Here is a 56,902-nt window from a genome sequence, read left to right on the forward strand (position 1 = left end):
GTCCGCTCCCGAACCGGCCTCAAGGACAGGAGCCGGTTCGATACGCGCTACTACATCTCCTCGGCCGATCTCTCCGCCGAGCGGGCCGCTCACGCCGTGCGCGGCCATTGGCTTATCGAGAACGCCCTGCACTGGACGCTCGACGTCGTCTTCAAGGACGACCAGTCGAGACTGCGCAAGGGCCACGGCGCAAACAACATGGCAATCGTCCGCCACTTCGCCCTCAATCTCGTCAAAGCCGTCAACGACAAACGTCCAATCAAGCGCAGACGCAAGATGGCAGCCTGGAGCACCGACTATCTCGCATCGATCCTCGGTCAGCTATCGCGTTAACCTGGATTCGGAGCCCTGGGATCAAGACCGGGGAGCGGCCAAACGCCTTCGCCAAGCTGCTGCCGGAGCTTGCCGCGCTTCGCGCCCGCACCGGACGCCCGCACTGGCTGATCATCGACGAGGCGCACCACCTGCTGCCGCACGCGCGCGACGGCACATCTTTTGCGCTGCCAAAAAGCCTTTCGGCGACCATTCTGATCACAGTTCATCCCGATCTGGTTTCGCGGGATGTGCTGGCGGGCGTCGACACGGTGCTGGCTCTTGGCCCGGAATCCGACAAGGTCGTCGAGAGTTTCTGTGCCGCAGTGGACGAGGACGTGTCGGAGGGCGTCGTGCCGCCATCGGAGAACAAGGTTTTGTATTGGAACCGGTCGACAGGCGAACCCGCAAGGCCGATCTCGGTCGAGCGTCCCCGGCAGGAACGCAAGCGTCATTCGCGCAAATATGCCGAGGGTGATCTTGGCGACAGCAGTTTCTATTTCCGCGGCGCTGACGGCGCGCTCAACCTGAAAGCGCAAAATCTCATGATGTTCCTACAAATCGCCGAGGGAATCGATGATCGCACCTGGGAGCATCACTTGCGCGCGGGCGACTATTCGGCCTGGTTCCGCAACCAGGTCAAGGACAAAGGACTTGCGGAGGAAGCGGCTGTTATCGAGGACGACGATAGTCTCGATCCGCATAAAAGCCGCGCCGCCATCGCGGAAGCGGTCCGTCGCCGCTACACCGCGCCCGCCGACTGAATCCACCATACCGATGGTATCGAGTTTCGCCGATGGCGGATCGCCGCCGAACGGCATATCCGTCATCAACGCCCATTGATGCGAGGCGTGGAAATCATGTCGCCCGCCGCCTCCATCTTCCGAACTGCCGGCCCGTAGCGTCGATGCCCGCTACGTCAATGCCCGCTACGTCAATGCATGAATGTTCCACGCAGCCAGGCGAAGAAGCCGAACCTCTCCGACTTTGCGGCACGGACGCGAGAGGCAGCCCACCGCGCTCGTATCGTGGCGCCGACATGGCAATGACAAACGATTTCGTGCAGCTGCCAGTCCGTCAGTTCGAAGAAGCGCCTGGCTTCGCCGTAGGTGTCATCCTTCAAGCCTTGCGCGCGAAAAATCGGATCCTCGAAGGCAACGGTGAGAGGTGAATCGTTGTCGCGCATTTTTTCGCGTATCTCGGGAGACTTGTATTCGGTGCCCGTCAGCGCTTCGAGACGCCGATCGGGATTTTGTTCCAGCAGTTTCGCCCAACGTTCGAGACGCTGGCTTCGAGTCGCCACGAGGTCTGTTGCTTCAGCGTGAACGTCGGCAACGGCATGCAGTTGGTCAAGTGTTTGGTGTTTCACGGCCGCCTCCTATTCAGCAGGTGAGTTCGCTCCACCCTTTCAGCAGGTGAGTTCGCCCCACCTGAAATGGAAATTATGGCGCCCCACGAGGCCGACAAGGCCTTTGTGCGCGGACTATTCGATCACTTTTCTGACGGCGCCGTCCTGCCACGCCTGATGCCTGCGGGATCACTGAAGGCCCCCATCGGAACCATAGGCACGCGTGGTCGTTCTGCGTGCATAGGCCCGTAGAGCGAAACCGGTCGAAAAAGGGGTGGCGCCAAAATCCCGCCCGACGTCGATGACCCGCCAAGGCACAGTGCAGCGAGCGGAAGGAAATCACACCATGGCCATTCTTCCTACTCCCGAACCAACGCCCACTCCCGCGCCCACGCCGCCGCCGTTTCCCGAACCGAAGCCGGTGCGTGAGCCGGACCCGGACAGACTTCCCGACGAGGCTCCTGTCCCCAATCCGGATGAAAACGACGCGCCACTGAAAATCGGCCCTAAAGCGACCAATCCAACATTTGACGGATCGGATTTTGCGTGAAGCGATTGAGGGAAATGCTCGTTCCAGTTCGCCCAGCTCCTCGTTGATGCCGGATGGTGTCGGTGTATTGCGTGGCCGAGCGGCCAGCACGCGCGCTGCGATTGCCGCCGTGTCGGTTGTTTTTACGGCCGCGGCCTTCGAACCGTTGCGCTCAGGCGGCGCGGAATGACGATGGAATGATGCTCATGTCCGGCTGCCGCTCAACTCGATGAACCGCATCATCGTGTCGAAAAGGACGCTCCACGCCATCGTCGTGGAGGACGAGCGTGGGCACCTCACATGCTCTAGACGACGGCGACGGCGATTCGGAATGGCGCACCACCGAAACAGCAGCGATGACGCGGCTTGCGGCGCCGCGCTCGAAGCGTCTATCCTGTGCTTGAAAAATGGCTGACTTCGGCGCTTACGCCGCGTTCAGCCAGCCAACATTTCCAGCGGCAGATATAGCCAGCTGCGTAGATTTCAGAACGAATGAAGTAGCGTACCTCCAATGGCCGATAAAACGCATTTCGGGTTGACCGCCGTCGACACTGTGCCCCTGCATGAGAAAGTCTATCTGGAACTCGTCAGGGCATTGATGTCGGGCCAGTTTGAGCCCGGCCAGAAGCTGACCTCGCGCAAGCTCGCCAAGGAACTGGGCACCAGCGACATGCCGGTGCGCAGCGCCTTCATGCGACTGCAGGCGCTGCGCGCGCTGAGCCCGATGCCGAACGGCAGCGTGGAGGTGCCGGTCATCTCGGCCGAAAGATTCTCGCAATTGACCGCCGTGCGAACGATCCTCGAAGGCTCGGCGACCGAGCTTGCCGCGATGCTGATCAATGGCAACAATCTGCGGGCGATCCGCCGCCATTGCACCGAGCTGACCGAGGCTGCCCGCAAGGGCGACATCGACGACTATCTGCGGAAGAACTACAACTTCAAGTTCTCGATCTATCGCCACTGCGGCAACGAGCAGATGATCTTCCTGATAGAGACGGTGTGGATGCAGGTCGGTCCGTTTCTCAGGAACCTGGCCATGGGTTTCGAGGACAATCTCGCCGCCATTCTCGACATCGATTACCATGAGGAAGCCGTCGCCGCGATCGAAGCCCAGGATGGGATACGCGCCCGCGCCGCTATCGTGCGCGACATAAACGACGGCGCGACGCATCTCTTGCAACACGTCAAATTCCCGGAGACGCGGCACTGACGGCGGCTCAAATGCGGCTTGGCTTTACCCGGCCCAACCGCTATATTGCGATCGCAAATCGCGCAATTGGTCTTGAAATGCCTCCCGATATCCCAGCTAGTGAATTGAAAAAGTAAAGGAAAATCTCTGGCGGCAGCCAGAGCGATTTTTCGGAAACTCACAAGCTATAGAGATATCGTAACCGACCAAGGCTACGGCACCTCGGAAAAACCAGGGGTTGAAATTGGGCGATGCAATCGCGGACGTATTGAAGTGGCTTGAAAGCAGGGACGACATCCAAAGCCTGCGGGCTGCGGTGTGCGACCTCAACGGCATCATGCGCGGCAAGCGCATTCCGGTCGAGCAGGCACGCAAGGCGCTGGAGGGCAAGCTGCGCATGCCCTATTCGCTGGTCGGGCTCGACATCTGGGGCGAGGATATCGAGGGCAACACGCTGGTTTTCGGCACCGGCGACGCCGACGGCCTTTGCCAGTGGACGGGACGCGGCATCCTGCCGGTGAACTGGACGGCGCACCCGACAGCACTTGTCCCGCTCTGGCTGGCCGATGAAACCGGCGCGCCGTTCCTGGGTGACCCGCGGCGCGCGCTGGCCCGCATCCTCGATCGCTACAGGGCCCTGGGGCTCACCCCTGTCACGGCTACGGAACTGGAGTTCTATCTGGTCGACCCGCAATCGCAGCGGCCGATCGGGCCTGTCTCGCCGGTAACAGGGCGTCGTCTCGATTCCGACGCCGCCCTGTCGATCGACGAGATCGACGACTTCGAAGCCTTCATCCACGATGTCTACGACGCCTGCCGCATGCAAGGCATTCCCGTCGATACCGCGATCGCCGAGAACGGCGTCGGCCAGTTCGAGATCAATCTGAACCATGTCGCGGACGCCTTGCGCGCCGCCGACGACGCCGTCCTGTTCAAGCGCACCGTCAAGGGCATCGCCCGCAAGCACGGCTTTGCCGCCTGCTTCATGGCGAAGCCCTATGGCGACCGTGCCGGCAACGGCTTTCACGTCCATTTCAGCCTGACCGACGCCGAAGGCCGCAATGTCTTCGACGATGGCAGCGACCAGGGTTCGGACATCATGCGCCATGCCGTCGGCGGCCTGCTCGCCGCCATGGCCGAAAGCACGCTGGTGTTCGCGCCGCACTTCAATTCCTACCGCAGGCTGCGCCCCAGGTCCTATGCGCCGACCGCGGTTGCCTGGGGCTATGAGAACCGCATGGTGGCGATCCGCATCCCCGGCGGACCGACCGGCGCTCGTCGCATCGAGCATCGCGTCGCCGGCGCCGACGCCAATCCATACCTCGTGCTTGCGGCCATCCTAGGCGCCGCACTCATCGGCATCGAAGGGCAATTGTCGCCTGGCGATCCAGCGGGCAGAGACGGGCAAGGACTTCAGCCGGCCAAGCTGCCGCCGGATTGGGCCTCCGCGATCGCCAGTTTCGAAAACGGGGCGCATGTGGCGGCGATATTTCCGACGATCCTGCGCGACTCCTTCATCGCCTGCAAACGCCAGGAGCTGAATACGTTCGCGCTCAATGTCAGCGACTTCGAGCTCGAGACCTATCTCGAAAGCGTTTGATTTTAAGACCATCGCGCGGAGCGCCAAGGGGCTGCGACTGACATCCCGCGGCCCGCGGCGGGAAACCGTCAGCCGGCGTTCTCGCGCAGCGGCATGCAGCTTTCCCCGACGATCAGAGCCGGCTGGAAAACGATGCTGCGCACGGGCTCCGATACCCTTTCCTCGATGCGATCGACGAGCAGACGCAGCGCTTCGTTGGTCATGTCGGCGATGGGATGCTCCGTTCTCGTCAGTCGCGGCTTCAAGCCGCCGGCGCCCGCGACCGTGTCCGTCGAGGCGATCGAGATGTCCTGCGGACAGCGCAGGCCAAGATCGGCAACGGCTCGCATCACGCCGATCGCCATGACGCCGTTCGCGACGTAGATCGCCGTCGGGCGGTCGGGCGAACCCATCATGTCGCGAGCCACCGAATAGGCGGCTTCTTCGCGAAATTCGCCGGACCTGATATGACCGGGCTGCGGCGCAAGCCCGCGCGCGGCCATCGCTTCGATCATGCCGTCAAGCCTGCCCTTGCTGGTCGACAGTTGCATCGGACCGGTGATCGAGCCAATGCGGCGATGCCCTAGATCGAGCAGATAGTCGGCCGCCTGTCTGCCGGCTTCCCGATTGTCGATGGTCACCGTATCGGCGCTGTTGCCTTCGATCGATCTCCCCAGAAGAACGGTCGCGATGCCATCGAACTCGTGTGGCTGATATTGATTTGCCGCGCCCACCGGTACCAGGACCATTCCATCGCAACCAAGAGTGCGAATTCGCGACAGGATGCGCCGTTCCGTATCGGGCTTTTCATCGCTGTTGAACAGAACGAGCGAATAGCCCCACGCCGCGACGGCCGCCTCCGCCGACCAGACGATGCGCGCGTAGAACGGGTTCGAGAGATCGGCCACCGCAAGGGCGATCAACTGGGTGCGGTTGCGACGCAGATTGCGGGCGGCCAGCGACGGTTCATAGCGCAGCTCGCGAATAGCGGAGACGACGCGAGCCCTCAGCTCGGGGCTGACGAAGGCACTATCGTTCATGACGGCCGAGACCGTCGCGGTCGACACCCCTGCCCTCCTGGCAACGTCTTTGATGGTGGCCATTTTGTCCTGATAGCTAATCGTTTCGCTGAAGTCTGGTTCAGATTTATGGCTGTGTCCAGCGGATTCACGCTTGCATTGGGTCGCATTTTGCGTGACGTTAGCGAAACGGTTTGCTGCCAAGAGGCTCTGGCGGCAAAAGAGGTCAAGGGAGGAGAACCATGAGAAATCTAGCTTGCATCATCGCCGCCGGAGCGCTCTCGCTCGTGACGGCTGGCGCCGCCGCGCAGGACAAGCCGCTTCTTGGCATCGTGTCCATCAGCGCCACCGAAGCCAACAATGTCCGCTACATCCAGGGGGCCACGAAGGCCGCCGATGAGCTTGGCTGGAAGACCAACGTTGTCGACGCCGCCGGCAGTGCCGACCAGGCGAACGCGGCGATCCAGAATTTCGCGCAGCTCAAGGCGCATGCGATTGTCGACATGGTATTTCCCTATTCGTCGATCGGCGCGGGTCTGGCCGCCGCGGGCGACGCTGGAATACCTGTGGTGACCTGGGGCGGCGGGCTTGGCTCGACCGTTGCCGCCACGAACGGCTCGGGCGGCCCGATGGCGATACCGGTCGTCGATCTCATGGTCGAGAAAATGGGTGGCAAGGGTTCGATACTGGCTCTCACCTACCGGACCGGCGAAGTCTGTCGAAACCGCGAAGTCGTGATGGACGAGATCGTCGCCAAACATCCTGACATCACCGTCACCAAGAACGAAGTGCGCATCCCCGGCTACTTCGAGGACGGCGCCCAATACGCGAATGCGTGGCTGGCTTCGCATCCGGCCGGCAAGGAGAACCTGGCGATCTGGGGATGCTGGGACGACCCGGCGATTGGCGCCATCGGCTCGCTGCGCGCCCAGGGACGCGACGACGTTCTCGTCTACGGCATCAATGGCAATGCCCAGGCGCTGGAGAACATCAAGAACGGCTTCATGACCGCGACGGCCTGGCAGGACAGCTTCACTGAAGGCTACAACATGGTCAAGATGTTGAAGGACATCAAGGATTCGGGCGGCGCCTGGCAAGCCAAGGCAGCCGAGGTTCCGGCGGTGCTGGTGACCAAGGAGACTGCCGATGCCTTTCTCAAGGACCATCCGGAAGCCATAAAGTAGCACTTGGTTTGGAGGCGACGTTGACAAGGGGTGCGCCGCAGCCAGGCGGCGCTGATGAAATGGCAACCCCGTTCCTGGTGGCGCGCGATATCGCAAAGGCCTTCGGCGGCACGCAGGCGCTGAAGGGCGTATCGCTCGACATCGCGCCAGGTGAAATCCATGGTCTTGTCGGCGCCAACGGCGCGGGCAAGTCGACCTTCATCCGTATCCTGGCCGGACTAAACCATCCCGACGCCGGTCGTCTCGAGCTCGACGGCCACAGCCAGCAGATCGGCACGCCGCAGCGGGCGACCGAGCTCGGCATGAGCTTCATTCACCAGGAGCTTGCGTTTGTGCCGGGCATGACCGTGTTGCAGAACATCATGCTGGGCGTCCCGAAGAAAACCCGCTTCGGGCTGACCGATTGGCGTGCGATCGCGCGCGACGTCGCACCGATCGCCAGGCGCGTCGGCATATCAGCCCCGCTCAACGCCGGCGTGAAGGGCCTTTCGACGGCCGAGATATGGCTGATCAATATTTGCCGCGCTTTGGTGCGCAAGGCGCGGCTGATCGTCATGGATGAGCCGACGGCATCGCTTGCCGCCAGTGAAGCGGAACGGCTCTTTGCGATCGTGCGCGATCTTTCCGCGTCAGGGGTGGCGGTGCTCTACATCTCGCACCGGCTGGACGAGATCCTGAGCCTGTGCACGCGCGTGACGGTCTTTCGCGACGGCCGCTCCGTGGCCGAGCTCGCCGGAGACACGCTCAACCGCCCTGCGCTGGTCGAGGCAATCGTCGGCGGCGCAATTCGGGATCCTCAAAGGACAGCCACGACACGGCAGCGCGGCGACGTCGTGATGGATGCCAGAACCCTGGCGCGGGCGCCGAACGTCCGTGGCGTCAGCCTTCAGCTCCACGCCGGCGAAGTGTTGGGCATCGGCGGCCTTGTCGGCGCCGGGCGTACGGAACTCGCCCGGCTGCTCTTCGGGGCGGAGCGGCCTGACAGCGGCGAGATGACGCTGATGGGCCGGCCCTATGCGCCCGCCTCCCCCGCGGCGGCTGTCCGGGCCGGGCTTGGGCTGGTCCCGGAGGAGCGCCGGGCGGAAGCGCTTTTTCTCTCCAAGAGCATCGCCTTCAATCTAGGCATCGCCAATCTCGACAAGATTGCGCTTGGCCGATACCTGCCGCTGATGAACCGACGCGCCCGGACATCGATGGCCGGCGAGACGATCCGCTCCCTGTCGATAAAGGCGCGAAGCGCAAGCACGCCCGTTGGCCGTCTCAGCGGCGGCAATCAGCAGAAGGTTGCGATCGGCCGCTGGCTCCAGCGCGCACCGAAGGTGCTGATCCTCGATGAGCCGACGCGAGGCGTCGATATCGGAGCGCGCGCCGAGATCCACCGGCTGATCCGCCAGCAAGCCGACTCCGGAATGGCGGTTCTGGTGATTTCATCGGAGCCGGACGAACTGCCAGACCTGTGCGACCGCGTTCTGGTGATGGCGGAAGGACGCGTTGTTCGCGAGCTGACCGGTCAGGCGGTGTCGCGAAAGGCAATCGTCGAAGCAAGTTATGTCGAACCGGAAGCCCTGATGGAGGATCATCCCGCATGAGCGATGTTGCGATAAGCGCCCGGCGTCTGTCGCCCGGAGCCAAGGCGGCGCTCGGTATCTTTGCCCGTTATGGCACGATCATCGGACTGCTGGCGATGATCGTCACATTTTCGATCCTGTCGCCCGGAGCCTTTCCCACCTTGGGCAATTTCACCAATGTGCTGAACCAGGCTTCGCTGGCCATGATCATTGCCGGCGGGCTGACGCTTGCCGTGGTCGTTGGCGAACTCGACCTGTCCATAGGCTTCGCCGCCAGCCTGCACGGCATTCTGATCACCGGCCTTGTCGTCCACGACAAGCTGCCGATCCCGCTTGCGGTGGTCATCGTCATCGCATTGGGCGCGGTGATCGGTCTCGTCAACGGCTTCATCGTCACCAAGGTCAAGGTCAACTCCGTTATTGCGACGCTGGGCGTCGGAACGATCCTTACCGGCTTGGCCTTCGCCTATTCCGCCGGCGTTCCCATCGTGGCGGGCGTGCCGGAGGCATTTCTCCAGCTTTCCCTTGGACGCTGGCTGTTCGGTATCCCCAACAACATCATCGTCATGATCCTCGTTCTCGGCGGGCTTTGGCTCCTGGTCGAACGAACACCGCTCGGCCAGGAGATCCAGGCCGTGGGCGGCAATGCCGTGGCCGCCCGCCTTGCCGGGGTGAATGTCGACCGCATCAAGATCCTCGGCTTCGTCATTTCGGGAATGTGCGCCGCGCTCACCGGGATACTGCTTGCCTCGCGGCTCGGCAGCGGCACGGCAAGTGCCGCCGACTCCTACCTGCTCACCGCATTCGCGGCGGTGTTCCTTGGCTCGGCAACGCTGCGTGACGGCGAATTCCATGTGCTCGGCACGCTGGTCGGCGCCCTCATCATCGCCTTCGGCTTCAATGGCCTCAACATTTTCGGTGCCCCGACCTTCTCGCAATATGTGCTGCAGGGCGCCATTCTGATCATTGCCGTGGGCATGGCGAGCCTGGGACGCTCGCTGGCGGAACGCTGAAGGAGGAAGCGATGACAAGCGAAGACACGCATTGGGAGGTTTACGTTGTCGAATTCGCCCGGTCGAACCAGCAGCCCTGGGTGGATCTCGTCGCCGGCATGTATGACGATGGCAAGGTCGATCTGCCCTTTTCCTTTGTCCTCTTGAAGCGTGGCGACCGCAACGTGCTGGTCGACACCGGGTTCATTCAGGAATCGAGCACTGCCTTCTCGCTGAAATTTGACATTCCCAACTGGATCTCGCCGGTTCGCATGCTGGCCGAGCTGGGCATCGGGCCCGGCGCGATCACCGACATTTTCGTGACCCATGCGCATTTCGATCACATGGGATCGATCGCCGAGTTCCCGAATGCAAATCTCCACATCCAGAAAAGCGAGCTGCTCTCCTGGTATGAGGCGATCGCATTGCCGCCGCGCTTCGGTTATCTCACCGCCATCATCGACCCGGATACTCTGCGCGCCGCCCTCGATGCATCGGTCGAACACCGTGTCTCGCTGATCGATGGCGACAAGGACGATGTGCTGCCGGGCATCCATGTCCGGCTGGGAAGCGGCCACACGATCGGACAGCAATTTGTCATCGTCCAGTCCGCCCGGGGCAGGCTGGTCATCTCCGGCGACTGCGTCTATTCGAGCCGGCAGATCACCGGACACAAGCACGACGGCGTCTACGCCCCGCTGAACAATGCCGTCGGCAGCGTTTGGGAGCAGCTGAAGACCATCGATCGCATCAACACCGAGATCGGCGGCGATCTCGGGCAACTGATCGTCCTGCACGATATAGAGCGATGGAAGGGTCAGCCGATCGTTGCGGAACTCGAAGGATTTCGCATCGTCAGGGCCGGATAGGGCAATCCGACGGCGGCGCACCTTCAGAAGCGATAACGGATTCCAAGGACGTTCGCATTGGAACCCTCATTCATATCGCCAAACGTCCCATCGGCGCCGGATCTATGGTGGAGTTGGTAGACAAGCTCGACATTGGGAGCTTGCCTGACCCGGAAAGAAAGCTCCGCACCGATGAACCCGAGGAGTGACGCATCGCCATCGTAACGGATTTCGCGATCGCGCTCGATCTCGGTGGGGCCTGTAACGGCACTGAATCCAGCCGTCAGCGCGGGCGCAATCGCCAGATCACCGATGACAAGACCCTGATGGCGAAGCCGCACGCCGGCCCAAAGTTCTCCGGACGTATCGTCGTCGTCGCCAAACCTTATGGCGGCCCCGGTCACGCCGCCAAGGACGAAACCGGCGCCAATGTCGGTGAAGTCGCGGCCGTATGCGGCTCCGACCATGTAACTGTCCGTATAGTCGGCCCCGAAGACTTTGATCGTGTCTCCGAAGGACCCGGTCGTGAAGACGCCGCCAAAAACATAGATGTCGTTCTTCATCGGTTGACCGCCAGCGAAAGGATCTTCGGTCGCAAAGTAGATGAAAGGGGAACTATTTTCGGCGAGGCCCGGAGTGACTGAAGCGATCAGTATCATTGCCGCGAATGCTGCCTGCACTCCGCGCATGAATGAGCTCCGAATCAGTCTGCCCCTCGATCATCAAGTGCTCCGGCATTTCACCGAAATAAACAAGGCCCCGAATACTGCGGGATCAAGATCAGCCAAAAAAGCCCGCATTGTTCTCCGCAGGACGCGTTCGGCCCGCTCGGGGATGATGTCCACGCCCATTCCAGGCCGGTCGACGACCGCGATCATGCCATCCCTGACGATCGGATCGGGCAGGCCGCCCCGCGCGCTATCCGATGCGCTTGGCTTCCCGCTGACGAAGGAGGTGGAGGAAGAATACCAGGCCTGGCGCAAGCAACAGGCCTAGCTTTTGTTTGAGCATCGGATTTTCCCAAAACCGGTACCCTCTTTTAGGTCCGACGCTCCAGCAATATCTCGACCAGCCGATCAGCCCCAGTTCTGCTGATGTGCGGCATGGGTGCGCAGATAGGCGCCCGGCCCGAAATGCGTATCGTAGAACCCGGTGTCCAACTGGTGCGCCTGCAGGTACATCAGGCTGAAGATCGCGGGCACGGTCGCCGGAAAACGCCCGAACGTGTCGAATATGTACTGCGCCATTGTCGTGACGCAATCCACAAACTCTTCGCCGATCGGGGCAGCGCTTGACCGGATGGTTTCGGTTTTCTTGTACGGCCCGCCGGTGCCCGCGTTGAACGGGCCGCCCGGTCCGAATTTCCGTGCCACGACGCTCTCGACGGCGGCGCGCATGGTTTGGAAATGCGGCGGGCAATGCCCCTCGAACACGCCCTCGAGCCCGGTCACGTGCGGCAGCGGGCGTCCTTCCAGCATGTCGAAGCGGAACCCCAGTCCGGGCACCTCGGGATCGCCGCTAGCACCCAGCACGCTGAACGGGTTGATCCCCTCGTACATCCACCCGCCAAGACCGAGAGCCTGCAGCATCAGCGCACCGGCATAGCAGGCCGTCGACGTCTCGACCGTCACCTCGGTAAGGCCAAGCTGCTCGACATAACTCAGCGGAAACGGGTTCTCGGTATCCACCAGCGCCTTGAACCGGTCGATCCCCGGAACCGGACGACCGTTGACGTCGTCATAGATGCAGGCGCCGTTTTGCACGAGGTAGCACAGAACGAGCAGCATGTGCTGGGCGAGGTCGGCCACCGGAATGATCAGCATGCTGCCAGGCACGTTTGCACACCATTCGTTGTGCATCTCCATATGCTGCGGCACGCGCGGGATGTTGAGGCGGCCATCGGCAAGTTTGACGATGCGCGACCGGTGCGCATCGAGATAGGCGTTCATATCCGTCTCGCCGTCCGGCGCGGCGACGGCCCCCATGTCGCGGGTCGGGAGGAAGTAAACCCCGTTGTCATCGGTGAAGAAAATCTCCGAGGTGTGAAAACCGGCGGACGAAGGAAAGCTCCGGCCGCCGGCCGCGCCCGCATAGTTCGGAATGTTCGGGCTGTAGAACCGGTTGTGCGGGATCAAGTTCGACCAGCCGGTGTTGCCGGCGACGGTGGTGAGCAGGAGCATCTGTTCCAGATCGCCGAGCGGCGCCGGAGCCTGCTTCGATGTGTAGCTGAGCGGCCCGTCCGGGATCGAGGCGCCGCGGGCAAAGCGGCGCGACCGGCGCCCGTGGATCGCCTCGATCAGAGGAAACTGCGCTGCCTCGATCATGCCCTGCGGCAAGTTCTGGATCCTGTCCAGCATGATATTTCCTTTCTGCGAGAGGCCGGCCGCGGTTGCGCGGCAGCCGAATGTGTTCAGGATGCCGCCCGCGCCGATCATCGACGCGCCGAGCACCTTTCTGCGTGTTGTCTCAAACATCGGTTCTCCGTTTCCGGCGAGCGCGGGTTGGTGAAGATCGGCGCTTGCCGGGTGAGCCCATGCCATCTCGTGTCAGGGCGGCGTTAGACGCAGACTCGACAGAAACGGGTCATATGTGCCAAACCTCGGACATGCCGCTATCCCATGATGCCCGAACGCTGACGGTAAGCCTCATGGTGGTGCCCGAGGTTTCGGCGGCCGTGACCTACGGGCTGCACGAGGTCTTCACCTGCGTCGGAGCGGCATGGGAGATGCTGACGGGCGAACGGACCCAAAGCCGCCGCATGACGCCGCGGATCGTCGGCAGCCGCGTCGGGCCGGTGCGCACTACTCTGGGCGCCACGATTTTTTCCGAGCACAGCTTCGGCGAAAGCCTGCGCTCGGATGTCGTCATCATCGGCGACCTCAGTCTGGAACCGGAACCAGATCTGAGTGGCAGATGGGATGAAGCCATCCACTGGATGCTGGACCAGCACGCGCGTGGCGCGATCATCTGCTCGGTCTGCACCGGATCGCTGATGTTGGCCGAAGCCGGGCTGCTCGAACACCGCGAAGCCACCTCCCACTGGAGCGCGACCCGATATTTCCGGAAGTGCTATCCGGGCGTCCGGCTACAGCCTCAACGTGTCATCGTGCCCTCCGGCGACGGGCACGATGTGGTGACGAGCGGCGGCTCCGCATCCTGGACCGATTTGTCGCTTTATCTGATTGCCCGTTTCTGCGGCGATGCCGAGGCACGGCGGATCGCCAAGATCTTTCTGTTTGGCGACCGCAGCGAAGGCCAGCTTCCCTTTGCCGCGATGGTTCGCCCGAAGCAGCATGAGGACGCGTCGATTGCTGATTGCCAGGGCTGGATTTCGGAAAACTATGCCATTGCCAATCCGGTTGCGGAGATGACGAAGCGCTCTGGCCTCGCCGACCGCACCTTCAAAAGGCGATTCCAGTCGGCGACCGGCTACACTCCGATCGGCTACGTGCAGACGCTTCGCGTGGAGGAAGGCAAGCAGATGCTGGAAACCTCAAATCAGGCAATCGACGACATCGCGCAGGCGGTCGGCTATGATGATCCGAACTCCTTCCGTCGTCTGTTCAAGCGCACGGTGGGCGTGACGCCGCAAAAATACCGGCAACGCTTCAAGTCCGTGGGCATCGGAGCAGCCTGAGTCGCACGCGGGACGACATGCCGAGGCCGGCGGCAAATTCCGTCAGTACAGCCGATGCGCTCGGCGGCACGACAACGACATCGTGAAGTTGTGCAGGTTGACTCGGTTGTCTGCTTGCCTAACTAGGGTTCTCGGGGCCAGCACAAATCACAACAGCCGGTATGATATTTTCCAGCATGCGAAAGCTTGTCCTTCTTGTCCTCTTGGCCGGCAGTTCCATCCTGTCCTCCTGTGTCGCCCCCGACGACACGTCGAACATCTCGAAGGAAGACGCAACGACGGCGGCCGCCCGCAAGGAGATGGTCGGTCTCAGCGAGGCGGACGTTCGAATGTGCGCCGGCTTTCCGACAGCCACCGCCGATGCGGGCGGATCAAGCCAGATCTGGACCTATCAGCGCACCGTTCAACGCGGCAATCTCAACGTCGTGATTCCAACCTTGGCCGTGGGTGCGATCCCGACGGTCGGAGGATCCCTCAATGTCAATCCTGGCGGCTACTGCAATACGCAAATTCGAATGGTCGATGGCCGTGTTGCCGAGGTCGCCTATGCGGGCGACAACAATCTGCCGAACCACCGCGATGGGCTCTGCGTCAGCACGGTAGACGCCTGCGTGGCATATGCCCGCCAGCGCCATCCAGTCAGAACAGGGGCCGGTTCCAGGTAATCGGGCTGGCTGCAGAGCGCGTTCAAAACCCTGCCGCAATCACATTGTCGCGCCATGTGTCGGCAATGTGCGGGAAATCCAGAGGCTGGTTGTTGCCGAGGAGCAATTCCAGGACACGCGGCGGCGTCAGCGGTATCTCCTGGACGCGTCGACCGGTGGCGTTCGAAACGGCGCAGGCGATTGCCGCGGCGACGTTGAGGATCGGCACCTCGCCGGCCCCCTTGGTGCCCAGCGGCCCGATCGAGGGCGCCCCTTCGTACAGGCTGATCTCGACCGGCACCACATCCTGCGCGAGCGGCACCCGGTAGGTCTCCAGGCCGGCCTGGCAGATGCGGCCATTGGCGCCGATGGAGATCTCCTCATGCAAGGCGTAGCCAAGGCCCTGCACGACGCCGCCCTGTATCTGTCCGTAGATAGCGCGGGGATTGAGGGCCCGCCCGACGTCCTGGACGACCGTGTAACTCAACACCTCGACATGTCCGGTTTCGGGGTCGACGGCCACTTCGCAGTCATGCACCGCAAAGACCGGGATGTCGATGGCGTCGATGAAGTGGCCGGCCGCGCAGCCCGGCATCGCCGCCACGCCAGGCCCGGTGAAGGCGCCGCTTCCCGAGATCGGACCTGTCATTCGCTGCGCGCGCTCGGCAACCTTCTCGATCGTCGTTCCGGAGCCCTTGACGCCAAGGATCTCGACACGCCCGTTTTCGAGAACGAGATCCTCGGTGGAGGCCTCCAGCATGTCCGAGGCGACGTGCAGCAGCTTCTTGCGGACCTCGACGGCGGCGGCAAGGCTGGCGGCGCCCAGCGAAACGGTCGTCCTGCCGCCGCCGACACCCAGATCGAAACCGCCGGCATCCGTGTCGGCGGTGCGCACGACGACGTCTTGCGGCCGCAGGCCAAGCGTGCTGGCGACGATCTGAGGCAGAGACTGCATCATCGAGCCTGAGCCGATCTCGACGCCGGAGGTCACCAGTGTCGCGCTGCCGTCCGGGTTGAGGTTGACGGTTGCCGCCGACGGACCAACGAAGATGAACCAGGTGCCGACCGTCGTGGCCCGCCCATACAGCCTCTCTCCCGCCAGATGTTTTTTCGACGGCTTGGCCTCGCGCAATTCGGCCATACGATCGAGCATTGGCCTCATAACATCGCCTTCGAACACCTGCCCGGTCGCGCCAAGGTCCTTGTCGCCCAGCACATTGCGTCGGCGAAACTCCAGAGGATCCATGCCGATGGCGGCGCAGATCTCATCCGTATGCCGCTCCAGCGCGAATGTGTTGTAAACGCCGTTGCAGGCCCGGAATGCGCCGTTCGGCGCGGTGTTGGTGTAGATGGCGCGGGTCGATATCTTCACCGAGCCGAGCCGGTAGTTGCCGCCCAGCGTGTGCGCCGTCATGGTCGTGAGAAAAATCTGTTCGCCGCCATAGGCGCCGCAATCCATCAGCACCACGGCCTCGCGCCCGACGATCTCGCCTTGTCCGGTCACGGCCGAGCGGATGCGGATCTCGGCATTCTCGCGCGAGAGACAGGTCAGCATCTCCTCCTCGCGCGAATTGACGAGCTTGACGGGGCGCCCCGCAGCGCGCGCCAGCAGTGCTGCGAAGGGCTCCAGCGAGCAGTCGAACTTGAGCCCGAATCCGCCGCCGACCGCCGGCACGGTGACGCGAACATGCGATGCCGGCACGCCGACAAGGCGCGCGGTGACGTTGCGGACGGTCCACGGGACCTGCGTCGATGTCTCGATATGGAACCGCCCGTCCTCGTAGGACGCGACGACCGCGCGCGGCTCGAAGGACAAATGGTTTTGCCGGCCGATCCGGAAGCAGGAGGCGACGATCTCGACATCGTCGCGTGCAAACGCAGCGTCGGTGTCGCCGCGTACGACCGTTGCCTCCCATGCCACATTGCCGGCATGCGCGCCGCCTTCGAGCAGCACTTCGTAGTCCCGCCAATCGGGATGGACCAGCGGCGCATCCGGCGCCAGCGCGTCGGCCATCGTGATTACCGCCGGCAACGGCTCCAGTTCGACGATGATCGCCGCGGCGGCGGCCTTGGCCTGCGCCAGGGTCTCGGCGGCGACAGCCGCGATCGGCTCGCCGTCGTAGCGGATGCAGCCGGTCGCGAACAGGGGATGGTCGGCGATGCCGATGCCGTGGCGGGCGGGCGAATCCTCGGCCGTCACGATGGCGCGGACGCCGGGCATCTTGCGCGCCACCGACGTGTCGGTGCGCACGATCCGGGCCGACGGCACCTCGGCGCGCAGCTGCACCGCGTGAAGCATGCCGGGGCGTCCCTGGTCGACGGTATAGCGCGTGCGGCCCTGCAGCTTGTCGCGGGCATCGCGCCTCGGAAAGTTCATGGTCGCGGTTGAGGTTTCCGACACGGCTTCCTGCTCCCTCAACTCATGCGGCCCGGACCACGGACAAGGCCGTGTCGACGATGCGCTCATATCCGGTGCAGCGGCAGATGTTTCCGGCAAGGGCTGCCCTTATGTCGTCGCGGCTTGGATTCGGCTCCCGCTCGAGAAAGCTGGTCAGGCTCATCAGCATGCCTGGAAAACACATTCCGCACTGCACCGCGTCGTGCTCTTCCATCGCCTGCTGCAATGGCGACAGGACGCCGTCCGTCGCCAGCGACTCGACCGTGCGCACCTCGCAATCCGCCGCCAGCCCCACAGGCACAAGACAGGACATCACCGGACGCCCGTCCAGCAATACGGTGCATGCGCCGCAGAAGCCCTCGCGGCAGACCGTTTTCGCCCCGGTCAGATGGAATTCATCCCTCAGCACATCGACAAGCGGCGTCAGCGGCTCGGCGGCCGAAAACCGGTCTTCACCATTGACGTTGAGACGCAAGGACATCGGCTTGATCCCTTCCCGACTTCAGGACTGCTCGTGCAGGGCGGCGACGGCGCGGCGCACCAGGCTCGGCAGAACTTTCACGCGATACCAGCCAGGCGCCTCGATGCCATCGCGGCCCGAAAAATCGCCGCACAGGCGCTCGGCCTGCTCGGCGGCATGACGCGGGTCGAGAGCACCACCGACAAGGCCTGCTTCGAGCTGCATCCAGCGGCGCGCGACGGGTTCGACCGAGCCGACCGCCAGCCTAGCATTTTCGACGACGCCGGTCGGCCCCAGCGTCACGGCCAGACTGACGATTGCCACGGGATAATCGCCCGCCTTGCGCAGAGGCAGCCTTATATGCGCCGAGCGACGCGTCTTGCGTGGAACAATCACGCGGCGGACCAGACGGCCGGGCGCGATGCCTGATCGGATCTCCACAAAGCGTTCGACCGTCATCCGTTCGGACCCGTTTGTTCCTGCGATTTCCAGTTCGGCGTCGAGGCATATAAGGGCGGGCACGAGATCCGCTGCCGCGAAAGCCGAAGCGCAGAGGTTTCCCCCAATCGTGGCGACGTGGCGGATTGCCGGATTTGCGGAATTGCCGGCAGCCTGCGCCAGCGCGCTGCATTCGGGCAAGGACGCAAGCGCATTCGCCAGCTCGGCATGGGTGACGCCGGCTCCGATGCTGATCTCGCGATCGAGAACATCGACACGTCGCAGTTCATCGATCCTGGAAATCGCGACATAGGACAGATCCTGCGGCTCGTGTCTGAGCGGAGCCCGCATGGTCCAGGTCGCCCCGGCAAGCACGCTTGCGGCCCGCCCCCGCTCGGCAAGGGCGGCAAGCGCGTCGGCCAGCGACGTCGCCACATAGAGCCGCTCTCCATTCTGGCTAGGCACGCGAGAGGTCCTTCCTGCAGCAGGCCGATTTCAGCGATCGCTGTTGCCTAGATGGCCGACAGACTTCCACGCCAGCGGCAGCACCGCGGCGGCAAGCGCCAGCTTGAGCAGGTCGCCAAGGATGAACGGCGTGAGGCCCCAGGCAAGGATCGGCTTGTCCCATCCGACGACCGTTCCGAGCCAGGAAAGTCCGAAGGCATAGATGACGACTGTCCCCAAGAGCATGGAAAGCGCCATCGTGACGATCCTGCGATCCCAGCCATGGTTGGCGAGGAAACCGCAAAGGGCCGCGGCGGGCAGATAGCCGAGGAGGTAGCCGCCGGTCGGGCCGGCCATATAAGCAAGGCCGATGCCTTTTTCGGGCGTTCCGGCGAAAACCGGAAGCCCGAGCGCGCCTTCGGCGAGGTAAAGCGCGATCGTCGCCGCACCCAGGCGCCATCCGAAAGCCGTTCCGATGACCAGAACGACGAAAGTCTGCATGGTCATCGGCACCGGATAGAACGGAACCTGCAGCTTGGCTGACAGCCACAGCGCCAGCGACCCGGCAATGACCAGAAAAACATTCCTGAGCGCCGTCGTCCGGCCGGAAAAAGCCTGATCTGCAAGCACGGGATAAGTCGAGGAAAACATGGTCTTTCCTTTCGATTGTCGGGTTTGACTGGTCAGCTCTCGCCAACCAGCATGCGGTAGCGGAACTGGTCGAGGATGACGGCGAGCACCAGCAGCGAGCCAAGCAGCACCATCTGCATGTACGAGCCGATTTGGGCGATGTTCATGCCGTTCTTCAGCAGCACGATGAAGAAGGCGCCGAGAACGACATTCTCCACACGGCCAAGCCCGCCTCGCAGGGAAACGCCGCCGATGACGCAGGCGGCGATCGATTCCAGCGCGATCGTGCCGCCGAGATTGCTTTCACCGGACTCGACGCGAGCGGTGAGCAGAAGGCCCGCGAGAGAGGCCAGCAGCGCGCACAGCACATAGGCCAGGAACAGCACCCGCTTGGTGTTGACGCCGGACAGGTTGGCTGCCCTGACATTGCCGCCAACCGCGTAGATGTGAGAGCCGAGTTTCGTCCGGTTCATCACCAACCAGATGGCAATGATTGCCAGCAAGGCGATCATCACCGGCACGGGGACGCCCAGCACCCGCCCGAAGCCGAAGAAATTGCCGAAATCATAGGGCAAACCGGCCACCGGAACGCCGCCGGTCAGGAACAGCGCGATCCCCGCGCCGACCGACTGCACGCCAAGCGTCATGATGAACGGCGAGACATCGAACTGGGCGATGCCGAGCCCGTTCAGGCAGCCGATCAGCAGCGCGGCGCCCAGACCGGCGCCGGCACCAAGCAGGATCGCCAGCCAGATCATATCAGGCATGAGCGGCGCCAGCGCGACCATCGCCAGCGCCGACACGACCGAGGTCATGGCGATTGCCGTGCCGACCGAAAGGTCGAAGCCTGCGGTGATGAGAACCAGCATCTGGCCCAGCGAGACGAGGACCAGATAGACCGACTGCCTGGCGACATTGGTGAGATTCTGGATCGACAGGAACTGGCTCGAGATCAGCGAAAAGACGATCAGCGAAAAGACGAGGAAGAACGGCAGCACGCCGACGCGCAGGAACACCGCCTTTATGGCCGCCAGCAGGATGGCGGGGCCTCGCGGCGCTCCTGTATCCCCGGTTCGGCTGCTCTGGATGGTCATGATTGGATCCCCGTCTCCGCAAAGAAATGTTTCAGGACATTCTCCTCCGCGATCTCTGTGCCGGTGAGTTCGGCCGACACCCTGCCCTTCGAGAAAACCAGCAGCCGGTGCGCAAGGTTCATCACCTCCGGCAGGTCGGAAGAAATCACCACCACCGCCTTGCCGGCCTCGGCGATCTCCTTGATCAGCCGGTAGAGCGCGGCGCGCGTGCCCATGTCGACACCGACCGTCGGCTCATCGAAGATGTAGATATCCCGCTCCTCACCAAATCCCTTGCCGAACAGCACCTTCTGCTGGTTGCCGCCGGAAAGCTTCGAGACAATGCGGCCCATATGGCCTGACGCGATGCCGACGCGTTCGCCGATCTTGTCGGCCAGCGCCTTGATGCGGCGCGGCGCAACAATGCCGAAGCGGCCCGCCATATCGGCCCGGCCAAGCAGGCTGAGCTTGATGTTCTCCCGCGCCGTTGCCGCCAGTTGCAGGCCCTCGCTCTTGCGGTCCGGCGGCAGGTAGTAGACGCCGCCACGCAGCATATGCCTTGTCGCCGCATGGGTCACGTCGCGCCCGTTCAGCGTGACCACGCCAGCCCGGATCGGCTGCAGTCCAAGAACGCTGCGCCAGATCCGCGACTTGCCGCTTCCGACCAGTCCGGCAATGCCCAGAACCTCGCCGGCGCGCACGTCGATATCGACGCCGTGGAAGCCGGCGCCATGCATCTGGCGCAGCGTCATCAGCGTTCGGCCGTCCGGCTGGCGGCCGATCTCGGGGTAGATCTGGTCGATCGCCCGGCCGGTCATCAGTTCGACGAGCGCCTTCTCCGAGGTGTCGCGCGCCGACACCGTGCCGATCAGCCGGCCGTCGCGAAGCACGCTGATATTGTCGGCGATTTCGCGGAATTCCTGGATGCGATGCGAAATGTAGATGATGCCGACGCCGTCGGCCTTTGCCTTGGCGATGAAGGCGAAGAGCTTGCGCGTTTCCTTTTCGGTGAGCGAGGCGGTCGGCTCGTCGAGGATCAGGACCTGCGCCTTGGCCAGGAACACCTTGGCGATCTCCACCATCTGCTGCTCGGCGCGCGACAGGGTGGAGACGCGCCGGCGGATGTCGATTTCGAAGCCGAGATCCCGAAACAGCGTGCGCGCGCCCTCGACCATGGCGCGCCGGTCGGTCAAAGGACCGCGCTTGATCTCGCGGCCGAGATAAACGTTCTCGAAAACACGCAATGTCGGGATCAGCGAGAATTCCTGGAACACCGTGCCGATGCCATATTTGGCGGCGTCGTGCACGGAGCGCAGGTCGACCTCTTCGCCATCGATGCGCAGCGAACCGGATGTAGGCCGGTAGAGGCCGGAGAGGATCGAGATCAGCGTCGACTTTCCCGCGCCGTTCTCGCCGAACAGCACATGAACCTCGCCGCGATGAAGCGTGAAATCGACGCCGTCGAGCGCCTTGACGCCGGGAAACTCCTTCGAGATCCGGGTCATCTCCACGAGCGGTGGGTTTGTGTCGTCCATTTTTTTGCCGGCCTGGGGTCCAGAGCATCGGACCCAAAGCCTGCCCTCGGGCCTGACCCGGGGGTGGAACCGGTTTTGGGAAAATCCGATGCTCAAACAAAAAGGTCGGTCCGGTCCCGCCTTGCCTGGCGGGACCGGGCCGAGACGTCGCGATCAGTTCAAGTTGAAGACCGGCTTGTAGCCGTCCGGCGGCAAGATGTTCGTCGGCGAAACGTCGTTGATGTTGGACGGATCCACAACAAAGATCTTCGGGCCGACATGCTTGACGTAATCCTTGCCTTCCAGGATGCGCACGGCCTGATCAACGGCAATGCGGCCCTGGATGACCATCGAGTCGGCCGGCGCAGCGAGGATGAAGCCGCGCTTGATGCCCTCATAGACGCCGGGCGTCATGTAGAACGAGAGCAGGTCGACCTGGCCTTGCAGGCCGCGTTCGCGAATGATGCCCTGCGCGGCCTCCGCCGTCACCGCGGTGCCGGCGATGTAGCGGATGTTCGGATTGGCCTGCAGCGCGTCCTCGACGAGCTTGAGCTGAACCTCCTTGCCGGTGTCGCCGAACTTGGGCTCCAGCACCTTGACCGCCGAACCCTTGACAGCGGCGAGGAAGCCTTCGTTCGCCGCGCTCACCCAACCGGCGCCCGCCGGCCCGGGGAACCAGCCCACCACCACCTCTTCGCTGCCAGCCGGATGCTTCTTGGCGAGATAGGCGCCGGCCTCCGAACCCATCGTGTAGAACGAGACCAGTGACTTCGCCGAAATATCCGGCGACGAGATGCCGTTGATGACGTCGATCACCGGAATGTCCTTCTTGCGGACTTCCGAGACGAGGTTGTTGAGGCCGTCGGCGGAAATCGCGCCGATGACGACCGCATTGGCGCCGCTGGCAACGCAATCCTCGATCTGCGAAATCTGCTTGTCGAGCTCGGTGTAGCCGCCGGCCTCCGACAGGTTCATCTTGACGCCGAGCCGCTTGGCCTCCTCCGCAACGCCGTAGTCGACGCCGAGCCAATAGGCGTCCTTCATGTGCGGAAACGAGACGCAGATGTTCCAGGGCTTCGTCGCCTTGTCGAGCGGCTCGTAGGTGACATCGACCGATTTGCCGTCGGCGGCAAACGCCGGCTCGATCTTGGCGGCGTCGTAGGGATACCAGTCGGCGGCGTAGGCGGCGCCGGCAACTAGGGTTGCCGCCGTTGCAAGCATCATTTTCCTGAAATTTCTCATGCCATTCCCCTTTCTTGTTATCGGCCGCCGTCTTCCGAACGGTTCGGCCGCACTTACCCAAAATGCCAGTTGCCCAACCTCAGTCGAAAACGCTCCTGATCCTGTCGAGCAATGCTGCCCGGTCGGCGCGGGCTTTCAGCGCGCCGTCCATGTCGACCTTGACGAAAGATGTCGGTGTGTTCGGCTGCAGCTGGCCGATCAGGTCCATGTCGGCCGAAACCACCGTGCCGATCATGAAGTAGCCGCCGCCTGAGACCGCATCGCGGTGCAGGATGATCGGCTCGGTGCCGCCCGGCACCTGGATCGAGCCGTAGGGATAGCAGCTGTCGACGATGTTCGATGGATCCGATCCGGCGCCGAAGGGCTGGTCGCGCTCGACGAATTGCAAGGGCCGGCCGCCGCGGAAGCGGTAGCCCATGCGGTCGGCCTCTGGCGCCACCTTCCACTGGTCGTCGAAGAAGTTCCGGTGCGATTCCTCGGTAACGCGGTGCCAATAGAGGCCTGGCAAGACGCGCAGTTCGGCCGGCATTCCCGGCCGCCGGCGCAGTGGTTCCGGAATGCTTCGTCCTTCCTCGCCGCCAGCGGCATTCCCGACGGGCAGCTCGTCGTCCTTGGCGACGGCGCGGCCCTTGAAGCCGCCCAGCGCGCCGATCGGATAGGTCGAGCGGCTGCCGAGCGCGATCGGCACGTCGATGCCGCCGGCGATCGCGATGTAGATGCGCGCGCCGGTCTTGAGGAAACCGAAGCTCAGCACCTGGCCTGCCCTGACCTTCAGCGCGGTCCAGGACGGCTGTTCCTCGCCGTCGAGCTTGATCGGCATGTCGGCGCCGGTCACCGCGACCAGCGCGTCGCGGGTGAATTCGAGATGCGGCCCGATGAACACCGCCTCGAGGCCGGCCGCACCCTCGTCATTGCCGACGAGCAGATTGGCGGCGCGTAGCGCCAGCCGGTCCATGGCGCCGCCGATCGGGATGCCGAGATGAAAATAGCCCGGACGGCCGAGATCCTGAACCGTGGTCGAAAGCCCCGGATTGAGTACCTTAACGGCCATTGATCATGCCCTCCAGCCTGGCGTTGTAGCCGTCGATGTCCTTCTGGAATTCGCGCAGGTCGAACGTGACGTCGCTGATTGCCGGGGCGAACCGGCCGGCGGCGACGTCCTCGACCGTATGGTCGTATTCCTCGCGCCCGATCGGCTTGAACTTGACGATGTCGCCGGGACGGAAGAACACCATGAAGTCGCGGAGGTAGCTGGTCTTCTGCTCAGGATCGAAGATCGGCATCGGCGTGATGCCGAACATCTGGTAGCCGCCGGCGCCGCGCACCGAATAGATGCAGGAAAAGCAGCCGCCATAACCGATGGTGAGCTTGGGCGTATCGGTGCGGGGCCGGAGATATTTCGGCACCTGGATCTGCCGCGGCCGGTCGACCATCTGGTACATGAAGGGCAGCCCGGCGACGAAGCCGACCATCGACACGAACCATGGCGATCCGGCATGGGCGGCGATGAAGTCGTCGACCGTCGAATAGTTGTTGATCCGGGCAGCGTATTCGAGATCGGTGGCCTTCGGATCCTGGTGCCGTTCGCGAAACCGCATCAGCGTCTCGTGCGTCCAGGGATCCTGGTAGAACACCGGGATTTCGATGATCCTCGTGGCGATCACCGGGTCGGTTTTGCTGGCCGCGCTTTCAATGGCCTGCACTTCGCGCAGCATGTCGTCGGGCCGGATGATATCGGGATTGAACTTGATCTGGAACGAGGCGTTTGCCGGGCAGATCTCGGTCACCCCCTTGATCTGGCTGTCGCGCACGGCGTTGGTCATCGACAGGCTCTTGAAAAACGCCTCCAGCGACATGCTCTCGTCGCACTCGACGAAGAGATGCTCGTCGCCTCCGAATGAATAGCGGTTTTGCATCAGGCCACCTCTCTCGTGCCGCTTGGCGGAGCGGCGAATTTCGTTTCCAGCCAGTTCTCGAGAAAACGCGTGTGGAAGCGCCCGGCCGCCACGTCGGCATCGGCGGCAAGCGCCTTGTGCAGCGGCACGGTCGTCGGAATGCCTGATATGCCGAGGCCGGCCAGTGCTGCGCGCAGCTTCGCCAGGCAGGCGGCGCGATCGGCGCCGTGCACGATCAGCTTTCCCAGTAGGGAATCGTAGAAGGGCGGCACCGCGTAGCCGGCAAAGAGCATGGTGTCGAAACGGATGCCCTCGCCTTCCGGCACGGCAAGCGTCTCCACCGTGCCCGGACCGGGCATGAAACCCCTGTGCGGATCTTCGGCGTTGATCCGGCATTCGATGGCGTGGCCGGCAATGGCGATGTCGTCCTGCCCGACCGACAAGGGCTGGCCGCCGGCGATGCGCAGCATCTCCTGCACGAGATCGAGCCCGGTGATCATCTCCGTCACCGGATGCTCGACCTGGATGCGGGTGTTGACCTCGATGAAATAGAAATCGCGGCTGGCGTCGTCGTAGAGATATTCGACCGTTCCCGCACCACTGTAGCCGACCGAGCGCGCCAGGGCGACGGCGCTGTCGCACAGGCGCTTGCGCACATCGGCCGGCAATCCGACGGCCGGGGCTTCCTCCCAGACCTTCTGCCGGCGCCGTTGCAGCGAGCATTCGCGCTCGTAGCAATGAACGAAATTCGTGCCGTCGCCGAGGATCTGCACCTCGATATGACGCGCCTTCTCGATCACCTTCTCGATGTAGAGGCCGCCATCGCCGAAAGCCGCCGCGGCCTCCGCCGAAGCCTGCGGGAAATGACGCTCGAATTCCTCGAGGCTGTGGGCGATGCGGATGCCCCTGCCGCCGCCGCCGGCCGCCGCCTTGATCATCACGGGAAAGCCGATGCGCGAGACGATCGCCGCCGCCTGGGCGAGGTCGGACACGCGCCCGTCGCTGCCCGGCACCGTCGGCACGCCGGCCCTGGCCGCGACCTGGCGCGCCGCGACCTTGTCGCCGAGCAGCCGGATCGCCGCAGCATCAGGCCCGACAAACTTCATTCCCGCTGCAGCCACCGCTTCGGCGAAGTCGGCATTCTCCGACAGGAAGCCATAGCCGGGATGAACGGCATCGACCTTCGCCGCCTTAGCCGCCGCGAGCACCGCCTCGATGTCGAGATAGGATTTCTTCGCCGCGGCCGGCCCGATGTCGATCGCCTCGTCGGCGAGCTTCACCGCCAGCGAGCCGGCATCGGCCTGGCTGTGCACCTGCACGGTTCGCAGCCCCAGGGCTTTCGCCGCGCGGATGATCCGCACCGCGATCTCGCCCCGATTGGCTATCAGGACGGAATGGATGGTCATGCCTCGACCTCGGCAAGCGCCTGGCCGGCCATCACCGCGTCGGCGTCGTCGACAAGAAAGCGGATCGCCTTGCCGTCGACGCCGGCAGTCACTTCATGGAACGACTTCATCACCTCGACGATACCGATCACGTCGGCCGCGGACACGGCGTCGCCATCGTTCTTGAACGGCGCGCTGTCGGGCGACGGCCTGCGGTAGAACATGCCCGGCAGCGGCGACTTGATTTCGGCTTTGCTCATTTTGATCCCCTCGCGGCTTGGGCCTGTTGTGTGGGCACTTCCGACACCGGCGCGATCCGGATTCCGTTCGCGACCAGGGCGGAACGCATGGCGCCGGCGATTTCCAGGCAGCCCGGCGTATCGGAATGGAAGCAGATCGACTCGAAATCGATGTCGATATCGGCGCCGTCGACGGTGCGGACCTTGCCCTCGAGACAGGCGCGCACGACCTTGTCCGCTATACCGGCCGGATCGAGCTTGCCGACATGGCGCGTGAACACGATCGAGCCGGAGCGGTCGTAGTCCCGGTCGGCGTAGAACTCCCTGATCACCGGTTGGCCGGCCTCGGTGGCGATCCGGTAGGTCTCCGACATCCCCATGCAGAAGACGAACGCGTTGGGCGCCACGGTGCGCATCAGCTTGACGAAGGATCGCGACAGTGCCTCGTTGGCGGCGAGTTCCATGTAGAGCGCGCCGTGCGGCTTGACGTGCTGCAGGTTGGCACCGTGACGGCGCGCGAATTCGCGCAGCGCGCCGATCTGGTAGACGATGTCGTTGATGATCTCGTCGTCATTGCCGTTGATCTTGCGGCGGCCGAAGCCCTGCAGGTCCCGGTAGCCCGGATGCACCCCGATGCCGACGCCGTGCTGGGTCGCAAGCCGTACCGTGGCATCCATCAGATTGGGATCGCCGGCATGGAAACCGGCGGCGATGTTGGCGGAGCTGATCAGCTCCATCAGCCTGGCATCGTCGGTGTCGCTCAGCCACCATTGGCCGAACGCCTCACCCATATCGCAATTGATGTCGACAATCGTGACCGGCACGTTGCTCCCTTTGCAATCCAGGCGCTGATCGACAGCGCGGTTCCCGTCTTCTTGTTTTTCCGAACGTTAACGCGGGAACACAGCATTGAAAAATTCTATTCTCAGAATTTGACATTCTGATTTTCAGATACCTGTTTTGGATGCCGCTGAAAGGGAAAGCGCCGAATACCGCCAGAAGCGGGGGCACGCTGTGCGGTCAAAAAAAGCAACGGCTGCACAAACAAGTTGCGTGTATCGTATTTTCAGAAAATAAGGGCTGGTAACATCAGAGAAACAGAAGGCTCCGCCCGATGTCGATCAGCCTGCGTCAAATCCGCTATTTCGTCTCCACCGCCGAACAGGGCCAGATTTCGCAGGCGGCGGTCGACCTTGCCATTTCGCAGTCGGCGATCACGACGGCGATCAAGGAGCTGGAGCGCGTGATCGGCGCCGACCTGTTCGTCCGCTCTCCCCATGGTATGGAACTGACCGCGGCGGGGCGCCAGTTCCTGTTCCACGCCTACGACATCCTCAACAAGGTGCAGGAAGCGACCAGCCTCAACGTGCCGGCCAACGATCTCGAAGGCAGCCTCACCGTCGCCGCGACCTACACGGTGATCGGCTATTTCCTGCCCAACCATCTGGAGAAGCTGAAGCGCAACTTTCCGAAGCTCGACATCCAGCTTTTCGAGCTCAACCGCGAGGCGATCGAGGAGGGTCTTCTGTCCAACCGCTATGACATCGCCGTCCTGCTCACCTCGAACGTGCTCAATCCGGACCTCTCGACCGAAACGCTGCTGGGCTCACGGCGCCGGCTCTGGGTCGCTTCCAAGCATCATCTCCTGCAGAAGGAATCCGTCGGCCTGAAGGAGATATCGCAAGAGCCCTACATCATGCTGACCGTCGACGAGGCGGCGCACACCTCGCTCAAATACTGGAGCAAGACGCCCTATCAGCCGTCCGTCACGCTGCGCACATCGTCCGTCGAAGCGGTGCGTTCGATGGTTGCCAACGGGCAGGGCGTCGCAATTCTCTCGGACATGGTCCTGCGGCCATGGTCGCTGGAAGGCAAGCGGATCGAAACGCTGGTCCCCAGCGATCCGATCCCGGCAATGGACGTCGGTCTGGCCTGGCGACGCAATGCCCAGTTCACCTCGGCCATGGAGGCGTTCCGTTCCTATTTCAGGCAGACGTTCTATATTCCCAACAGTCGCTAAGAGACCGACCGCCGGCTCGCCCAATCGGCCTTTGTGATGTCCGGTCGCCCGGAACTATTCTTGTGACCGGGTACAAGGCGTCGGGAACACAGGGATGGCGCACGATGATCATCACCCGCAGGACGTTCGTGAAGGCCGCCGCTGCTTCCGCAGCGGCTTTCGTGTTGCCGGAAGCCGCGCCCGGTGCGCCGCCTGCGCCGGCGATGCGGGCAGTGCCCTCCTCGGGAGAGAGGCTCCCCGCCGTGGGGCTGGGCACCTGGATCACCTTCAATGTCGGCGACGACCCGGTGCTGCGCGACGAATGCGCCGACGTGATCGCCGCCTTCTTCGAGGCAGGCGGCCGCATGATCGATTCCTCGCCCATGTACGGCTCCTCGCAGCCGGTGATCGGCTATGGCCTCGAGAGGCTCGGCAGGCCTGAAGCGCTGTTTTCCGCCGAGAAGGTCTGGACCTCCTCCGACGGACCCGAGCAGATCGAGCAGTCGCGCCGCTTCTGGGGTGTGCCGCGCTTCGACCTCGTGCAGGTCCATAATCTCGTCGGCTGGGAGACGCATCTCGAAACCTTGTTCGCCATGAAGGCGGATGGGCGCATCCGCTATGTCGGCATCACGACGTCCGAAGGACGGCAGCACGACCTGTTCGAACAGATCATGCGTGCGCATCCGCTCGACTTCGTGCAGCTCACCTACAACGTCGTCGACCGCGAGGCGGAGGAACGGCTCCTGCCGCTGGCGGCCGAGCGCGGCATGGCCGTCATCGTCAACCGGCCGTTTCGACAAAGCGCGCTGACGCGGCGGCTCGAAGGCGAGACACTGCCGGACTGGGCGGCCGAAATCGGTGCCGGAACGTGGGCGCAGTTCATTTTGAAGTTCATCCTTTCGCACCCTGCCGTCACCGTCGCCATCCCCGCCACGACCCGCGTCGACCATGTGCGCGAGAACCTGATGGCAGCGACCGGTCCCCTCCCCGATGCGGCCCTGCGCGAGCGGATGGCGGCTTACGTCCGGGATCTCTAGGCAGGCATTCTCGGCTGGCCCACGAATGCCTGCTTAGATTCTGTTGTTTGTTGCAGGTTCTTGCCGCAAAACCGTGGGACACTTTTGCGGAACCTGCTTAGATGTCGGAATGGTGGACTTACCGGCTGGAGGATTTCCTGCTCTTCTCGCCGCGCGTCTACTGGCGCATGTTCGAGTTGCACAATGCCGCGTTCTGGCCGCTGCATCTCCTGACGCTCGCCGCCGGCCTTGCCATAGTCCTGCTCGTGCTGCGGCGGCCGCGTCGCCATGGTCTCTGGGTTGCGCTCATCCTCGCCGCGCTCTTTGCCTTTGTCGGCTGGTCCTTCCTGTGGAGCCGCTATGCCGCGATCAACTGGGCGATCGCCTATGTCGCGCCGGCCTTCGGTCTGCAGGCTCTGCTGCTGGCGATCGGCGCTGCGGCACGCGGCGGCCTCGCCTTCGACCGGCAGGACATGGCGGGACGGCTCGGGCTGCTGATCATGGCCATCGGTCTCGTCGCCTATCCCCTCGTCGCGCCGCTCTTCGGGCGGCCATGGGCGAGCGCCGAGGTCTTCGGCATCGCGCCGGACCCGACGGCGATCACGACGCTCGGCATGCTGCTTGCAGCGCACGGCGGCCTTACGCCGCTGCTGTTTCCGATCCCGCTGCTGTGGCTGCTGCTCAGCGGCCTGACGCTGCATACGATGGGCGATCCGCAAGCCTGGCTACCGCTTCTGGCAGCGGGTGCCACTGTCGCTGCCCTGGTCCTGCGCCGCATCGCTGGATGATGCGACGCTGGGTTCGGCATTTGCTCCGGCAAGAAACGTGAGCTCGCGATCGCGAGCGCACGAATCGGTTGACAGGTGACGTCAGTTATGCTAGGAATTTATTCATAGTGCTGATTTGCGCCAATGATCCGTCCGTGGGGGACCCGTTGCCGAGGCGGGTTTTTTTGTTTCAGGTTTCGGCGCCACCCTTCACAAAGCTCTAATGCAGATCTGACGGGCGTGGCAGGATTCGTGGCATAGCCACCAATTCCCGACATAGCCGCTCGTCGGCGCCTCAACGCGCCGCCCATGCCAGGCCGCGACGGAATATCGTTCGCATCTGCGGCACCGCGAATTCCTTGGCGACATGTCCGAGCGCCGAATAGAACACCCTTCCCTTGCCGTGCCGGCGCTTCCAGACGACCGGCATGACCACGCGTTCGATCCAGGACGCGTGCTCGCCCGAGAAGGTGGTGGTCGCCAGCACCTCGTTCGAGGGATCCACATGCATGTAATACTGCTCGGAGCGGTACGAGAAATCATCGATGCCTTTCATGATGGGATCGTCGCGCCTGGTGATGTCGACCCGGTAGTCGATGATGTTGCCGGGGTGGGCCACCCACTGACCGCCGCACATGAACTGGTATTCCGTGGCCTCGCGAAACGCATCGCACATGCCGCCGTGATAGCCGCCAAGGCCGACACCGCCCTCGACCGCCTTCGTCAGGTTGAGCTCCTCGTCCTTCGCAAGCTTGGCCATCGTGTAGATCGGGACGATCAGGCTCAAATCGGCGATCGCGGGGTCGGCGAATATGGCGGTCGTGGTTTCGACGCGCACGCCGAAGCCTTCCTCTTCGAGCATCGCCTTGACGACGCGCGCACCTTCCTCCGGCTCGTGTCCGTCCCAGCCGCCCCACACGATCAGTGCTTGCCGCATAGTCTTCTCCGTCAGTTGGTGGTTTCAATCCAGGTCGCCAAACCGAACGTCCGTCGGCAGTGCGGCCGGCCGATCCGGGCGGCTGCCGATAACAATGTGCGTGCCGCTGTCGGCGGAGCGCTGGAACGCTTCCATGACTTCCAGCACATGGAAAGCCAGCTCGCCATTCGCGCGATGAGCGCGGCCGGACCGGATGGCTCTCGCCATGTCCGCGACACCGATGATCCGATAGTTGCCGTCGGCATAGATGTGCTGCGTCGGCACGCCATGCCAGTCCTTGTCCGCCGTTGCCATCTCGATCGTGCCGCCGAAATGGTTGGGATCGGGCACGCAAAGAGCGCCCTCGGTGCCATACAGCTCGATCGGGCGGTGGCGGTGTCCGGCGACGTCGAAACTCATGACGACCGTCACGATCGCGCCCGAGACGAATTCCAGGGTGCCCGCGACATGGGTCGCGACCTCCACCGGCACGCGCGTGCCGGCAAGCGGTTCGCTGGTGATCACCCGCTCGGACCGCATCCGCGACGCCATCCCGGCAACCCTGGCCACGGGACCAAGCAGGTTCACCAGGTCGGTGATGTAGTATGGCCCCATGTCGAGCATCGGGCCGCCGCCGGCGAGATAGTAGAAGCCCGGATTTGGATGCCATCTTTCATGGCCGGGACACATGAAGAAGGCCGTGCCCGCAAGAGGCGTGCCGATAGCGCCCTCGTCGACAAGCTTGCGCGCCGTCTGGTGGGCGCCGCCAAGAAAAGTATCCGGCGCCGCGCCGAGCCTGAGGCCGCGTGCCCGCGCGGCATCGACCAGCTGCCGCGCTTCGCCGGTGCTGATGCCGAGGGGTTTTTCCGAATGCACGTTCTTGCCCGCCGCGATCGCCTGGAGGCCGACCTCCACATGCGCCTTCGGTATGGTCAGGTTGACGACGATCTCGATCGCGGGATCCGCGAGCAGGTCCTGGACGCTCTTCGACGCCACGCCGAACTCGGCGCCGCGAGCCGCGGCCGCCTCCGCATTGAGATCGGCAACCGCCCGCACATCCAGGATCTCGAACACCGACGCCGCCTTGAGATAGGCCGTGCTGATGTTGCCGCACCCGACGATGCCAATTCCGACCCGCTCCATTCCTTCTTCTCTCCGTCCCAACGAAGACCATCCCCCGACCGCTCCTGACGCGGCAACGATGTGCCGCCGGGCAAGCACCAACACTGTCGGCAAGATGGTCAGTGAAACAAGAGCTGTACGAAATTGGTAGTGGCTGATTTTGAATTTAGCACTTCGCTCGGCGCGTTTCCAAAGCACCTGGGAATGCCGCAACGGCCGCCCGGCGCAGTTTCGATCCCCCGTAGACGCGAGTTCTGTTTTTGAGCGCATGAAGCGCGTTTCAGCAGACGGGCAACTGACATGGCCGTGAGGGGCCGATCGATATGTCGCTGCCGTGCGGGGACCGACGGTCTTATGGCGGCATCCGCCAAGGCGCCCTCCGGCGCGACTCCCAAGCTTGCAACTACAGCACCGCGCTGCCATTTGGACGCGCAAAGGACGCTGTAGGGCTTTAATTTTGCGCATGATCCTCGAAGGCCGCGCCAAGCTGCAGATGAACTCGGTTCATGCCATCGGCGCCTCGCTAGCCGCCGGCCTCGGCTGCGCCATCGGCACCAAGCTGTTCATGTACGAGCATATCGAGAGCGGCCTGCTGCATTATCGTCCGATCGTCGAGCCGGAATTGTCACGGACGCTCTATGTCTGCGAGATGGCCGATCGCCCGGCGACCTATGCGCTGGAAGCGGTCCGCAGCCTGATACTGGACCTCATCCGCCGCTCGGTAGTAGACGGGCGCTGGCAAGCGCGAATGGTCATGCTTTAGTCCCCACAGCGGGGAGCGGGTGCCAAAGGAGATTTGTTTTGAAACCAGACACCGTAGATAATTTTTCCCGATGACGCCGCCAAAGAATCAAAAGCTCTTCTCCATCGGGTGCCGTTGCGGACGCCTGGCAAATCGTCTGATCATCTTCGCGAATTTCATCGCGCTGGCGGAGGAGCAAGGGGATCGCGTCATCAATTACACCTTTCACAGCTACGCCGATCTGTTTGAAGCCACGCGCGCGAACATCCACTGCGCGTATCCGGTACCACAGCGGAAAAGCTGGCTGGACCGGATTCCCGGCGTCGGCGCGATCATCCGCAAGACGCGCATTTTCTATCATATCACCCGCTACACCAGCGTGCTGATCGATCGCTTTCCGGTTTTTGGCCGGAAGTTTGTCACGCTGCGTGAAACCAAAGGTCAATTCATCACCTATCTGGACGGCCCGGACGTTCAGGAGAAGATCCGCCCGGCTGAAATCGTTTTCGTGTATGGCTGGCGGTTTCGCGCGCCGCATCTGGTGCACAAGCATGGCGACAAGATCCGCGCCTATTTCCAGCCGTTGGAGACGTTTGAAAGAGCGAGCCGCGAAGTCGTTGAGCCATTACGGCGCAATGCCGACATCGTCATTGGCGTCCACGTTCGTCACGGCGATTATCGCGGCTGGAAGGGCGGCCAATATTTTTATCCAGTTGAACGTTACGCCGCATGGATGCGCGACCTCGCGACGCAATTTCCCGGCCGCCGGGTATCTTTTCTGGTCTGCAGCGACGAACGGCGCAACGCCGGGGAATTTCCAGGCCTGACGGTCGGGTTCGGCACCAAATCTCCCGTGAGCGATCTTTTCGCGCTTTCCCACTGCGACTACATCATCGGCACCAGGAGCACCTTTCCGCAGTGGGCCTCTTTTTATGGTGGGAAACCGCTGCTGCAGATTTTGGACCGCAATGCTTCGGTCAAAGTGGAAGATTTCCGCGTCTGCTATCTGGACTGGGACTGAGATGAAACTTGGAATCCATGGCGGCTCGTTCGATCCAGTGTGGCATCCACACCTGTCATTCGGCAGCCATTAACTGCGCGTGCCGTTCAGTGCCATCAGGCGTTTCGCGCGTTCGAGGCGGCGGGCGGCCGAAGGAATCATGGACATGCAGATGCCCGGCCACCGGCCAGGTGCTGTCGCCGGAGCTCGACGATTACCGCAATATTCCCTGCCGCATCGTTTCATCAGGCGGAGGCCACAAACGTGCCATTCTTCTGGCTGTGGCGCGGGCCGGGTTGGCGACGGTCATCGTGACGGAAGCTGACAGCGCAAGAAACATGCTTTGATTGCCGATAGACTCGGGCACTGCAAGGATGGTGACCTACCCCTAGAACCACCGCCGCTCAGGCTCGGAACTCCTTGCAATCACGATGCCGAGAAGAACACCGAGCATGCCGCCAAGCACCATCGCCGAAGAGATCGTGCCTGGGTTCTGCTGAACCGTTTCAGATACGGTGTGCGCCTGGCTACGCAATTGCTGGGCTGCACGCGAGGCCCTGTCGGCGGCGCTGTCGTACCAGCCCTGTGCCTCCTCGGCCTGGTCGGAGAGGGTGCGATTTATCTTGGTGATTTCGCGGCGAAGCTCGGCAATCTGCTTCTTCATCGCCTCCTGGGCTTCATTTGCCGCCTTCGAGGCGCCTGCCATGCTGGTGGTCTCGGCCATTGGCTTTCTCCCTTTGATGTCAAACAGGGAAACGGTCGCGGACGCACAGGGTTCCTTGCTTTAGAGCGACGTGCGTCCACTTGGACGCACAAAGTACGCTCTAACACTTTTGAATCCGCGCATCGCGCTTTCCGAAAATCGATTCCGATTTTCGGGCCGATGCGATAGAAAACCGAGACGTCGATTGCGTTATCAGGCATTCCCCTGCATGCGCGCCTGGCGAGCAATGACGCTCTCCTCGTCGGTCGCTACGACGCGTATTTCGACCTTGCTGTCGGGTCGGCTGATGATCCCGGCATGGGAGGCGTTGGCTGGCTCGTCGATCGCCACGCCAAGCCAACGAAGTCTTTCGCATATTGCCTTGCGGACCAACGCCGAGTGCTCGCCAATGCCGGCAGTGAACACGAGGCATTCGAGACCGCCCAACGTGTTGGCGAGCGCGGCGACCTCCCTTGCGGCCCGGAAAGCAAAAAAGTCTACCGCTTCGCGGGCGCGGGGGTCGTCGCTCGCCTCCAGCATGCGCATGTCGCCCGAGATGCCGGATATTCCGAGCAACCCGGATTTCTCATAGAGCATGTGCTGCAGAGCCTCCCCCGTGATGCCTCTTTCCAGGAGGAAGTACAAAAGCACGCCCGGATCGATGGCGCCGCAACGCGTTCCCATGACCAGGCCATCGAGAGCGGAAAAGCCCATCGTCGTATCGACGCTTCTTCCGTCACGCATGGCGCACAGGCTCGCTCCGTTGCCGAGATGGGCGACGATCGTCAGCTTCGCCGCGAGAGCGGGCGATATCTCGTTGAGCCGCCCGGCTATGTACTCGTAGGAAAGACCATGAAACCCGTAGCGGCGGATCCCTTCCGCATCATATTTGCGCGGCAGCGCGAAGCGGCTCACCATCGGATCGATCGTCTGATGGAAGGCTGTGTCGAAGCATCCGACCTGCGGCAAATCGCGGCGCAGCGCTGCGAGTTCCCGGATCGGCGCGAGACTGCGAGGCTGGTGCAGTGGAGCAAGCGGCGTTAGCCTGTCTATAGCCTCGATCACGGCAGGCGTCAGACGGACGGGTTCGACGAACTCGCGCCCGCCATGCACGATGCGGTGGCCAGCGGACACCAGTTTCCTGCTGCCAAGTTCGCTCTCGATCCAGTGGAGCAACGCGCCGATGCCCGCATTGTCTCCAGCAAGCGGCCGATCGCACTGCACTGTGCCGTCGGCCGCTTTCGCACTGAGCCTCGGCGCATCGCCCAGATCCAGCGCACCACGCGACACGAGTTGCAGTTCCGAGGACGTTTCAAGGTCGTAAAGTCCGAACTTGATGCTGGAGGAGCCGGCGTTCAGCGCAAGAATTGCGTGTCGCATCAATCGCCGGCCTTCGTCGCGCTGTTCTGGGGCCAGTTCCACTTCTGAATCTCGGGCATGTCTTCGCCATGCTCGCGGACATAAGCCGTGTGTTCCGCAAGCTTCCCGTGAAGTTCGGCGGCAAGATTTTTCGCTCGTTCGGCGAGACCTGGCACGCGTTCGACCGCGGCGAGCGCAAGGTGGTAGCGGTCGAGTTCATTGAGCACGGCCATGTCGAACGGCGTCGTCGTGGTGCCTTCCTCGCGAAAGCCGTGCACATGCATGTTGTCATGGTTGGCGCGTCGGTAGGTCAGGCGGTGGATGAGATAGGGATAGCCGTGATAGGCGAAGATGACCGGCTTGGTTTTCGTGAACAGCGCATCGAAATCCTCGTCGGCGAGGCCATGCGGATGCTCTGAATTCGACTGCAGCGTCATCAGGTCGACCACGTTGACGACGCGAACCTTCAGGTCCGGAAGCGCCGAACGCAGAATGTCCGTGGCAGCGAGCGTCTCAAGTGTCGGCACGTCGCCGGCGCAGGCCATGACCACATCGGGATCCTCGCCCTTCCCAGTCCCGGCCCATTCCCAGATCCCCGCCCCCGCTCTGCAGTGCGTTTCCGCCTCTTCAGCAGACAGCCATTGCGGTGCCGGCTGCTTGCCGGCGGTGATCACGTTGATGCGGTTGTAGGTTCTCAGGCAGTGGTCGGCGATCCAGAGCAGCGTGTTGGCATCCGGCGGGAAATAGAGCCTGACCGTGTCGGCCTTCTTGTTGGCGACGAAATCGGCAAAACCGGGATCCTGGTGGCTGAAGCCGTTGTGATCCTGCCGCCAGACATGGGAGGTCAGCAGGTAATTGAGTGAAGCCACCGGCTTGCGCCAGTCGCACTCCCTGGACGTCTTCAGCCATTTCGCATGCTGGTTGACCATGGAATCGACGATGTGGATGAACGCCTCGTAACATGAGAACAGGCCATGGCGGCCGGTCAGCAGATAGCCCTCCAGCCAACCCTGGCAGAGATGTTCGCTGAGCACCTCCATGACGCGGCCGTCGCGGGAAAGCTGGACGTCATAGGGCTCGATCCGCTGCATCCAGACCCGGTTCGTAACCTCGAACACGTCGTCAAGGCGGTTGGAGGATGTCTCATCCGGCCCCATCAGCCGGAAATTCCTGGCCTCCGCATTCAGGCGCATCACGTCGCGGAGATAGCCTCCGAGAACCCGCGTCGCCTCGGCTTTTGCACTTCCCGGGCGCGGCACATCGAGCGCCAATCCTTTCCAATCGGGAAGCACGAGGTCGCGCTTCAGTAGTCCGCCATTGGCATATGGGGTTGCGCCCATGCGCTTGAGCCCTGTTGGCGCGAGCGCCGCCAGCTCTGGAAGCAGGCGCCCGTTGTTGTCGAACAGCTTTTCCGGCTCGTAGCTCCGCATCCAGTCTTCGAGGATCTTGCGGTGCGCCTCGTTGCCACGAGCGTTCGACACCGGCACTTGATGCGAGCGCCAGAAATCCTCGACCTTCTTTCCGTCGACCTCCTTCGGTCCGGTCCAACCCTTCGGGCTGCGCAGCACGATCATCGGCCACAGCGGACGCTCTCCCTGCCAGCCCGGAGCCCGGGCGTGCTGCTGGATTGCGCGGATTCTGTCGAGCACGGTATCCAGCTTCCTGGCCATCATCCGATGCATGGGAATTGGCTCGTGACCTTCGACGAAGAATAGTTCGTAGCCATAGCCGGCGAACAGGCTTCGCAATTCCACGTCATCCATGCGAGCGAGGATCGTCGGGTTGGCGATCTTGTAGCCGTTGAGATGCAGGATCGGCAGGACGGCGCCGTCGGATGCAGGGTTCAGGAACTTGTTGGAGTGCCATGCCGCCGCGAGCGGACCGGTCTCGGCTTCACCGTCGCCGACGACGCAAGCGACCACCAGATCGGGATTGTCGAACGCCGCGCCGAAAGCATGGACCAGCGCATATCCCAGTTCTCCGCCCTCATGGATCGAGCCGGGCGTTTCGGGCGCCACATGGCTGGGCACTCCGCCCGGGAAGGAGAATTGCCGGAAGAGTTTTCTCAGGCCGTCCTCGCCCTGGCCGATTGCGGGATAAATCTCGCTGTAGGTGCCCTCGAGCCACGTGTTCGCGACCATCGCCGGGCCGCCATGACCTGGGCCGCAGATAAACAGAACGTCGAGACTGCGCTCACGGATGACGCGATTCAGGTGGACGTAGATGAAATTGAGGCCAGGTGTCGTGCCCCAATGGCCGAGCAGCCGCGGCTTGACGTGCTCGGCTTTCAGGGGCTCGCGCAGGAGCGGATTGTCGAGCAGGTAGATCTGACCAACCGAAACGTAGTTCGTGGCGCGCCAATAGCGGTTCATGAGATCGACCTGGTCAAGACCGATTTCTGGCGTTGCCTTGTGAGCCTCGTCGTTCATGGAAGCGTCTCCAGAATGCGTTCGCCCGCCGATAGATAGAAGCGGCATCGCACCGGAGAAATGATCTGCATCAAAATAAGTTGCGACCGCTCGATCCTGGCATTGAAGCCGGCAGCGCGAAGGCGTGCCTCGGCAAGCATGTCTTCCGGACAAAGGGTGGAGGAACCTTGACGCTTGCCGGAGGTTAAAGAGACGAACCGGGAGAACCGCCATCAAGGCGCTGCAAGCGCAGCGACAGACGAACTGGCCCAGGAATTCTCGCTGAGGAAACCTTGAGAACAGTTGCGGGCGGAGACCACTAGCCGCCGGAGGAAGCCAGGATGCTCGACCTTTCCCATGCACGCGACCGAATGGTCGATATCCATGTCAGTCGCCGTGGCATCCACGACCGCAATATCCTGGAAGCAATGCGCCAGGTTCCGCGCGAGGTTTTCGTCGCTCCGGGCTATGAAGAATTCCCCTACGAAGACGGGCCGTTGCCGATCGCCGAGGGCCAGACGATATCGCAACCCTATATCGTCGCCTTTATGATCGAGATGGCGGAGCTCGGAGCGGGTGATCAGGTGCTGGAGGTTGGCACCGGCTCGGGCTATGCGGCTGCCGTGATGAGCCGGATCGTCGAGCGCGTCTACACGATCGAACGCCACGCCGGGTTGGCCGAAACGGCGAGACAGCGGTTCGAAGAACTCGGCTATGACAATATCGAAGTCCGCACCGGCGATGGTACCAAAGGCTGGCCAGACGCCGCGCCCTTCGACGCCATTGTGGTCGCGGCAGGCGGGCCCGGTGCGCCGCTTGCCCTTCAGGAACAGCTCGACGTCGGCGGCAGGCTCGTTATCCCGGTCGGCGACGAACCGCATGATCAGCGCCTTCTCAAGGTCACTCGAACCGGCGCTGCGACTTACAGCGAGGAGGATTTCGGCGGCGTGCGATTTGTCCCGCTCATCGGCGAGCAGGGCTGGCCCGAGAACGGCAGCCGAAGCAAGATTCGGGGAGCGTCCCATGACCGATCCTGATCCTGATCCGAACAATCCCGTGCCGATACCGGACAATCCCAATCCCGAGCCTGCTCGGCCGCCCGCCCCGCCGGAAACACCGCCGGATGTGCCTCCGGGCGTTCCTCCGCCTTCGCCTGATCCCATTCCCGCTCCGCAAAGGCAGCCCGTCGAAATTCCTCCCGAAACGCCATCCGAGATTCCCACGGAACCGACCTTCCCGGGTCCCACGGCCGGTGCATATCGCCCAAAAAGTACTTAGCGGTTTGGGAAATTCCGAATGCTCAGACGCCGATGCTCAACCAAAAAGTCCGGACACGAGAGAACTGACGAATGGCAAGATTGCGCGGATCTTGCAGTGATTGGCCATGAAACGACGCCGTCGCCGGCCGTCCCGGCTTTGTCATTCCCCGATTTGGCTGGTCGAACGTTCGTTGAGCATCTGGCCCGTTTGCGCATCGATCGCCGCCAGGCTTACCTCATAGCCCCACAGGCTGCGGATATGGCGCAGCGCGGCGTCGCGGCTGGCCTCCTCCAGCATGATGCCGTCCTTCACCTTGTGCTCCAGTCGCAACTGTCGGTCGCCGAGCAGGTCCACATCCACCACCTGGATATCCGGCCGGCTCGCGCCAATGTCGTAGCTCTGGGCGAGCCCGGCGCGTATCTTTTCGTAGCCACGCTCATTGTGTATCGACGCGACTTCGTAATGCGGTTCGCTCGCGGCGTCGGCGAGGATAAAGAACCGCCATTTCCGCATCAGCGCGGGGCTCAGATACTGGCGGATGAAAGACTCGTCGCGATGGTTCGCCCACGCGTCGAGCAGGGTTTCGCGCCAATTGCCGTTGCCGGCGATATCGGGGAACCAGTCACGGTCCTCGGCGGTCGGCTCAGTCGATATGCGCTGGATGTCCTGCATCATGTCGAGGCCCAAGGCATAAGGATTGATGCCGGAAAAACGCGGATCGTCGAAAGCCGGCTGGAAGACCACGTTCGAATGGTTGCGCAGGATTTCCAGCATCGCGCCTTCGCTGATCCGGCCGCGATCGAACAGCATGTTCATGAGCGTGTAGTGCACGAAGGTGGCGCAGCCTTCATTCATCACCTGCGTTTGCCGCTGCGGATAGAAATATTGCGCGATGACGCGAACGATCCTGATGATCTCACGCTGCCAGGGCTCCAGGACGAGACTGTTCTTTTCCAGGAAGTAGAGCAGGTTCTCCTCGGGCAGCTTGAGCGTTTTCTTCCGCTCCGCCATGCCGAGATCCTTTTCGCCGGCACTGCTCCCGCCCTTCGAAGCCGGGAGCGTGCGCCACAGATCGTTGTAGGAGCGCTCTTCGTACTCCAGGCGCTCACGAACGCCCTCACGCTGCCGCTCCGACGACAGCTTCGGCGGCCGGTGATATCTGAACACGCCCTGTTCCATCAGCGCGTGGGCCGCATCGAGGATGGCCTCCACCGCGGCGACGCCGTGCCGCTCCTCGCAATGGGCGATGTAACCCTTGGCGAAGTCCAGATAACTCAGGATCGCGCCGGCGTCCGTCCACTGCCGGAACAGATGATTGTTCTTGAAGAAATGATTATGGCCAAGCGCTGCATGGGCTATCACCAGCGCCTGCAGGGCCATGGTGTTTTCCTCCATCAGGTAGACGATGCAGGGGTTGGAATTGATGACCAGTTCATAGGCAAGCCCCCGCCCGCCTTTGCGATAGAGCAATTCCTGGTAGAGGAAATGCTTGCCGAAGGACCAGTGACGATACATCAGCGGCATGCCGACCGAGGAATAGGCGTCGAGCATCTGCTGGGATGAGATGATCTCCATCTGCACCGGATAGACGTCGAGGTGAAGCTCTTCGATCGCGAGCGCCTCAATGGCTTCGTGGACACGCGACAGTGCGTTGAAATCCCAGCCGGACCCGGAAAAAAGCAAACCGGATTTGCTGGCTTGCCTGGCCATCGGCATCCCCTTCAAGCGCTCTTCTGGACGACCGGCTGCCTGGCGAACAGCTGGCGAAAGACCGGATAGATATCGGCTGCGGTGGCGATGCGGCTCATCTGGAAATTCGGCCATTTCAGGTTGACCGCGCTGTAGGCGCGCCAGAGCGAGGTCCCGTTCTCAGTGGCGCCGAAGATATGGGTCTCGCGTTCGTCGATGATCTCGACATAGGCGAAGTACTGGCACAGGCGCATGATCTGGCCATCCATGAGGGCTATGCAGCGCTCGGAATCGGTGGCGAAATTGTCCCCGTCCGATGCCTGGGCGGCATAGATGTTCCACTCATTGCTGGGATAGCGCTCCTCGATGATGCGGCGCATCTCTTCGAGTGCCGTGGAAACGACCGTGCCACCGCTTTGCGTATTGTAGAAGAAGGTCTCCTCGTCCACCTCCTGCGCCTCGTGCGTATGGCGGATGAAGACGATTTCCGTGCGGTCGTAACGCCGTTTCAGGAAGAGGTGAAGTAGCACGAAGAAGCGCTTGGCCAGATCCTTCTCGCGCTCGCCCATCGAGCCGGATACGTCCATGAGACAGAACATGACGGCATTTGCATTCGGCACGGGCTGCGCGTCGAAGCGATTGAAGCGGATGTCGACAGGGTCGACAAAGGCGATCCGCTTGCGGCGGCGCTCAAGTCGCTCGAACTCTTCCTGCAACGCTGCAATGCGCTGGCGTGCCGCTCCGCTCTGAGGCTCTGCCTCCTGAATTGCGAGTTCCTTCGCAATCGCATCAAGCTCCTCCTGCTTGGGACGCCTGAGCGCAATCCGGCGGCCATGGCTGTTTCGCATCGTGCGCCCGACATTGATGTTGGTCGGGGAACCGGTCGCGGCGAAGCCGGCCCGGCGCGGCTTGAAGGCAAGTATCTCCTTGAGATTGAGCTTGACCATGTCGGGAAGTTCGAGATCCTCGAAGAAGAGATCGAGCACCTCCTCTCGCGAGAGCACGAAACGAAAATCGTCTTCCGAGACCGTTTTCCCCGGAGATGATCCGCCGCCGCCCTGGCCTGGCTTGGGAACGCGGTCGCCTGGGGCGAAATGCTTGTTGCCCGGCAGGATGTGCTGTCGCCTGCCGCTGTCCTTCGCATCGCTAAAGCTCGGTTCGGCTGTGCCCCTCGCCGGCATGGAGACGGCGTGCTCGCTATCCACATCGGCGATCCTGCCGGTGCGGATCTTGTCCCGGATGCTTCGCTTCAGCTCTTCGCGCGCACGCTTCAGGAAGCGCTGGCGGTTGCCGAGGCTCTTATCCTTCGGGTTCAGTCGGCGATCGATAAAGATCGGCATGGAACCATCCCGGCCGGGCTCAACCCGCCTTGTTCACCCGCATGTACCAGTCCACCAGCCGCCGAACCTGACGTTCGGTGTAGCCGCGTTCGACCATCCGGTGCACGAACTCGTTGTGCCGCTTCTCTGTTACACCGTCCTGCTTGGAACCGAAGCTGATCACCGGGAGCAAATCCTCGACTTGGCCGAACATCCGCTTCTCGATGACTTCGCGCAGCTTTTCATAGCTTGTCCATGACGGGTTGTGGCCCTGGTTCCTCGCCCGGGCGCGCAACGTGAACTTCACGACCTCGTTGCGGAAGTCCTTGGGATTGGCAATGCCGGCCGGCTTTTCGATTTGCGACAGTTCGTTGTCCAATACCCCGCGATTGAGGAGCTGACCGGTATCCGGGTCCTTGTAATCCTGGTCCTCGATCCAGGCATCGGCGTAGGCGATGTAGCGGTCGAACAGGTTCTGGCCATATTCGCTGTAGGATTCCAGATAGGCCTTCTGGATCTCATGGCCGATGAATTCGGCATAGCGCGTGGCGAGTTCCGACTTTATGAAGTCGAGATAGGCGGCTTCCGTTTCCTTCGGGAACTGCTCACGTTTGATCGCCTCCTCCAGAATGTACATCAGATGCACGGGATCGGCGGCCACCTCTTTGGTGTCGTAGTTGAATGTCTGCGACAGGATTTTGAAAGCAAAGCGCGTGCTGACGCCCGTCATGCCTTCGTCGACTCCGGCGGCGTCGCGGTATTCCTGAACCGACTTCGCCTTGGGATCTACATCCTTGAGGTTCTCGCCGTCATAAACGCGCATCTTCGTGTAGAGCGGCGAATTGTCGTGCTCGGCCAGACGGGTCGAGACTGTGAACCGGCTGAGAATGTCCAGCACCTCCGGAGCGCAGGGGCTGGAGGCCAATTCGCTTTCGCGCAGCAACTTTTCGTAGATCTGCCTTTCTTCGGTGACCCGCAGGCAGTAAGGCACCTTGACCACCAGGATACGGTCGAGGAACGCCTCGTTGTTCTTGTTGTTCTTGAACTGCAGCCATTCCGACTCGTTGGAATGGGCCACGATGATGCCCTGATAGGGGAAAGCGCCGAAGTTTTCCGTGCCGTTGTAGCTGCCTTCCTGGGTCGCGGTCAGCAACGGATGCAGGACCTTGATCGGCGCCTTGAACATCTCGACGAACTCGAGCAATCCTTGCGTCGTTCGGTTCAGCCCGCCGCTGTAGGAATAAGCGTCCGGATCGGACTGGCTGAAATTCTCGAGTTGCCTTATGTCGACCTTGCCGACCAGGGCCGAAACGTCCTGGTTGTTCTCATCGCCTGGCTCGGTCTTGGCAATGCCGATCTGGCGAAGCCGCGAGGGCATCAGCTTGACGACGCTGAACTTGGAGATGTCGCCGGACAATTCGTCGAGGCGCTTGGCCGCCCAAGGCGAGATCAGGCCGTTCAGCCGGCGCCGCGCGATGCCGTATTTGTCTTCCAAAAGGTCGGCCATGCGGTCGGGATGGAAAAGCCCGAGCGGCGATTCGAAAACCGGACTGATCTGGTCGCCCACCTTCAGCGTGTAGATCGGACGCTGCTCCATCAGCTTCTTCAGCCGTTCGGCGAGCGAGGATTTGCCGCCGCCGACAGGGCCGAGCAGATAGAGAATCTGCTTGCGTTCCTCGAGCCCTTGAGAGGCATAGCGGAAATAACCGGCGATACGCTCGATCGTGTCCTCCATGCCGTAAAACTCGGCGAAGGAGGGATACACCTTGATCGTTCTGTTCGAAAAAATGCGGCCGAGTCGCTCATCCATGCTGGTGTCGATCAGGGTGGGCTCGCCGATCGCCTCGACCATCCGTTCAGGCGCCGAGGCATACATCGATTTATCCTCGCGGCAGGCGAGGAGATATTGCTGGATGCTTATCTCCTCCTGCGCCGCGTTCGTGTAAATCTCCGAAAACAGATCGAAGACGTCGGAGTGGTTCTCACGCATGGTATCCTCGCCCCGGCCGGTCTGGTTGCTGTCGCCTCTTCATTCAACTGTCGGAAAGCCTTTGTGGTTCCCTCTCATCACGTAGTGAGTCTGCGACAGGATGTTAGGGGTCCAGACAGATATCGTCAAAGGAAACCAGCCAGCGAACGCTCGCAGGATGGAACGTTTCCACGGGAAGTCCATTCCTCCATCAGCGCGCTTGCCGAGCTGCAAGTTCGCCGCGAACAAGCTGTTTTTCTGGAGGAGTGAACCATGCCTCTTACGCTCAGCAGTTCCGCCTTTGCCGACGGCGGAAAAATTCCCGAGAGATATACGCGTGATGGAAAGAACGTATCCCCGCCGCTGAAATGGTCAGGTGTGCCGGACAAGGCGAAGAGCCTCGCTCTCGTCGTGCAGGATCCCGATGCGCCGAACGGAACCTTCGGTCACTGGGCCGTATTCAACATCCCGCCTGACGTCATTCAACATCCCGCCTGACGTCGGCGAACTGCCCGACGCTGAGAGTGGCAAGCCCGGTCCTGAAGCACTCAGGCAAGCCACGAACGACTTCGGCAATGCTTACTATGATGGTCCTGAACCGCCGGTCGGACACGGGGTCCATCATTACCATTTCCGACTTGCAGCGCTCGACACGCCGAGCCTCGCGATTCCGGGGACCGCGGGCGTGGAGCGCATCTGGCAAGAAGCCCAAAAACATGTGCTGGAGAAAGCAGAATTGGTGGGAACTTACGAACGCAACGAATGAATTTGGGGGTGCGCAGGTCATTCGGATGATCTAGGTCGTGCTGTCCGTCGCTCTCGGTTTTGTGATGCCCAGGCGCGGGAGCGCGCGTCCTTCAATGTCCGCTTTTTATCTCGCTGCTGCTACACTCCAACACTCTCGGGCCACAGCGCCTGGATATGCTTCGGCAGCGCGTCTCGCACTTTCGCCGACTGGCCGAGGTCGACATGCCGAGCGAGAACCTTGAATACGGACCTGGTCGCATCCTCGGGATTCACCGGCCGGGTGGATTTCATCTCCTCGGCGACGCGCTGCAGGAATTCCTCCAGTGAACGGCTGCCGGTCGGCAGATCACGCGGCCGATACCGATCATAATAGGCTCCGCGTATGAGAAGCGGCAGCCCAGCGCCCAGGTTGGCGGCCAGTTCGATCTGCAGCCAATCCCGCAGGGTCCGTAAGACGGCTCCCAGCATATGCCAGGCAACGCGCCTATCGGGGCCGTGGTCGGCCATGATCTCGTCCAGCCAGATGTTCGTTGTCTGCAAGGTTTTGTCAAAAACTTCCAAGCCGGTTGCGCTCATCGTCGCCTCCTTTGGCAAGGGCAATCCCAACACCCGCCATGACGGGCAAACGGGCATCGAGCGCAATTGTTTCGTCGCTCGTCGAAAAATTGCTTAGGCAACGCCGAACGCGGCGTTGGTTCGGACGCTCGGTTGCCCGGAACCTTCCGCCCCTCTCGCCGGTTTACCGCGGGAGGGGTTGGAAAATGGGTCGATATTTCAGCCTATCCGCTGCTTCATTATTGCTCGCGAGCGGCCATGCCGGTGCCAGATCGGTACTTGAGCCTGTGGGAGAGGAAGCGCAGCAGATAGCCGTACTGTTCTGGGTGATGCTAAGCGGCGGCGCGCTTATCTGGCTGGGCGTGGTCGCCCTGCTTCTTCATGCAGCCCTGTTCAAACGCCACGGGATGAACGAAAGGTCCGCCAGCAGGATCATCCTTTGGGGCGGCGTGGTCTTCCCGTCGGTCACGCTTTGTGCCCTGCTCGCCTATGCACTATGGCTGATGCCTGGCCTTCGGCCTTTTACCCAGGCGATGGGCTCCACCGCCCTGCGGATCGAAATCACTGGCAGGCAGTTCTGGTGGGAAGTCGTCTACCATCCACCTCAGGGGCCGCCGGTTACTTCCGCCAACGAGATCAGGCTGCCGGTCGGCGAACGGGTCGAATTGACCCTGAAAAGCGCCGATGTGATCCATTCCTTCTGGATTCCACCGCTCGGCGGCAAGATGGACATGATCCCTGGCCGCACCAACAGGCTTTCGCTCCTGGCCACGAAACCCGGCGCATTCCGCGGCCCCTGCGCCGAATATTGCGGCACATCCCACGCGCTGATGGCATTCTCGGCCGTGGCGATGGAGCCCGAAGCATTCCGGTCCTGGCTGGCCGGCCAGGCAAATCCCGCGGAAAGCGCAGGCGCGAGCGGCGGCGCGCTTTTCCTGCGCCATGGCTGCGGGTCGTGCCATTTCGTCGCCGGCACCGATGCGCGCGGCCTGATCGGCCCGGATCTTTCGCATCTCGGTTCCCGCATCACGGTCGGCGCTGGCATCCTGCCCAACACCGAAGATGCCATCGCCCGCTTCATCGCCCGACCCGAACTGATCAAGCCCGGCTCCAGGATGCCGGCCTTCGACATGTTGCCGCCAGACGACATCCGCGCCATAGCCGCCTGGCTGAGGGGCCTGCAATGAGCGCTGCGATCAAGGAGCGTTCGCGGAAGGAATACAAGGCGCAGGAAGAGCGGCTGCGCGCCGTCTGGGCCAATCCGGCCGGCTGGCGCTACTGGACCTCGGTGAACAATTACCAGATCGGCCTCTGGTACGGCTCGGCGGCCTTCGTCTTCATGCTGTTCGCCGGCGCGCTCGCGCTCCTCATGCGCCTGCAGCTCGCCGTGCCCGACAACGACTTCCTGTCGGCCGACCTCTTCAACCAGGCTTTCACCCTGCACGGCACGGTGATGATGTTCCTGTTCGCGGTACCGATCTTCGAGGCGGTCGCGATCTTCCTGCTGCCGCCGATGCTTGGCGCGCGCGAGATGCCGTTCCCGCGCCTCGGGGCCTTCGGCTTTTGGAGCTTTTTCCTCGGCGGCATCTTCGTCTGCGGCTCGATCTTCTTCAATGCGGCGCCGTCCTCGGGATGGTTCATGTATCCGCCGCTCGCCACCGACAAGGAGCTCTCCGGCATCGGAGCCGACATCTGGCTGCTCGGCCTCTCCTTCATCGAGGTCGCGTCGATCGCGGCCGCCATCGAGCTGATCGTCGGCATCATGAAATGCCGCGCGCCCGGCATGCGCATCAACCTGATGCCGCTCTTCGCCTGGTACCTGCTGATCGTTGCGGGTATGATCCTGTTTGCCTTCCCGCCGTTGATCGCCGGCGACCTCTTGTTCGAGATGGAACGGATGTTCGACTGGCCGTTCTTCGACGCGGCGCGCGGCGGCAACCCGCTGCTCTGGCAGCATCTGTTCTGGATCTTCGGCCATCCGGAGGTCTACATCATCTTCCTGCCGGCCGTTGCGCTGATGGCGATGATCGTGCCGACTTTCTCCCAGCGTCCGATCGTCGGCTATTCCTGGATCGTGCTCGCGGCAGTGGGGACGGGGTTCCTCTCGTTCGGCCTTTGGGTGCACCACATGTTCGCGACAGGCCTGCCGCAGATCTCGCTGGCCTTCTTCTCGGCGGCCTCCGAGGCGGTGGCGATCCCGACAGGTGTGCAGATCTTCGTCTTCATCGCCACCATGCTCGCCGGCCGGGTCATCTTCTCGACCCCGATGCTGTTCGGCACCGGAGGGCTGGCGATCTTCGTCATCGGTGGGCTGACGGGCGTGATGGTGGCGCTCGCGCCTTTCGACTGGCAGGCGCACGACACCTATTTCGTCGTCGCGCATCTTCACTACGTGCTGATCGGCGGCATGCTTTTCCCGGTCGTGGCCGGGCTCTATTACTACTACCCGCTGATCGAGGCGAAGAAGCTCTCCGACCGTCTGGGGCGGCTCGCCTTCTGGCTGATGTTCTGCGGCTTCAACATCGCCTTCTTCCCCATGCATCTGAGCGGCCTGCGCGGCATGCCCCGACGCGTCTTCACCTATCCGGCCGAAATCGGCTGGGACTGGCTGAACCTCATCTCGACGGCCGGAGCCTTCATCTTCGCGGCAGGTGTGCTGGTGGTTGTCTTCGACGTGCTCAGGCCGAAGCACCGGGAGCCACGCGGCGAAGTCAACCCATGGAACGCCGGCACGCTGGAATGGATTTCCGAGCCGGAGGAGAACTGGGGCGTCCGCTCGATACCCATCGTGCGAAGCCGGTATCCGCTCTGGGACCAGAAGGACCTTGCCCGCAAGGTCAATGAAGGTCGCTATTACCTGCCCGATGCGGAAGAAGGACAGCGCGAAGGCCTGGTCACCTCCGTGCTCGACGCCGACCCAATCCAGGTGCTGCGCGTCGGCGGCACGTCCCACGTCACCATAGTCTCGGCTCTCTCGCTCGGGGCCGCTTTCATCGCGCTTACCTTCCACTGGTGGATCGCGACGGCGCTGGCCGCAATCATTTGCCTTTGCGCCGTCATCTACTGGCTCTGGACGGGCACGGCCGAAATCCCCGAGAAGCCGGAAAAGGACGTTGGCCTGGGCCTCAGCCTGCCGCTTTATGCCTCCGGCCCCGATTCGGTCGGCTGGTGGGCGATGTTCATCACCATGGTGGGCGACGGCACGGCCTTCGCCAGCCTCGTCTTCGGCTATTTCTTCTACTGGACGATCCACGCCGACTTCACCGAGGGGATTGCCGGGCCTGATGCGGTATGGTCGCTGGCGGCTGCCATCCTGTTTGCTGCAGCGTGGGGCCTGATGGTGGCGGCCCGCACGATCAACAGGCGCGGCGCCACACCCGCTATGCGAGGCTTGCTGGTGCTGTCCCTGCTAACGACCGTTGCCGCCTCCGCCGCAGGCTTTGCGGGACCGTGGTCTCCCGGCATGGACCCGACGAGCCACGTCTATCCCGCCATCGTGTGGATCCTCGTGATCTGGGTGCTCGCCCACGCGGCGGTCGGCACGCTCATGCAGGCCTATTGCCTGGCACGCTCGCTGGCTGGCCGGCTGACGCCGAAGCATGACATGGATCTAAGCAACGTAGTGCTCTACTGGCATTTCCTGCTGGTCACCGCCGTCATCACCTTCGCCGTCATCGGCCTCTTTCCGGCAGCGATGTGAGGCGGCGATGCGGCTCATCCCGAAAGAGGTCGAAACGCTCTGGACGCTGTTTACCGCGCCCGTGGTGTGGATTGCGCATTTTCTCGTTTGCTACATAGGCGCGGCGATCTATTGCGCCAAACCCGAGCTTGTCGGGCTGAGTTTCAGCGCTGTGCGTGCGGGCATCGCCGCCGCCACTGTGATCGCGCTCTCACTCATCGCGCTGTCCGCATGGCTCGCCTGGCGGCAATGGGGCTTCGGCACCGATGATCCGCCCCATGACGATCCGACGAGCCGGGACCGATCCCTGTTCCAGGGCTTCGCGACGCTGCTGCTCTCGGGTCTGAGCTTCATCGCCGTGATCTTCACCGCAATGCCCGCATTGTTCCTGACGGAGTGCATCCGGTGAGACGAGCCTGTCTCATCCTCGGCCTCTTCGTCCTCGCCCTGATCTGGCTCGGACCGCTGCTCGACGCCTGGCGGGGTTCGTTCTCGGCGCACATGCTGGCGCATATGGGAGTGGTGGCGATTGCCGCACCGCTGATAGCGATTGGAATCCCGCTCGGTCCAAAACCAGACGCAAGCCGGGCGTTCGCGATCGCCCTCCCCGCGTCCGTGGTCGAACTCATCGTCGTCTGGTCCTGGCATGCGCCGGCCTTGCGGGCTCTGGCGGAAAGCTCGCTGTTCGCCACCGCTATCGAGCAGGCCACGTTCCTCGCCGCCGGGCTGTTCTTGTGGCTGGCCTGCCTGCCGCGCCGCGGCTCGGACACCGCAGGCAATGCCGCCGGCGCCTTCGCCCTGCTTCTCACGTCCATCCATATGACCTTGCTCGGCGCACTGCTGGCGCTGACCCCGAGGCCGCTCTATGGCGCGGACGACGTCAGCTGCTTCGGCGTCTCGCTTTCCGCGCAGCAGGATCAGGAGCTTGGCGGCGTGATCATGCTTCTGGTCGGCGCGGCGGTCTATCTTGCCGGCGGCGTAACGCTGCTTGCACGCATGCTCGCCACCCCGCCGCGGGAGACGGTTTGATGCATATCAGCTGGAAGAAACTCGCCATCGCGCTTGCCGTTCTGCCCTTCGTCGTGGTGCTGGCCGCCTGGATCGGCTTTTTCAATGTCGGTGCCTCAAGTGGCCATTGGAAGATCACGGAATGGTTTCTCCATTTCGCCATGCAATCAGCTGTGCGCACCTATGCGCTGGCGGTCGATGTTCCCGCGGCTTTGCCGCGCCACGCGATCCAGCCGGCCGCCGGGCATTTCGCGCGCGGCTGCGCCATCTGCCACGGCGCGCCAGGCGAGCCGCGATCTCCTGTCGTCGAGAGAATGCTGCCGCAGCCGCCTGATCTTGCCGGAAGCGGCGAATGGACCGACGCGCAGCTTTTCCGCATCGTCAAGCACGGCGTGCGCTTCACCGGCATGCCCGCCTGGCCAACGCAGGAACGCGACGACGAGGTCTGGGCAATGGTCGCCTTCCTGCGCGAACTGCCGTCGATGGACGAAGCCACCTATCGTGACCTCGCCTATGGAAAAAGGCTTGCTCGTCCCGCAGACGCTGCCGGAACCCTGAGACAAGTGCTCGCGGATTGCGCCCGCTGCCACGGCGAGGACGGCCTCGGGCGCGGTCCCGCGATCCCCGTTCTCGCCGGGCAGAGCGAGGCCTACCTCCTTGAAAGCCTGCGTGCCTATGCGCAGGGAGGCCGGACAAGCGGGATGATGGGCCTGCCCGCCACTGCGGCGGGGCCTCAGTTCTGGCCGGACCTGGCCAAGCATTTCGCCGCCCTGCCCTCGACGCAGCCGGGCGGCGCCGGCGATCCCGCGCTTGTCCGGCGCGGCAGGGAAATCGCCGAGAGGGGCGTGAGGGAGGCCAGCGTGCCCGCCTGTCTCGGCTGTCATGGAAGACGGGACCGCAGCCCACTCTATCCTTCCATCGCCGGTCAGCCCGAGCGTTACATCGAGGCGCAGCTTGGGCTGTTCAGGGCGGGAAAGCGGGGCGGAACGCGCTTCGGCCATCTCATGGCCAATGCCTCCAAAGGCCTGGCGGACGACGACATCCGCGCGCTTGCGGCCTATTTCTCCCTATCGGCTACGCCGACCGCAACCGGAATGCAATCGGCGCGTTAGGCATTTTTCCGCCGCTTCGAGGCTCTGGTGAAAAAGTGCTTGCCGCCCTTCTGATCATCGTTTTCGTCGTCGCTCCTGAGACGCGATCGACACTTTGACCGGTTCGTGCTGCCGGCGGCCTGATTGGGAAAGAGCCAACCGTTGCCACCCACCCGGTTCCATCAAGATACCGCTGCCATCGTACGGGAAAGGAGAAGCCGATGCCGAGATTTGATCCAAAGCGCATTCAAAAGTACACGAGCGATGGGGCGACCGAATGGATGGAGCACTCCGGATTCTCGTTGGCCGATGTGGTCAACGAAGACGAGGCGCCTGCCGCGAAACTCGGCGCGCTGGGTTTTACACGCTCGCCAAAGGGGGCTTCGAGCCAGTTCCAGTTCGAATATGATGAGGTTCTTGTGGTAACCAAGGGCCGGTGCACGGTGCGAAGCCATGGCGAAGCGCTGACTGCGGCCCCCGGTGAAACGATCTACTTGCCAGCGGGCGTGGCTGGCGAGATCGTGGCGGATGACGATCTGGAAATCGTCTATGTCGCCTCATCGCCTTATGGCGCCGTGAACCGGCAGGCCAAGGCTGAACTGTTGGGGAAGACATGACCATCTTGGCCGCTACCGCTTCGCACCGGTCCCCGGACACACGGCGTTCTGGCGGCAATCAAGCCGAGATCAGGGTGTCGGTACCAACCCGCGCCCGCGTACATGCCGGACCGTCTGACGCATACGATCGGCAAGGGAAGCGAGCGAGCCTTGCGCCGTGCGCGTCCCAAGAACCGATTGCAGGACAACACCCTGCGTTGCGAACTTGTGCTTGAACGACTCGGCGCCACAGAGGAAATCGACCGTGCCGAGGCCGTGATCGATCGACCACTGTATATAGTCCATCATCAGGATCATGCCCGGCGACGCCTGGCCGAAATCCGGATCGAAGGTGGTCACGAAAGCCATCATGGTGTGGTGCTGGACGAAATTGATGGAAACCGCGACCATCGCGCCATCGCATTCAAGTACAAAAATGTGCAGCAGGCCGGCCTGCGCCAGCGCGTCGACGAGTGCCGCGAGCACCGGCGCTCCCTCTTCGAAAAGCTGGGATTCACGCTTGTGCCGCACCAGCCATCTGCGCTTCAGCGCAGCGAGCCGGTCCAGGACCGGCTGCAGCGGCTCGTCGGGCGCAAGCAGGCGAAATTTCACTTCTCCGGCTTCTTCCAACGTCTTGACGCCGCGCCGATAGTTCTGCCGCGTCTTTTTCGACTGCGCCGCCAGCCATGCGGCTCCGCTCTCCCACTGCCCGGTGACGCGATAACTGATTTCCTCTCTGTGATTGGGTCGGAGCCTGATGCCGCCGGCGTTATCCGGAGTGAAAATCTTGCGGGCCGCCGCACCCGGCAAGAGACGATTGAGAAAGGCGATATCGAAGCCACCGGCGCCACAGATCTGGCCCCATACGTCCTGCAGGGCCGACAGCGAGCATTCCGGGGCAACGAGAATATCCCCATAATCGGTATAGCTGCCGGCCGCCCATTCGAGAAGCCGCAGGCCTTTGCGTTTGCCGATCGCCAGGGGAACGACAGCAACGAGCCTGTCGCCGTTCCAGACCAGGCCGATCCGCAGCGCGCGCTGTTCACGATCCGCTACGGTATTCCACCATGCCGAAATCCAGGCATGACTCTGAAAGATCAGCCCGTCGGTGCGATGCCAAAGATGCGTCCAGTCGGCCTCGACCGCAGCCAGGCGATCCGCCGACCGGACAATTTCCAGGCGCTCTGCGCTCGAAGCGTCAATCGAAACAATGGTGTTCATGAAGGGGACTGATCCTGTGGCTGAGCGATGACATCGGGACGCCTCTGGAACAGTCGGACGACATGCCCACCCATCTTCTTGAGCGGCAGGATGTAAAGCCCAAAGAGCGATTGATAATCGCGCACATCCCGATCCATCAGGCCAAACTTGAGGTCTTCATTCGGATCCGGGACGAAGTGCGTTCCGAAGAGGCGATCCCAGAACGAAAAAAGCAGGCCAAAATTCTTGTCGTAATGGCGAGGGTCGATGCTGTGGTGCACCTGGTGCCAGTGCGGACACAAGATGATGTTGTTCAACGGGCCGAAGGAGATCTTGAAATGGGTGTGGCGAACAAAGTCCATCATCAGGATGTTGCGGATGACATAGACATTGATGCCGAAGATGGCGATCTCGACCGGATCGAGCGCGATCAGGCTCCAGATGCCGAAGCAGACCCCCGGAATAACGCCATCCCAGATACGGTTCATCAGATCGTCCAGCGGATGAACCCGATCCTTGGTGATTCCCACCATCACTTCAGCCGAATGATGCACTTTGTGCAATTCCCACAGGAACGGGAAGCGGTGCTGGGCGACATGGTAGATGTAATACGAAATATCGTAGGCGATCAGCATGGTTGCGGTGAAGATGACGATCGTCACCGGTCCGGCCGGGCCGTCGATGAGCGGCGCCTGGATATCGAAAAGCCAGCCGACTGCCTGGTGTGTCCCATAGCCCACGGCGGCAACGAAGGTGACGCCGGCAGGGATGAGCAGGAAAGGCATCATCGCGCGTTTTGTGACCCAAAATAGAACATCCGCTCGCGCCGACGGGTGCAGGATGACTTCCGCCGGGAAGGCGAAATCGAAAAAATCCCTGAAGGATTTATGCTCGACAGTTCGCCAGTAAGCGACCACCGCGCTCCCCAATGCCGTAAGGAGAAGCAGGCCGAGAGTCAGAAAATTGATGTTTGAGAGCTTTTCCCCAATCACTCTGGCAAGTTCAGAAAACATCGGTGCGGTGGCTCCCTGGGGGTGCGAGAAGGCGATCCGGCGGACTGCAGAGCAAAAAAATGCCAAACTCACCGCATGTTGCCTGCAACCAGGTGGCTTCTGCGGATGCAACGGGCAAAGCATGCCGGATTACGCCAAACTAGCAGGTCAACCGTAACAAAACCGCTAAATGTCGGAACGTAATTAATGTCGAATATGGTTGGAACACCGGACGCGGCCGCCCTGCTGCGGCGCTATCTTTGCGGCGGGGGGATCACCGCGAGGTGGATCTTGATCCCCTCTTCGCCCACTTCCCCACGCCAGGCGATGCGTTCGGCTGGCTGCCTGGCGCCAAAACTTGGTGAAACCCAGCCGCCCTGCCCCGGTGCGTCGCCGCCGGCGCGGATGTCGAGCGCAGCGTCCGGAAAGCGGATGGTCATCAGCGGCTCATCGCCGCGCAACACCATCACCGTGTTTCCGTCCTGGTTGGCGCCGAGACCGGTGGCGAGTTGGAAGACGATTTCGGCCACGCGCCTGCCGCCGAGCAGTTGGTCGGACACGAGGATCCCATCGGCCTGGTGCATCACGGTACGCTGATGCACCACGCCGAAGCGGCTTCTATACCCGTCGTGTCGGGCGCGCAGCTTCCAGTGCGTTCCCGGCTCGCTCTCCATCCCCGGCTCGCTCTCCACCAATGCCGCAACCGCCTTGTGCGACCAGTTGAACTCCCCGGCGATGATGCTTTGGCTTTTGCCCTCGATATTCAGCGTGTTGTGCGCCGGCGTCGAGCGGAACCAGTCGCGCCAGACGCCCCCCGAACCGTAGAGCCAGGTGCCGGGGTCGACCAGCACCGGCTCGCCATCGATGCACAGGGTGAGCGAGAGCGCGTCGGCATGGCCGTGAGCCGCTATCGAGAGATAGCCGAGCGGGCCGTGGTCGAATGTCAGATCGATGCCGCGGTCATTCATCTCACCGCGCCAGATGGAGAGCCCACCTTGCGTGAACGTTTGCAACCCATGCGGCACCGGCGCCGGTTCCGAAGGCACGCCAAAGAAAAGCGCACGAAAATCGTCTGGCTCCGCGGCGTTGCCCGGCATTCGTAGAAAGCCATGGATGGCGGCGGCGACGGATCGGAGATAGTCCGGCTCGTCCCCCAGCGTCAGCACGCGGCCTTCATCGTCATCGCCAAAACCGGCGGCTTTCGATGGGAGCCAGCCGACGAAATTGGCGAATGCCGCCAGCCGCGCTTCGACGGGCGAGGGAAACGGCGTTCCAGCCTGGCGAGCCGCAGCAGCGCACAGCAAGATGAGTTCGGCCGTGAAGGCCGCGTATGTCGGGGTCTGCTCGGCACCGGTACCATCGGCGAGTATCTGCTTGTGCACCTCGGCCAGGAGGGCGCTGCGGACAGCGCCGGATTCGGCCCCTAACGCCAGGCAGATCAGATACTCGCCAGCCAGTTCCGCGACGAGATGGTTGTTGGCGGAGGAGAACCGGGACGGGAACCGCGGCAGCCAATAGGCGCTTGCCGCCAGTATTTCACCCACTTGCTGCCGTGTCGCCGCGCCGAGTCGGTCGCCGACGAGGTCCATGGTGACAATCAGGCTGATGGCTCGCTGCGCTACTTCGATGCCGGAAGCCCAGCCAACCCCGCGAAACGGCGGGTTGGCGCGATGCCAACTGTCGATCGCCGCCTCGATGGCCATTCGGGACTGATCATCACCGGCGAGAAGCAGGTGGGCGGCAAGCGGCGGCAACTGCTGCAGCCGATTGATCTCCCAAACATATTTTACATCGCCGCGGTCGCCGCGATGGCGAAAATCGATATCGAAAGTATAGATCTCGGGACCCGGCCAAAGCCGGCCGGTCACCGGATCGAGGCGCCAAAGCTCGGGAGGAAACAGCCGATCGGAGTCGCGCCGTGGCCATGTCAGCCCAAGTGCGAAAAACTGGCCCCCAAGCGTATCTTGCGCCGCCGCCGCTATGGCTTGCCGTTGTGCCGGTGTCGCAGCCAGCGCGGCAATGCGAAATCCACGCAACACCGGATGCAATTGGGGCGAAGCATAGCGCTCCCAGCCGTCGTCGCGGCGGCGGGAAGCTATCCTTCGACGCTGCTCGCCCAGCCGGTGCAACACCTCGGCCGGCTCCATGCTGCGCAACCGGTTGATGTACCAGCCGATTCTCATACGCGCTCCGCCAAG

52 protein-coding genes and 2 pseudogenes are annotated in these 56,902 nt (G+C 62.7%); 25 read left to right on the forward strand and 29 right to left on the reverse strand.

The window, feature by feature from the left end; translation table 11 throughout:
* Both IQ26_RS11380 and IQ26_RS11385 read left to right on the forward strand, forming a co-directional pair.
* Window positions 1–333: ISAs1 family transposase (locus tag IQ26_RS11380; RefSeq protein ID WP_145716890.1), on the forward strand; the 333-nt coding region annotated here is incomplete at its 5' end.
* 230 nt (window positions 334–563) lie between these two features.
* Window positions 564–1,076, forward strand: coding sequence for a hypothetical protein (locus IQ26_RS11385; protein ID WP_145716892.1), 513 nt, complete (start codon window positions 564–566; stop codon window positions 1,074–1,076).
* A gap of 170 nt (window positions 1,077–1,246) precedes the next feature.
* On the opposite strand, the gene IQ26_RS11390 is transcribed toward IQ26_RS11385, so the two are convergent.
* Window positions 1,247–1,681: a hypothetical protein gene (locus tag IQ26_RS11390; protein WP_145716894.1), complete on the reverse strand. Its 435-nt coding sequence runs from the start codon at window positions 1,679–1,681 to the stop codon at window positions 1,247–1,249.
* A 325-nt stretch (window positions 1,682–2,006) separates the two neighbouring features.
* Between IQ26_RS11390 and IQ26_RS11395 the strand changes: the two genes are divergently transcribed.
* The 3 genes from IQ26_RS11395 (at window position 2,007) to IQ26_RS11405 (ending at window position 4,978) form a co-directional block, all read left to right on the forward strand.
* Window positions 2,007–2,210, forward strand: coding sequence for a hypothetical protein (locus IQ26_RS11395; RefSeq protein WP_145716895.1), 204 nt, complete (start codon window positions 2,007–2,009; stop codon window positions 2,208–2,210).
* A gap of 490 nt (window positions 2,211–2,700) precedes the next feature.
* Complete coding sequence (locus tag IQ26_RS11400) at window positions 2,701–3,399, forward strand: GntR family transcriptional regulator (RefSeq protein ID WP_145716897.1); 699 nt, start codon at window positions 2,701–2,703, stop codon at window positions 3,397–3,399.
* 223 nt (window positions 3,400–3,622) lie between these two features.
* The gene (locus IQ26_RS11405; RefSeq protein WP_145716899.1) at window positions 3,623–4,978 is read left to right on the forward strand and encodes a glutamine synthetase family protein; all 1,356 of its coding nucleotides are present in this window, start codon (window positions 3,623–3,625) and stop codon (window positions 4,976–4,978) included.
* Between the two features lie 68 nt (window positions 4,979–5,046).
* On the opposite strand, the gene IQ26_RS11410 is transcribed toward IQ26_RS11405, so the two are convergent.
* Window positions 5,047–6,060 (reverse strand): LacI family DNA-binding transcriptional regulator, encoded by a 1,014-nt coding sequence (locus tag IQ26_RS11410; protein WP_145716902.1) that lies wholly within the window; start codon window positions 6,058–6,060, stop codon window positions 5,047–5,049.
* 158 nt (window positions 6,061–6,218) lie between these two features.
* On the opposite strand from IQ26_RS11410, the gene IQ26_RS11415 reads away from it, so the two are divergent.
* The 4 genes from IQ26_RS11415 to IQ26_RS11430 are packed head-to-tail and all read left to right on the forward strand — an operon-like array spanning window position 6,219 to window position 10,589.
* A complete protein-coding gene (locus IQ26_RS11415) occupies window positions 6,219–7,160 on the forward strand; it encodes a sugar ABC transporter substrate-binding protein (RefSeq protein ID WP_145716904.1) in 942 nt (313 codons plus the stop codon).
* A gap of 59 nt (window positions 7,161–7,219) precedes the next feature.
* Window positions 7,220–8,749: a sugar ABC transporter ATP-binding protein gene (locus tag IQ26_RS11420; RefSeq protein ID WP_240547070.1), complete on the forward strand. Its 1,530-nt coding sequence runs from the start codon at window positions 7,220–7,222 to the stop codon at window positions 8,747–8,749.
* Window positions 8,746–9,741, forward strand: a complete 996-nt coding sequence (locus IQ26_RS11425) for an ABC transporter permease (RefSeq protein ID WP_145716908.1) — start codon at window positions 8,746–8,748, stop codon at window positions 9,739–9,741. The genes IQ26_RS11420 and IQ26_RS11425 overlap by 4 nt, the downstream gene beginning before the upstream one ends.
* Window positions 9,742–9,752: 11 nt before the next feature.
* Window positions 9,753–10,589, forward strand: coding sequence for an N-acyl homoserine lactonase family protein (locus IQ26_RS11430; RefSeq protein ID WP_145716910.1), 837 nt, complete (start codon window positions 9,753–9,755; stop codon window positions 10,587–10,589).
* 23 nt (window positions 10,590–10,612) lie between these two features.
* Here the strand turns inward: IQ26_RS11430 and IQ26_RS11435 are convergent, their stop codons facing one another.
* Window positions 10,613–11,131: a hypothetical protein gene (locus IQ26_RS11435; protein WP_156090931.1), complete on the reverse strand. Its 519-nt coding sequence runs from the start codon at window positions 11,129–11,131 to the stop codon at window positions 10,613–10,615.
* Window positions 11,132–11,204: 73 nt separating this feature from the next.
* Between IQ26_RS11435 and IQ26_RS39120 the strand changes: the two genes are divergently transcribed.
* A complete protein-coding gene (locus IQ26_RS39120) occupies window positions 11,205–11,564 on the forward strand; it encodes a hypothetical protein (RefSeq protein ID WP_156090932.1) in 360 nt (119 codons plus the stop codon).
* Window positions 11,565–11,644: 80 nt separating this feature from the next.
* On the opposite strand, the gene IQ26_RS11445 is transcribed toward IQ26_RS39120, so the two are convergent.
* Window positions 11,645–12,925, reverse strand: a complete 1,281-nt coding sequence (locus IQ26_RS11445; RefSeq protein ID WP_145716918.1) for a hypothetical protein — start codon at window positions 12,923–12,925, stop codon at window positions 11,645–11,647.
* 32 nt (window positions 12,926–12,957) lie between these two features.
* Between IQ26_RS11445 and IQ26_RS11450 the strand changes: the two genes are divergently transcribed.
* Window positions 12,958–14,205 (forward strand): GlxA family transcriptional regulator, encoded by a 1,248-nt coding sequence (locus tag IQ26_RS11450; RefSeq protein WP_240547071.1) that lies wholly within the window; start codon window positions 12,958–12,960, stop codon window positions 14,203–14,205.
* Window positions 14,206–14,381: 176 nt separating this feature from the next.
* Window positions 14,382–14,870, forward strand: a complete 489-nt coding sequence (locus IQ26_RS11455; protein ID WP_240547072.1) for a hypothetical protein — start codon at window positions 14,382–14,384, stop codon at window positions 14,868–14,870.
* A gap of 22 nt (window positions 14,871–14,892) precedes the next feature.
* Here the strand turns inward: IQ26_RS11455 and IQ26_RS11460 are convergent, their stop codons facing one another.
* From IQ26_RS11460 to IQ26_RS11515, 12 genes are all read right to left on the reverse strand, one after another.
* Window positions 14,893–17,250, reverse strand: a complete 2,358-nt coding sequence (locus tag IQ26_RS11460) for a xanthine dehydrogenase family protein molybdopterin-binding subunit (RefSeq protein ID WP_208760143.1) — start codon at window positions 17,248–17,250, stop codon at window positions 14,893–14,895.
* Window positions 17,251–17,269: 19 nt separating this feature from the next.
* Window positions 17,270–17,728: a (2Fe-2S)-binding protein gene (locus IQ26_RS11465; protein ID WP_145716924.1), complete on the reverse strand. Its 459-nt coding sequence runs from the start codon at window positions 17,726–17,728 to the stop codon at window positions 17,270–17,272.
* Between the two features lie 21 nt (window positions 17,729–17,749).
* Window positions 17,750–18,610, reverse strand: a complete 861-nt coding sequence (locus tag IQ26_RS11470; protein ID WP_145716926.1) for an FAD binding domain-containing protein — start codon at window positions 18,608–18,610, stop codon at window positions 17,750–17,752.
* Between the two features lie 30 nt (window positions 18,611–18,640).
* Window positions 18,641–19,240: a biotin transporter BioY gene (locus IQ26_RS11475; RefSeq protein WP_145716928.1), complete on the reverse strand. Its 600-nt coding sequence runs from the start codon at window positions 19,238–19,240 to the stop codon at window positions 18,641–18,643.
* A 32-nt stretch (window positions 19,241–19,272) separates the two neighbouring features.
* On the reverse strand, window positions 19,273–20,313 hold the full coding sequence (locus tag IQ26_RS11480) for an ABC transporter permease (RefSeq protein WP_145716930.1): 1,041 nt from the start codon (window positions 20,311–20,313) through the stop codon (window positions 19,273–19,275).
* Complete coding sequence (locus IQ26_RS11485) at window positions 20,310–21,827, reverse strand: sugar ABC transporter ATP-binding protein (RefSeq protein ID WP_145716932.1); 1,518 nt, start codon at window positions 21,825–21,827, stop codon at window positions 20,310–20,312. Before IQ26_RS11485 ends, IQ26_RS11480 begins: the two co-directional genes overlap by 4 nt.
* Before the next feature lie 153 nt (window positions 21,828–21,980).
* Window positions 21,981–23,048, reverse strand: coding sequence for a TMAO reductase system periplasmic protein TorT (torT, locus tag IQ26_RS11490; RefSeq protein WP_145716934.1), 1,068 nt, complete (start codon window positions 23,046–23,048; stop codon window positions 21,981–21,983).
* A gap of 79 nt (window positions 23,049–23,127) precedes the next feature.
* On the reverse strand, window positions 23,128–24,099 hold the full coding sequence (locus IQ26_RS11495; protein WP_145716936.1) for a 5-oxoprolinase subunit C family protein: 972 nt from the start codon (window positions 24,097–24,099) through the stop codon (window positions 23,128–23,130).
* Complete coding sequence (locus IQ26_RS11500; RefSeq protein ID WP_126043345.1) at window positions 24,089–24,964, reverse strand: 5-oxoprolinase subunit B family protein; 876 nt, start codon at window positions 24,962–24,964, stop codon at window positions 24,089–24,091. The genes IQ26_RS11495 and IQ26_RS11500 overlap by 11 nt, the downstream gene beginning before the upstream one ends.
* Window positions 24,964–26,349, reverse strand: a complete 1,386-nt coding sequence (locus IQ26_RS11505) for an acetyl-CoA carboxylase biotin carboxylase subunit (protein ID WP_145716938.1) — start codon at window positions 26,347–26,349, stop codon at window positions 24,964–24,966. Before IQ26_RS11505 ends, IQ26_RS11500 begins: the two co-directional genes overlap by 1 nt.
* Window positions 26,346–26,588, reverse strand: a complete 243-nt coding sequence (locus IQ26_RS11510; protein WP_145716940.1) for an acetyl-CoA carboxylase — start codon at window positions 26,586–26,588, stop codon at window positions 26,346–26,348. The genes IQ26_RS11505 and IQ26_RS11510 overlap by 4 nt, the downstream gene beginning before the upstream one ends.
* Window positions 26,585–27,391 carry a 5-oxoprolinase subunit PxpA gene (locus tag IQ26_RS11515; RefSeq protein WP_145716942.1) on the reverse strand — a complete coding sequence of 269 codons (807 nt, stop codon included), beginning with the start codon at window positions 27,389–27,391 and terminating at the stop codon, window positions 26,585–26,587. Before IQ26_RS11515 ends, IQ26_RS11510 begins: the two co-directional genes overlap by 4 nt.
* A gap of 290 nt (window positions 27,392–27,681) precedes the next feature.
* Between IQ26_RS11515 and IQ26_RS11520 the strand changes: the two genes are divergently transcribed.
* The 3 genes from IQ26_RS11520 to IQ26_RS11530 all read left to right on the forward strand — a co-directional run bounded on the left by IQ26_RS11520 (window position 27,682) and on the right by IQ26_RS11530 (window position 30,370).
* Complete coding sequence (locus IQ26_RS11520; protein WP_145716945.1) at window positions 27,682–28,587, forward strand: LysR family transcriptional regulator; 906 nt, start codon at window positions 27,682–27,684, stop codon at window positions 28,585–28,587.
* Window positions 28,588–28,790: 203 nt separating this feature from the next.
* A complete protein-coding gene (locus tag IQ26_RS11525) occupies window positions 28,791–29,603 on the forward strand; it encodes an aldo/keto reductase (RefSeq protein ID WP_240547089.1) in 813 nt (270 codons plus the stop codon).
* A 101-nt stretch (window positions 29,604–29,704) separates the two neighbouring features.
* On the forward strand, window positions 29,705–30,370 hold the full coding sequence (locus IQ26_RS11530) for a DUF6064 family protein (protein ID WP_145716948.1): 666 nt from the start codon (window positions 29,705–29,707) through the stop codon (window positions 30,368–30,370).
* A 274-nt stretch (window positions 30,371–30,644) separates the two neighbouring features.
* Here the strand turns inward: IQ26_RS11530 and IQ26_RS11535 are convergent, their stop codons facing one another.
* Window positions 30,645–31,286, reverse strand: coding sequence for a ThuA domain-containing protein (locus tag IQ26_RS11535; protein WP_145716950.1), 642 nt, complete (start codon window positions 31,284–31,286; stop codon window positions 30,645–30,647).
* 24 nt (window positions 31,287–31,310) lie between these two features.
* Entirely contained in the window at window positions 31,311–32,408 is a 1,098-nt protein-coding gene (locus IQ26_RS11540; RefSeq protein ID WP_145716952.1) for a Gfo/Idh/MocA family protein, read from the reverse strand.
* A 313-nt stretch (window positions 32,409–32,721) separates the two neighbouring features.
* On the opposite strand from IQ26_RS11540, the gene IQ26_RS11545 reads away from it, so the two are divergent.
* Both IQ26_RS11545 and IQ26_RS11550 read left to right on the forward strand, forming a co-directional pair.
* Window positions 32,722–33,150, forward strand: coding sequence for a LysR substrate-binding domain-containing protein (locus IQ26_RS11545; protein WP_276316416.1), 429 nt, complete (start codon window positions 32,722–32,724; stop codon window positions 33,148–33,150).
* A gap of 70 nt (window positions 33,151–33,220) precedes the next feature.
* Complete coding sequence (locus IQ26_RS11550; RefSeq protein WP_145716954.1) at window positions 33,221–34,150, forward strand: alpha-1,2-fucosyltransferase; 930 nt, start codon at window positions 33,221–33,223, stop codon at window positions 34,148–34,150.
* Window positions 34,151–34,517: 367 nt separating this feature from the next.
* On the opposite strand, the gene IQ26_RS11560 is transcribed toward IQ26_RS11550, so the two are convergent.
* The 4 genes from IQ26_RS11560 to IQ26_RS39125 form a co-directional block, all read right to left on the reverse strand.
* On the reverse strand, window positions 34,518–34,853 hold the full coding sequence (locus IQ26_RS11560) for a hypothetical protein (protein WP_240547074.1): 336 nt from the start codon (window positions 34,851–34,853) through the stop codon (window positions 34,518–34,520).
* Between the two features lie 192 nt (window positions 34,854–35,045).
* Window positions 35,046–36,212, reverse strand: coding sequence for an acetate/propionate family kinase (locus tag IQ26_RS11565; RefSeq protein WP_162457936.1), 1,167 nt, complete (start codon window positions 36,210–36,212; stop codon window positions 35,046–35,048).
* Window positions 36,212–38,620, reverse strand: a complete 2,409-nt coding sequence (locus IQ26_RS11570; RefSeq protein WP_145716959.1) for a phosphoketolase family protein — start codon at window positions 38,618–38,620, stop codon at window positions 36,212–36,214. Before IQ26_RS11570 ends, IQ26_RS11565 begins: the two co-directional genes overlap by 1 nt.
* Complete coding sequence (locus tag IQ26_RS39125) at window positions 38,617–38,760, reverse strand: hypothetical protein (protein ID WP_156090933.1); 144 nt, start codon at window positions 38,758–38,760, stop codon at window positions 38,617–38,619. Before IQ26_RS39125 ends, IQ26_RS11570 begins: the two co-directional genes overlap by 4 nt.
* Window positions 38,761–38,940: 180 nt before the next feature.
* Here IQ26_RS39125 and IQ26_RS11575 point away from each other — a divergent pair.
* A pseudogene (locus tag IQ26_RS11575) lies at window positions 38,941–39,612 on the forward strand (protein-L-isoaspartate(D-aspartate) O-methyltransferase); the annotation flags it as partial.
* 406 nt (window positions 39,613–40,018) lie between these two features.
* Here IQ26_RS11575 and IQ26_RS11580 read toward each other — a convergent pair.
* The 3 genes from IQ26_RS11580 to IQ26_RS11590 are packed head-to-tail and all read right to left on the reverse strand — an operon-like array spanning window position 40,019 to window position 44,857.
* The gene (locus IQ26_RS11580; protein ID WP_145716963.1) at window positions 40,019–41,569 is read right to left on the reverse strand and encodes a SpoVR family protein; all 1,551 of its coding nucleotides are present in this window, start codon (window positions 41,567–41,569) and stop codon (window positions 40,019–40,021) included.
* A gap of 11 nt (window positions 41,570–41,580) precedes the next feature.
* Entirely contained in the window at window positions 41,581–42,888 is a 1,308-nt protein-coding gene (locus tag IQ26_RS11585; protein WP_145716965.1) for a YeaH/YhbH family protein, read from the reverse strand.
* Window positions 42,889–42,907: 19 nt separating this feature from the next.
* Window positions 42,908–44,857 carry a PrkA family serine protein kinase gene (locus IQ26_RS11590; RefSeq protein WP_145716968.1) on the reverse strand — a complete coding sequence of 650 codons (1,950 nt, stop codon included), beginning with the start codon at window positions 44,855–44,857 and terminating at the stop codon, window positions 42,908–42,910.
* Between the two features lie 252 nt (window positions 44,858–45,109).
* Between IQ26_RS11590 and IQ26_RS11595 the strand changes: the two are divergent.
* Window positions 45,110–45,602, forward strand: a pseudogene (locus IQ26_RS11595) (YbhB/YbcL family Raf kinase inhibitor-like protein).
* A gap of 119 nt (window positions 45,603–45,721) precedes the next feature.
* Here the strand turns inward: IQ26_RS11595 and IQ26_RS11600 are convergent.
* Window positions 45,722–46,159: a DUF2267 domain-containing protein gene (locus IQ26_RS11600; RefSeq protein WP_145716970.1), complete on the reverse strand. Its 438-nt coding sequence runs from the start codon at window positions 46,157–46,159 to the stop codon at window positions 45,722–45,724.
* 185 nt (window positions 46,160–46,344) lie between these two features.
* Between IQ26_RS11600 and coxB the strand changes: the two genes are divergently transcribed.
* The 6 genes from coxB (at window position 46,345) to IQ26_RS11630 (ending at window position 52,533) form a co-directional block, all read left to right on the forward strand.
* Entirely contained in the window at window positions 46,345–47,325 is a 981-nt protein-coding gene (gene coxB, locus IQ26_RS11605) for a cytochrome c oxidase subunit II (protein WP_145716972.1), read from the forward strand.
* On the forward strand, window positions 47,322–49,838 hold the full coding sequence (gene ctaD, locus IQ26_RS11610; protein WP_145716975.1) for a cytochrome c oxidase subunit I: 2,517 nt from the start codon (window positions 47,322–47,324) through the stop codon (window positions 49,836–49,838). The genes coxB and ctaD overlap by 4 nt, the downstream gene beginning before the upstream one ends.
* A 7-nt stretch (window positions 49,839–49,845) precedes the next feature.
* Window positions 49,846–50,226 carry a hypothetical protein gene (locus IQ26_RS11615; protein WP_145716978.1) on the forward strand — a complete coding sequence of 127 codons (381 nt, stop codon included), beginning with the start codon at window positions 49,846–49,848 and terminating at the stop codon, window positions 50,224–50,226.
* Complete coding sequence (locus IQ26_RS11620) at window positions 50,223–50,846, forward strand: cytochrome c oxidase assembly protein (RefSeq protein ID WP_240547075.1); 624 nt, start codon at window positions 50,223–50,225, stop codon at window positions 50,844–50,846. Before IQ26_RS11615 ends, IQ26_RS11620 begins: the two co-directional genes overlap by 4 nt.
* Complete coding sequence (locus IQ26_RS11625; RefSeq protein ID WP_145716982.1) at window positions 50,846–51,937, forward strand: c-type cytochrome; 1,092 nt, start codon at window positions 50,846–50,848, stop codon at window positions 51,935–51,937. Before IQ26_RS11620 ends, IQ26_RS11625 begins: the two co-directional genes overlap by 1 nt.
* 200 nt (window positions 51,938–52,137) lie before the next feature.
* Window positions 52,138–52,533, forward strand: coding sequence for a hypothetical protein (locus IQ26_RS11630; protein ID WP_145716984.1), 396 nt, complete (start codon window positions 52,138–52,140; stop codon window positions 52,531–52,533).
* A 69-nt stretch (window positions 52,534–52,602) separates the two neighbouring features.
* Here the strand turns inward: IQ26_RS11630 and IQ26_RS11635 are convergent, their stop codons facing one another.
* The 3 genes from IQ26_RS11635 to IQ26_RS11645 form a co-directional block, all read right to left on the reverse strand.
* The gene (locus tag IQ26_RS11635; RefSeq protein WP_145716986.1) at window positions 52,603–53,733 is read right to left on the reverse strand and encodes a GNAT family N-acetyltransferase; all 1,131 of its coding nucleotides are present in this window, start codon (window positions 53,731–53,733) and stop codon (window positions 52,603–52,605) included.
* Window positions 53,730–54,725, reverse strand: coding sequence for a sterol desaturase family protein (locus IQ26_RS11640; protein ID WP_145717183.1), 996 nt, complete (start codon window positions 54,723–54,725; stop codon window positions 53,730–53,732). The genes IQ26_RS11635 and IQ26_RS11640 overlap by 4 nt, the downstream gene beginning before the upstream one ends.
* Before the next feature lie 233 nt (window positions 54,726–54,958).
* A complete protein-coding gene (locus tag IQ26_RS11645) occupies window positions 54,959–56,887 on the reverse strand; it encodes a heparinase II/III family protein (protein ID WP_145716988.1) in 1,929 nt (642 codons plus the stop codon).
* Between the last annotated feature and the right edge of the window lie 15 nt (window positions 56,888–56,902).

It is taken from the genome of Mesorhizobium tianshanense (genome assembly GCF_007830515.1).
Classification (GTDB): domain Bacteria; phylum Pseudomonadota; class Alphaproteobacteria; order Rhizobiales; family Rhizobiaceae; genus Mesorhizobium; species Mesorhizobium tianshanense.

What these genes read in the sequence shown, in the direction of transcription:
- IQ26_RS11395 (WP_145716895.1), top strand. Translation starts at nt 2,007, where the DNA reads ATGGCCATTCTTCCTACTCCCGAACCAACGCCCACTCCCGCGCCCACG.
- IQ26_RS11400 (WP_145716897.1), top strand. Translation starts at nt 2,701, where the DNA reads ATGGCCGATAAAACGCATTTCGGGTTGACCGCCGTCGACACTGTGCCC.
- IQ26_RS11410 (WP_145716902.1), bottom strand. Translation starts at nt 6,060, where the DNA reads ATGGCCACCATCAAAGACGTTGCCAGGAGGGCAGGGGTGTCGACCGCG.
- IQ26_RS11415 (WP_145716904.1), top strand. Translation starts at nt 6,219, where the DNA reads ATGAGAAATCTAGCTTGCATCATCGCCGCCGGAGCGCTCTCGCTCGTG.
- IQ26_RS11420 (WP_240547070.1), top strand. Translation starts at nt 7,220, where the DNA reads ATGGCAACCCCGTTCCTGGTGGCGCGCGATATCGCAAAGGCCTTCGGC.
- IQ26_RS11425 (WP_145716908.1), top strand. Translation starts at nt 8,746, where the DNA reads ATGAGCGATGTTGCGATAAGCGCCCGGCGTCTGTCGCCCGGAGCCAAG.
- IQ26_RS11430 (WP_145716910.1), top strand. Translation starts at nt 9,753, where the DNA reads ATGACAAGCGAAGACACGCATTGGGAGGTTTACGTTGTCGAATTCGCC.
- IQ26_RS11435 (WP_156090931.1), bottom strand. Translation starts at nt 11,131, where the DNA reads ATGAAGAACGACATCTATGTTTTTGGCGGCGTCTTCACGACCGGGTCC.
- IQ26_RS11445 (WP_145716918.1), bottom strand. Translation starts at nt 12,925, where the DNA reads ATGCTGGACAGGATCCAGAACTTGCCGCAGGGCATGATCGAGGCAGCG.
- IQ26_RS11455 (WP_240547072.1), top strand. Translation starts at nt 14,382, where the DNA reads ATGCGAAAGCTTGTCCTTCTTGTCCTCTTGGCCGGCAGTTCCATCCTG.
- IQ26_RS11465 (WP_145716924.1), bottom strand. Translation starts at nt 17,728, where the DNA reads ATGTCCTTGCGTCTCAACGTCAATGGTGAAGACCGGTTTTCGGCCGCC.
- IQ26_RS11475 (WP_145716928.1), bottom strand. Translation starts at nt 19,240, where the DNA reads ATGTTTTCCTCGACTTATCCCGTGCTTGCAGATCAGGCTTTTTCCGGC.
- IQ26_RS11480 (WP_145716930.1), bottom strand. Translation starts at nt 20,313, where the DNA reads ATGACCATCCAGAGCAGCCGAACCGGGGATACAGGAGCGCCGCGAGGC.
- IQ26_RS11485 (WP_145716932.1), bottom strand. Translation starts at nt 21,827, where the DNA reads ATGGACGACACAAACCCACCGCTCGTGGAGATGACCCGGATCTCGAAG.
- torT (WP_145716934.1), bottom strand. Translation starts at nt 23,048, where the DNA reads ATGAGAAATTTCAGGAAAATGATGCTTGCAACGGCGGCAACCCTAGTT.
- IQ26_RS11495 (WP_145716936.1), bottom strand. Translation starts at nt 24,099, where the DNA reads ATGGCCGTTAAGGTACTCAATCCGGGGCTTTCGACCACGGTTCAGGAT.
- IQ26_RS11500 (WP_126043345.1), bottom strand. Translation starts at nt 24,964, where the DNA reads ATGCAAAACCGCTATTCATTCGGAGGCGACGAGCATCTCTTCGTCGAG.
- IQ26_RS11505 (WP_145716938.1), bottom strand. Translation starts at nt 26,349, where the DNA reads ATGACCATCCATTCCGTCCTGATAGCCAATCGGGGCGAGATCGCGGTG.
- IQ26_RS11510 (WP_145716940.1), bottom strand. Translation starts at nt 26,588, where the DNA reads ATGAGCAAAGCCGAAATCAAGTCGCCGCTGCCGGGCATGTTCTACCGC.
- IQ26_RS11520 (WP_145716945.1), top strand. Translation starts at nt 27,682, where the DNA reads ATGTCGATCAGCCTGCGTCAAATCCGCTATTTCGTCTCCACCGCCGAA.
- IQ26_RS11525 (WP_240547089.1), top strand. Translation starts at nt 28,791, where the DNA reads ATGCGGGCAGTGCCCTCCTCGGGAGAGAGGCTCCCCGCCGTGGGGCTG.
- IQ26_RS11530 (WP_145716948.1), top strand. Translation starts at nt 29,705, where the DNA reads ATGTCGGAATGGTGGACTTACCGGCTGGAGGATTTCCTGCTCTTCTCG.
- IQ26_RS11535 (WP_145716950.1), bottom strand. Translation starts at nt 31,286, where the DNA reads ATGCGGCAAGCACTGATCGTGTGGGGCGGCTGGGACGGACACGAGCCG.
- IQ26_RS11540 (WP_145716952.1), bottom strand. Translation starts at nt 32,408, where the DNA reads ATGGAGCGGGTCGGAATTGGCATCGTCGGGTGCGGCAACATCAGCACG.
- IQ26_RS11550 (WP_145716954.1), top strand. Translation starts at nt 33,221, where the DNA reads ATGACGCCGCCAAAGAATCAAAAGCTCTTCTCCATCGGGTGCCGTTGC.
- IQ26_RS11560 (WP_240547074.1), bottom strand. Translation starts at nt 34,853, where the DNA reads ATGGCCGAGACCACCAGCATGGCAGGCGCCTCGAAGGCGGCAAATGAA.
- IQ26_RS11565 (WP_162457936.1), bottom strand. Translation starts at nt 36,212, where the DNA reads ATGCGACACGCAATTCTTGCGCTGAACGCCGGCTCCTCCAGCATCAAG.
- IQ26_RS11570 (WP_145716959.1), bottom strand. Translation starts at nt 38,620, where the DNA reads ATGAACGACGAGGCTCACAAGGCAACGCCAGAAATCGGTCTTGACCAG.
- IQ26_RS39125 (WP_156090933.1), bottom strand. Translation starts at nt 38,760, where the DNA reads ATGCTTGCCGAGGCACGCCTTCGCGCTGCCGGCTTCAATGCCAGGATC.
- IQ26_RS11580 (WP_145716963.1), bottom strand. Translation starts at nt 41,569, where the DNA reads ATGGCCAGGCAAGCCAGCAAATCCGGTTTGCTTTTTTCCGGGTCCGGC.
- IQ26_RS11585 (WP_145716965.1), bottom strand. Translation starts at nt 42,888, where the DNA reads ATGCCGATCTTTATCGATCGCCGACTGAACCCGAAGGATAAGAGCCTC.
- IQ26_RS11590 (WP_145716968.1), bottom strand. Translation starts at nt 44,857, where the DNA reads ATGCGTGAGAACCACTCCGACGTCTTCGATCTGTTTTCGGAGATTTAC.
- IQ26_RS11600 (WP_145716970.1), bottom strand. Translation starts at nt 46,159, where the DNA reads ATGAGCGCAACCGGCTTGGAAGTTTTTGACAAAACCTTGCAGACAACG.
- coxB (WP_145716972.1), top strand. Translation starts at nt 46,345, where the DNA reads ATGGGTCGATATTTCAGCCTATCCGCTGCTTCATTATTGCTCGCGAGC.
- ctaD (WP_145716975.1), top strand. Translation starts at nt 47,322, where the DNA reads ATGAGCGCTGCGATCAAGGAGCGTTCGCGGAAGGAATACAAGGCGCAG.
- IQ26_RS11615 (WP_145716978.1), top strand. Translation starts at nt 49,846, where the DNA reads ATGCGGCTCATCCCGAAAGAGGTCGAAACGCTCTGGACGCTGTTTACC.
- IQ26_RS11625 (WP_145716982.1), top strand. Translation starts at nt 50,846, where the DNA reads ATGCATATCAGCTGGAAGAAACTCGCCATCGCGCTTGCCGTTCTGCCC.
- IQ26_RS11630 (WP_145716984.1), top strand. Translation starts at nt 52,138, where the DNA reads ATGCCGAGATTTGATCCAAAGCGCATTCAAAAGTACACGAGCGATGGG.
- IQ26_RS11635 (WP_145716986.1), bottom strand. Translation starts at nt 53,733, where the DNA reads ATGAACACCATTGTTTCGATTGACGCTTCGAGCGCAGAGCGCCTGGAA.
- IQ26_RS11640 (WP_145717183.1), bottom strand. Translation starts at nt 54,725, where the DNA reads ATGTTTTCTGAACTTGCCAGAGTGATTGGGGAAAAGCTCTCAAACATC.
- IQ26_RS11645 (WP_145716988.1), bottom strand. Translation starts at nt 56,887, where the DNA reads ATGAGAATCGGCTGGTACATCAACCGGTTGCGCAGCATGGAGCCGGCC.